Below are 57,671 nucleotides of genomic sequence, written 5' to 3'. Positions count from 1 at the left end.
ATGATCATGAATGGTTTTATAGAGAAATCAGAAAATAAAATATTTTTTGATTGAAAACGAAGGATTGAAGTCTTTATACAAAACAAATGTGATTATGCAGGTAAAAGAGGTGGGACAATTGCTCAAGAATGGAATGAAGGATTTTATTACAGGTTTTCAATTTTTGACACGTATCCCTATTGTGAGTCAATCTGAATGGTCTACGGAGAGTTTTGGTCGTAGTGTGAAGTTTTTTCCTATTATCGGTGGTATCATTGGATTACTATTGTTTGGATTTGTCTATATAGTGCAATATTTGGGAGGCGGAAAAGTACCAATTCATGCAATGGCAATCGGGGTTGTTATCATTGAAATCTTTTTAACAGGAGGATTACATTGTGATGGCTTAATGGACACAGTTGATGGGGTTTTCTCAGGAAGACCTCGGGAACGAATGTTAGAAATTATGAAAGACAGCAGGGTTGGTGCTTTTGGAGCCATGGCTTTTAGCCTGCTGATTTTAGTTAAATATTCCTTAATTATGGATATTGAACCTATGATTCTTCCTTATGCCTTACTTGTAATGCCCATTGTAGGGAGGATTGCAGTTGTCATTGGCATTACTCTTTATCCATATGCAAGGGCCAATGGTTTAGGGAAGGTTTTTTATGACTGTTCCCATCGTCAAACCTTGTATGTGGCGGGGATTTCTGCAATAGTATTATTAGTTCCCCTAGGGAAAGTAGCGATGATGAGTGGAGTCCTTGGTATTGCCATGTCCTTTGTTTTTTGCCAATATGTGAGTAAGAAACTAGGTGGTTTAACTGGAGATGTATACGGCGCTATTATTGAATTAACTGAAATTGTAGCTTTGCTTGTCTTTATTCCTTGAATTTAATTCAATTGATATAGGAGTGGTTATTTTGACGAAAGTTATCTTTGTAAGACACGGTGAAACTTCTTGGAATCATTCTAAACGATACCAAGGACATAGTGATATTCCTTTAAATGAAAAAGGTTTACAGCAAGCTGGGATGGTAGCTCGGCGATTAGCGAAAGAAAGTATTAGTGCAATCTATAGCAGTGATTTACTACGTGCAGTTCAAACTGCAGAAATCATTGGCAAGGAGCACTCGCTACAACCTTCACTTTTTCCAGATTTTCGAGAAGTTAATTTTGGTTTATGGGAGGGTTTAACTTACGAGGAGATTATGGTAGACTGGTCAGAATTATTGTCAGCTATATATTCTAAGCCAGGATCAACTTGTATACCAAAAGGAGAAAGTTTTTATGATGTACAAAAACGTACAACTCTAGGACTTTCAAAATGCATTGCCAATCATCCTGAAGAAACTATTGTTCTTGTTTCCCATGGTGGGACTATGCGTGTACTCTTATGTGATGCATTAGGGCTTGCCGTTGAGAATATGTGGTCACTGCGGCAAGATAGTACTGCTATTAACATTATTGAATATTTTGAGACGAGTAAGATCGTATCTTTAGTCAATGATACTTATCATTTAAATGGATGATAGATACAAAATGGATTGAATCTTTAATTGAATTCATCTAATACGAATAAAATAGGATTTTTATTACTAGCTACTTTAATATATTGCCGACTCATCATTCCTGCGCAGGAGAAGAAATTTTGTTGTAGAAGGTATGTGACAACTAAATAAATTGCCACCAAACAGGTGCCTCTCGTCAAGAGAGGAGAATAGGGAAGATCGGAAAGGATGTAAAGATCCTGAAACGACGCGGTCGCGCCACTGTAATCGGGGAGATACTCTTTCATATGCCACTGGGAAACCAGGAAGGCGAAGACGTATTCATGATCCGTAAGCCAGGAGACCTGCCTGTTATGGCTGTCATCTACCTCCGCGTAAGGGGTAATGCCAGAAGGATAGGTTTTTTTTATAAAATAACCTGGCCTTTTGGGCTGGGTTATTTTTATTTATTTACAGAACCAAGAAAGTAAATTACTTTCTTGGTTCTAAGCAAGGGCAACTCAGGTGTAGGCGTATACTCAGTTTTCTATGAAGTATGGATTTCAAAAATGAGGAGATGTATATGATGGATTTTGAAAAAAGTGTTGACGAGTTAATTGAAGGGGCAGCTAAACCTAGTGGCAGCTTAGGATTACTGGAAAAACATTTGAAAAAAGTTTTATTATCTTGGGGAACAATCTCTGCAGAACTTAAGCCATATCATTTAATTTTTGCCGCTGATAATGGAGTTGTAGAAGAAGGAGTCGTTAATTTTCCAGCTGAAATTACATACTTACAAGCTAAAAATATGATGGCTGGAGGAGCTACAATCAGTTGTTTTTGCCGCTATAATAACATTCCTTATGGTGTTGTAGACATTGGAGTTAATGATACTAGGGTCTCAGGTATTGACCATAAAGTGGCATTTGGTACGAAGAATTTTATTCGTGAAGAAGCCATGACTCATAAGGAGTTTGAACAAGCGTGGCAAATTGGCAAAGATATGGTTCATAAGCTCATTGTTGAAGATGGCTATAATATGTTATCTTTCGGTGAAATGGGTATTGGTAATACGACAACTTCATCGGCCGTACTCCATGCTTTAACAGGAATGTTACCAGAGTTTGTTGTTGGTTATGGTGCTAGTGGCAATGATAATGAAGTGCTCAAAAGAAAAAGAGCTGTTGTTGCCAAAGGTGTAGAACGTCATAAAGAAAAAATGATTGGTGTTGAGGACATTCTGCGTTGTGTAGGAGGTTTCGATATTGTTGCCATTTGTGCCGGAATGCTTGAATGTGCTAATTTGCGAATTCCGTTTGTAATTGATGGCTTTATTACAGCTGTTGCTTATGCGTGTGCAGCACGTATTAATGCTAATATTGAAAGACAGGCGATTCCTTCTCATATGTCTAAAGAACCAGGTATGGCTTATTCATTAATGCTTGGTAATATTTTAGCGGACGATGTTATGATTCGGGGTAACATGGCTCTTGGCGAAGGAACTGGCGCAGTTCTCATGGTTTCCATGTTAAAAACAATGTTATATACCATGCAGAATATGGCAAGACTTTCTGATTTTGTTTTGAGTGAAACAAAGAGCAATCATGGGGTTGCTATGTAATTCATGTAATGATTTGCTATGAAGTAGTAAAATATTGCTTCTAGCAGGAACTAGTGAGTTTATTATCTAATACTCTTCATATAAAATAGCAAAAAAGTGATAGTATTAACTATTTTTATGAGGGGGTACTCTAGTGCAAGATCTTTGCCAATTATCCTTAGATCAAATTGTTAATATCAATATTCTTCAAGAAATCCAAGATAAATTCTCAGAGGCGACTGGCCTGGCTGCTGTTATTGTGGATGTTGGTGGAAATCCTATAACTAGGCCTAGTAATTTCACAAAATTCTGTACATATATTCGTACTTATCCAGAAGGATACGCGCGATGTGTTGCTTGTGATGATCGCGGTGGGCGAATGAATCGTGAGAAAAAGCCCACCGTATATCCTTGTCATGCTGGTTTGACTGATTTGGCAGCACCTATTATTGTTCAAGATCAATACATTGGTGCATTCCTTGCTGGACAAGTTATTTTGGCTCAAGACGACTATGATGTGAAAGCAGAAATGTTTCGTTGTTTAGCTGATTTCCAGATGGATAAAGAACTGTTGTCAGAACTTTTTGATGTGGTCGAAGTTGTACCAGAAAAAAGAATTACGGCTGCCGCCGATCTTATTTATATCATGTCAAATTATATTGTAGAAATCGGTGCTTCAAATCTTGCGCAGAAAAAACTTGTACAAGAAGTAAAAGCAAAAGCTGATTTGGAAGCAAGTTTACGTGCGAGTGAACTCAAAGCTCTGCAAGCGCAAGTAAATCCACATTTTCTCTTCAATACCCTCAATACGATAGCAAGGTTAGCTCTTTTAGAGGGAGCAAGTCGAACCCAGGAAGTTGTATATGCTTTATCCGATTTATTGCGTGATAACTTGCGAGATATTGACGTACTCAGAACATTAGAAGAGGAAATCAAATCAGTCAAAGATTATCTTATGATTCAAAAGATGCGCTTTGGTGATCGTATTCAATCCTATATTGATATAGATCCTCAAATTATGACAACAGTCATTCCGGCCCTTACCTTACAACCGCTGATTGAGAATGCGATTATTCATGGACTTGAAAAAAAGGTCAATGGTGGAACAATCCATGTACGTGGATATTATGAGGGAGATACGATTATAATTAGTGTGATCGATACGGGAGTTGGAGTATCCATGGAGCGGATTCGTAGTATTTTCCGCGCTGAAAAGCAATTGAAAACTCATGGTGAGACGACTGGTCTTGGAATTATTAATGTTCATAAACGGATTCAACATTATTATGGTAGTGAATACGGTCTTCAAATCGAAAGTAAAATCGGTGAAGGAACAAGTAACTACATTCGTTTTCCACGCTGTTGACCTTAAAAAGTAATAAAAGGAGGAGGCATTCATGTATAAACTATTGATTGCAGAAGATGAACAATTAGAAAGACAAGCTTTACGGTTTATTATAGAAAAGAATATAACGAATATCCAAGTAGTTGGCGAGACTGGTGATGGCGTGAGTGCCATCCACATTTCTGAAAGTGAAAAACCTGATATCGTACTCATGGATATTCGGATGCCAGGTATCAATGGATTAGAAGCGGCAAAAGCGATACGTGATTTACTCCCAGACACAGTAATTATTATGTTAACCGCTATGGAAGAGTTCAGTTATGCAAAAGAGGCACTTACAATTGGTGCTGCACAATATTTGTTAAAGCCTGTAAGACCTGATGATTTGATTCGTGTACTGTCAGGAATTACAGTGAAAATTGGTGAGGCCAGAGCAAAGAAAGAGGAAGAAATCCGTTTACGTAAAAGCGTAGAAGAAGCCATCCCTTTTATCCAAATGTCCTTTGTTTATGATTTGATTTCAGGAAATATCAAAGAGATTGCACAATTTCGAGAGAGATCAAGATTTCTAGGAATAAAAATTGATTTTGGCGTCGCATTAGTCATTGATGTTGAAAATTTTAAGCAACTTACAGATAGTGATACAGAGCTAGAAAAACAGATATTAAAGCAACGTATTTATCAATTAGTTTGTAATGTTGTGAATGAGCGAGGGTTGGTGAGTCCTTTTAGTAGCGATAAATTAGTGATCTTATTAGGATTTAAAGAAAATTACACACCTGAATTTATAAAAGATGATGTGCATAAAACCGCAACAATGATACGAGAAGCCATTCTTAATGTTTTAAATATTAGCATTCGAATTGGCATTGGTCGTTATTATAATAATCCATTGGAATTGCATAAATCTTACTTGGAAGCAATCAATGCTGAGCAGCAACGGTTCTTTATTGGTGATAGCCAAATTATTCATGTGGAAGATATACCTTATTTGAGTAAAGGGCCTTTTAATTATCCTTTTCATTATGAACGGGCAGTGCTGGATAAAGTTCGCAGTGGAGACCGTAAACAGGCGAGAAAAGCGCTACGCGAACTGCTTAATGAAATATTTGAGAGTAAGGCTAGTATGGAGACGGTAAAGGCTTGTGTTTTGGAACTACTCGTTGTCTTATCAAGAGCGGCAGTTGAAGGTGGGGCTAATTTAGATCAGCTTACTTTACTGAACTTTAAAGGAATTAGTGGCTTAAATAGCTGCCACTCTAAAGAACAAGTTGAGCAATGGATGTTAGACTCTTTGGACTCATTTATGGATAATATGCTCAAAAATAGAAGCAGCATCAATGTACGGGTGATTAATAAAGCCTGTGATTATATAACAGAAAATTGCCATCGCAATATATCACTAGAAGAAGTTGCCCAGACTGTTCATCTAAGTCACTTTTATTTTAGCCGCTTATTTAAACAGGAAAAAGGCTATAATTTTGTGGATTTTATTACAAAAGTCAGAGTTGATCGGGCAAAAGTCATGCTACAAGATCCTGATTATACTGTAGTGCAAATTGCTACAGAGGTAGGATATCAAGATGCTAGTTATTTTTGCCGTGTATTTCGCCATGCAACGAATATGACACCCAAACAGTATCGCAGTGAAATCCGTAAAAATAAGACTGGCGATGAAATGATACAGATTGAAGCAGGTCGTTAAAATAGAAAAATAGAAGCTGATGAGAAAGGACTGTCTTAAAACAGTCCTTTTTTGCTTTGATAGTCAAAAAATTGTGAGAAAAAAACAAAAAAATCTTATAATAATGAAATGTTAAAAAATTGTAATGAATTTATTGTGATAAGACCGCAAGGATGTACAGTGTGTACGCAAGAAAAACTGCAGGTAAAATCAGAGGAAAAGCTAATCTTTATAAACGTGAAACTAATATGAACATTGTGATAATTGGGAGGAAAAGCTATGACGGCAGAAAAGCCGAGAGTTGTGCAAGAGTATGTACCAGGCAAACAAGTCACATTAGCCCATCTGATTGCCAATCCTAAAAAAGAGCTGTGGGAAAAATTGGGACTCGTCGAAAGTTCTGCTATTGGCATATTGACGATTACTCCTTGTGAAGCAGCGATTGTTGCCGCTGACGTAGCTACAAAAGCGGCAGCTGTCCAAATTGGATTCATGGATCGTTTTACAGGTTCACTCGTATTAGTTGGCACAGTATCTTCTATTGAAGCAGCTTTGCGGCAAGTCACTCACTTTTTAGAGGCGAACTTAGGATTTAATGTTTCTAAGATGACTAGATCCTAACATGAAAAAAGTAATGTTAGTAGGTCCGGTAGGAGCAGGTAAAACATCCTTAATTCATGCTCTGCAAAAAGATCCCAAACGTGTGGAGAAAACCCAAAGCATTCGTTTTTGTGATGGTGCCATTGATACGCCAGGTGAATATGCACAAATTCCCCGGTTCTATTCTGCTCTGATGGTTACAGCTATGGAAGCATCTGTAGTAGTGATTGTCCAGGATGCAACAGATTTAAAAATAAATCTGCCTCCTGGATTTGCTATGATGTTTTCTCGGCCGGTCATTGGAGTAGTGACTAAAATAGACGTACCTGGAATTGATAGGGACAAAGTCAAGTCTCGCCTATTACAAATAGGTGTCAAAGAACCTATATTCTTTATTTCATCTCACACAGGAGAGGGACTTGATGATCTAGTTGAGTATTTTGCAGAAGGGAGGTGTAAAGAATGAGCGAAGCCCTAGGCATGGTTGAAACCAAAGGATTAATCGGTGCGATTGAAGCTGCTGATGCAATGGTTAAAGCGGCGAATGTTGTATTAGTTGGTTATGAAAAAATTGGTTCTGGTTTAGTGACTGTCATGGTGCGCGGTGATGTTGGTGCGATCAAAGCAGCAACAGATGCTGGCGCTGCTGCAGCCCAAAAAGTGGGTGAGGTTATCTCCATTCATGTCATTCCTCGTCCACATGCAGATGTGGAAAAAATCCTTCCTAAAATAAAGTAAGTAATAAATTGGAGGTGGAAATATTATGCAAGAAGAGTTAATGAACAAGGTTATGGATGAAATTAAAAGACGTATGGAAAGTCAAGCTCCAGCCGCTCCAACAGCAACAGTAGTAGCTCCAGCTGAGGAAAAATCACAATGTCCAATCAATCCAGGGATTACTGAATTTGTAGGTACTGCAATTGGTGATACCATTGGTCTTGTTATCGCTAATGTTGACCCTATGTTACATGAAAGAATGAAAATTGATCCTAAATATCGTTCTATTGGTATTCTTGGTGCTCGTACAGGAGCTGGCCCTCACATTATGGCCGCAGATGAGGCTGTTAAAGCAACAAATACTGAAATTATAAATATAGAACTTGCAAGAGATACCAAAGGTGGAGCAGGACACGGTTGTTTGATTTTATTTGGTGCTGAAGAAGTTTCTGATGCACGCCGTGCTATTGAAGTCGCCTTAAAAGAACTGAATCGCACTTTTGGTGATGTATATGCCAATGATGCAGGACATCTTGAACTACAATATACTGCTCGCGCAAGTCTCGCTGTTAATAAAGCGTTTGGTGCTCCTATTGGCAAAGCCTTTGGCCTTATTGTAGGTGCTCCAGCAGCCATCGGTGTATTGATGTCCGATACGGCTGTTAAAACTGCTAATGTTGAAATTTGCGGATATGCAAGTCCTGGAGGCGGAACAAGTTTTTCTAATGAAGTTATTTTGATGGTTACTGGAGATTCTGGTGCTGTACGTCAATCTGTGATTGCAGCTCGAGATATGGGATTAAAATTGCTCGAAGCAATGGCAGGTCCAGCTCCATCAGCCACAACACCATATATCTAATAGCAAAGGGGGGGATAAACAATGAAAAGATCAAAACGTTTTGAAGCATTAGCAGCTCGGCCTGTTAACCAGGATGGTTTTGTAGAAGAATGGCCAGAGGTAGGTCTGATGGCAATGGGGAGCCCTAATGATCCCATACCAAGTATTAAAATAGAAAATGGTAAAATTGTTGAAATGGACGGGGTAGCCCGTAGTAACTTTGACTTTATCGAACAGTTTATCGCTGATTATGCAATTGATGTGAAAGTTGCTGAAAAAGCAATGGCTATGGATGCTGCTGATATTGCTAAAATGCTTGTTGATGTCAATGTATCAAGACAAGAAGTCGTTGATTTGGTTCGTGGTTTAACAGCAGCTAAATTGGTGGCTGTTTTCAATACAATGAATGTGGTTGAAATGATGATGGCCATGCAAAAAATGCGGGCCCGTAAAATTCCTTCCAACCAATGTCATATTACTAATGTAAAAGATAACCCTGTACTGATTGCTGCTGATGGTGCAGAAGCTGCAGCTCGTGGTTTTGATGAAATGGAAACTACTGTTGCTGTTGTCCGTTATGCTCCATTTAATGCACTGGCTCTCTTAATTGGTGCTCAAACAGGCCGTGGTGGTACATTGATTCAATGTGCACTAGAAGAAGCAACTGAACTTGAACTTGGGATGCGCGGTATTACTGCTTATGCAGAAACAATTTCAGTCTATGGTACGGAAAATGTGTTTGTGGATGGCGATGATACTCCATGGTCTAAAGGATTTCTTGCCTCAGCTTATGCTTCACGAGGTCTCAAGATGAGATTTACATCAGGTACTGGTTCAGAAGTACAGATGGGGTATGCTGAAGGTAAATCAATGCTTTATTTAGAAATTCGCTGCATCATGGTAACTCGCGGAGCTGGTGTTCAAGGTTTACAAAATGGTTCCGTAAGTTGCATTGGTGTACCAGCAGCTGTTCCGTCTGGAATTCGCGCTGTACTTGCTGAAAATCTTTGCACAACCATGCTTGATTTAGAAGTTGCGTCTAGTAATGACCAAACATTCACACATTCAGATATTCGTCGTACAGCTCGTACATTGATGCAAATGCTTCCTGGTACAGATTTCATTTGCTCTGGTTATGGCGGTATTCCGAATTATGATAATATGTTTGCTGGTTCCAACTGGGATGTTGACGATTATGACGATTGGAATATTATTCAGCGGGATTTAAAACTGGATGGGGGCTTACGTCCACTTTCAGAAGAACAAGCCATTGCTGTACGTAATAAAGCAGCACGCGCGTTGCAAGCTGTATTTAAAGAACTTGGTTTCCCTGCCATCACTGATGAAGAAGTCGAAGCTGCAACTTATGCTCATGGTAGTCCAGATATGCCAGAACGTAATGTAGTTGAAGATTTGAAAGCTGCTCAAGAATTAATGAGCCGCGGTATTACTGGTATTGATGTTGTTAAAGCATTAGCTAAAACTGGCTTTACTGATTTAGCAGGGTATGTACTTAATCTTCTTAAACAACGTATATCAGGAGATTATCTCCATACATCAGCTATTCTTGACAAAGACTTTAACATTATCAGCGCGGTCAATAGCAAAAATGATTATCGTGGACCAGGAACTGGTTATCAAATGAGTGCTGAACGTTGGGATGAAATCAAAAACATCAGTCAGGCGATTAAGCCGTCTGATTTTGACGTTTGATTCGGAAAGAGAGGTGTATTGTAATGGAAATTAATGAGCAAATGATTCGTGAAATTGTTATGCAAGTCGTTCAAGGGATGGAACAACCATCAAAACCAAAGGCTGCAGTAGTTACAGGACGTCCTATGACTTTAGTAGAAAAAGGTGAAGCTCGTACGGGAACAAGAGCCGATGAAGTCATTATCGCTTTGGCGCCAGCTTTTGCAAAATATCAAAATAAAACCATCGTGAATGTTCCTCACAGTGATGTGTTACGTGAAATGATTGCTGGTATTGAAGAAGAAGGGATCAAAGCCAGAGTCATACGAGTACTTCGTACTTCTGATGTGGCTTTTGCTGCTCATGATGCGACAAAAATTAGTGGATCGGGAATTGCCATTGGCATACAGTCTAGAGGTACGGCTGTTATCCATCAAAAAGGTTTACCACCACTTAGCAATCTAGAACTCTTTTCTCAATCTCCACTCCTAGACTTACCAGCATTTAGAGCGATTGGTCGTAATGCTGCGAAGTACGCTAAAGGAGAATCTCCTACTCCAGTACCAACTAAAAATGATCAGATGGCACGGCCTAAATTCCAGGCTAAAGCTGCTGTACTTCATATTAAAGAAACAGAACATGTGGTTCCAGGTGCTAAACCAGTTGAGATCGACGTACAATTTTAATTAAATGGAGGTGAATTGAAATGTCCCAAGAAAAAATGTTAGAAGATATTATTCGTGAAGTTTTAAAATCAATGAGTCAAGCGCCTGGTGCAGCAGCTCCAGCGCAAACTGCGCAAGCTGTGGCCACAAAAGGCTTAAAACCAGATCAGGATTATCCTCTGTCAGCAAAAAGACCAGAACTGATCAAGACTCCTACAGGGAAAACCTTGTCAGACATTACGCTAGAGAAGGTACTCAGTGGTGATGTTGTTCCTAAAGATGTTAGTATTGCTCCTGAAACATTGAGAATGCAGGCTGAAATTGCTGATGGTGTTGGTCGGACTCAGTTTGCCAATAATTTACGTCGTGCAGCTGAATTGACTGCAATTCCAGATGCTCGTATTTTGGAAATTTATAATGCCTTACGTCCTTATCGTTCAACTAAGCAAGAATTATTAGCCATTGCTGAAGAAATGGAGACTAAATACAACGCTAAAATCAATGCTGCTTTCGTCATTGAAGCTGCAGAGGTTTACGAACGTAGAAATCGTCTCAGAGCGGAGTAAGATCATGTCGATACTGGCGGGGGTGGACATTGGAAATTCCACCACAGAAGTTTGCTTAGCAGAAGTTAATGCCTCAAAAATTACTCGGTTTTTATCGAGTAGTATTGTCAAGACAACAGGTATAAAGGGTACAACGGCTAATGTACCAGGAATTTTGATTGCATTGGAGCAGGCACTGAAAAAATCAGGACTTACCATGACTGATCTGACTGAAATACGGTTAAACGAAGCAACACCAGTCATTGGTGATTTGGCTATGGAAACCATCACTGAAACCATTATTACGGAATCAACGATGATTGGCCATAATCCATCTACGCCAGGGGGAGTGGGGCTCGGGGTCGGAATAACAGTACCATTCAGTCAGTTGACTAACATTACGCCAGGAGAAAAGATTATTTGCGTCATTCCTCAAAACATTGATTTTGAGGATGCCGCAAATGCTCTGAATTCAGCAATTCATAGAGGTGTTGATCTTCAGGCAGCTATTGTGCGTCAAGATGATGCAGTGCTGATCGCCAATCGGTTAAAAAGAGTCATACCCGTCGTTGATGAGGTTACTTTAATCGATAAGGTTCCTATTGGTATGCTTGCGGCAGTGGAAGTAGCAGAGGCTGGGCAAACCATTAAAACATTATCAAATCCATATGGCATTGCCACCGTATTTGCTTTATCATCGGATGAAACAAAGATGGTTGTACCGATTGCCCGAGCACTGATTGGAAATCGTTCGGCCGTTGTGGTACGGACACCTCAAGGTGATGTAAAAGCAAGGACCATTCCAGCTGGATTCATCACGATCTTTGGACAAAAAGGTAAGGCTGATATTGATGTTGATGCAGGAGCAGCGACAATCATGGAAACTGTAGAACGGGTACAACCTGTTCTTGATGTTCAGGGCGAAGCAGGAACGCACGTGAGCGGCATGCTTGAAAGAGTTCGTCAGGTCATGAGTGAATTGACCGAGCAGCCTCTTATCGATATGAAAATACAAGATATTCTGGCTGTTGACACTTTTGTACCGCAAAAAGTACAAGGCGGTTTGGCAGGAGAATTTGCATTGGAAAATGCAGTGGCTTTGGCCGCAATGGTCAAAACAAGTCGTTTGCCTATGCAACAAATTGCAAAAAAATTAACTGAGGATCTAGGCGTCAAAGTTGTGATTGCAGGTGTCGAGGCGAATATGGCGATCAATGGGGCACTGACCACACCAGGTACAGATAAACCATTAGCTATTCTTGATATGGGTGGTGGATCGACAGATGCTGCGATCGTTACCAGAGATGAGAGAGTGCTATCGATCCATTTAGCAGGCGCTGGCGATATGGTCACCATGCTCATTAATTCGGAACTAGGACTCAATGATTTTGATTTGTCAGAAGACATCAAGAAATATCCTCTTGCTAAGGTTGAAAGTTTATTTCATATCCGGCTTGAGGATGGGACAGTACGGTTTTATGAGAATCATCTTTCACCTCAAGTTTTTTCTCGCGTGGTCATTCTAAAAGAAGATGATATGGTTCCCATTCCAACTGCTCATACCTTGGATAAGATTCGTCATGTGCGCAGAGAAGCTAAGAAACGGGTATTTGTAACCAATTCACTTCGTTCCCTTGCTCGTGTGGCACCAACAGGCAATATTCGTCATATTGATTTTGTTGTATTAGTGGGAGGATCTGCTTTGGACTTTGAAGTAGCGGATATGGTGACTGATGCACTAGCTGAATATGGAATTGTCTGCGGGCGAGGAAATATTCGAGGATCAGAAGGTCCGCGAAATGCGGTCGCTACTGGATTGGTACTGTCTTATCTTAACGGAGAGGCGTGAATGAGATGCTACCAGATCAGATAAAACCTTGTATCGTAATTTATTTCTATAGTCATCCCGGTTATGAGCGAAAAATACGAGAAGTACAAGCTGGTATGGAAGAAGAGGGGATACCTTGCTCGATTATGCAGAGTAATGAAAATGATGTCATTGTTCTTGCTTATCAAGCAGCCTCTGCTTCAAAGCTTGGAGTCGGAGTTGGCATTGGGCAAGATGGCTTGTCGATTCAATATGACAAGCTACCTGCAAAAGAACCATTATTCCTACTAACGACTCCTGGTACACCAACAGACTGGCGGAAATTCGGTTATAATGCTGCACGTTTGGTCAAAGGAATTCCTTTTAAGGAGCAAAAGGAACAATCAGAAGAAAAAATAGATCCCCAGTGTGAAGATTCAAGTGCTTTGTATCATTTGGTCTGGAGTATTGTGCAAAAAGTCCTTCAGGAAACTGGGCAAGGCCATGGGGAGGTGAAAGCATGGTCAAAAACTCATTAGGTCTTATTGAAGTCGTAGGACTTGCTGCGGCGCTGGAAGCAGCGGATGCGGCAGTTAAAGCCGCTAATATTGAAATTATTGGCTATGAATTAACAAAAGGTGGCGGACTGGTTCTAATCAAACTATGCGGTGATGTAGGTGCAGTTAAAGCCGGCGTAGAGGCTGGAAGTATGGCAGCGAGTAAAGTCAATAAGGTATTGTCAACTCATGTGATACCAAGACCGCATCAGCAATTATCGTGTATTTTAGAATCAAAAGAAACCTTAGGGATAAAAAAAGAGCCAACGCCAATAGTGGTTGCTGAAAGTCAAGTGACTGAGAGTGAGCATGAAATGGTTGAGGAAGCTGATGCGGTTCAGACTGAATTTCAGAGTCATCCTCAAAATGAGGAAGAACCTGAAGTTCAGATTGAGGACGAAGATCACTGTGAAGAACAGGTGATTGAAACTTCCATCAGTGAAATAAATCATGAAAACTCAGAGGGGGATGACGTGATTGTAGCCGATCAACCAGAAAAACAACCGGCTGATCTTTGCAATCTTTGTAATGACCCTGCTTGTCACCGAAAAAAAGGTGACCCTAAAGTCACTTGCATTTATTATGGAAAAAATAACTAAAAAATAATAGGGAGGCGGAATCAATATGCGCGGAGAAGCTTTAGGAATGGTAGAAACAAAAGGTTTGATAGGAGCCATTGAGGCTGCAGATGCTATGGTTAAGGCAGCTAACGTTACACTTGTTGGTTATGAAAAAATAGGATCTGGTTTGGTCACTGTATTGGTACGAGGAGATGTTGGAGCCGTAAAGGCAGCCACAGATACTGGTGCTGCAGCTGCTCAACGTGTTGGTGAACTCATTTCAGTTCATGTTATTCCACGTCCGCATACTGACATTGAAAAAATCCTTCCAAAGGTTGAGGGGTTAGAATAACTCTCAGTATATAGAGTGTCCAAATGAGGTGAGATAATGGATCAGACAATGCTGAATCAGATTGTAGCGAAAGTCGTAGCCGTTTTATCAAAATTATCAGTAGAAGAGGGAGTGGAAAAGGGTATTCCTGTTGGTATATCCAATCGACATATCCACCTTTGTGCTAGTGATTGTGAAAAATTGTTTGGATGGGACCATGGTCTGACTCGCAAAAAAGATTTGAAACAAACAGGTGAATTTGCCGCTGCAGAAACCGTTACTCTTGTAGGACCAAAAGGCGTAATTCAGGGCGTGCGGGTTTTAGGACCCTTACGCCAATTTACACAAATTGAAATTTCACGTACTGACGGTTTTAGTTTAGGCATTAACCCACCCCTTCGTGATTCAGGAGATATTGAGCAGTCAGCTGGTATCGTTGTTGTGGGGCCTTGCGGTGCTATTACTCTGCAAGACGGAGTGATTTGTGCCAGTCGGCATATCCATATGAGTACGGATGAGGCTCGCCGTTTTGGTGTTTCTGATAGTAGCCGTGTTATGGTTGAGACTGACGGTTCACGAGGTTGTATTTTCAAGAATGTATTGGTGCGTGTGCATCCTAGTTTTTGCTTAGAATTTCATATTGATACCGATGAGGCCAATGCCGTTGGACTGAAGAATGGCGATCTGGTTAGATTGTCACAGTGCAAGGAGGGATAGCATGGATCATGAGCAATTGGTACAATTAGTAACCGCTGAGGTTATGCGTAAGCTTGGGCTAGAACCTTCAACGGCTAAAGAAGAATCAATCATTCCGTGTAAGAAGGCTTTGGCTATCTTTACTGGGGGAACGATTGGACTTGAACAGAGTTTTCTTGAACTACAAAAAATTCAAGACTTACATATTGAAGTGAGCGTCGTTCTTTCAGCGGCAGCTGAAAAAATTATAGGCATTGATCGAATTAAAGAGCATCTGGGTAGTAACATCAACCTAGTTACTACCCATTCTCCTTATCCTAGTAAGTTGCTCAGAGACGCAGATTTTGTTCTTGTGCCCGTATTGACGCAAAATACGGCAGCGAAGCTGGCTTATACCTTATCGGATACCTTAGCTTCAACGTTGATTATGCAGGGGCTAATGCTGGGTAAGCCCATACTCGCAGCCATGAATGCAGCTGATCCTCAAGATGGTTGGCGCATACAGAAAGATATGGGAAAATGTTCCCCAGCTCTTTCTGAGTCATTACGACAAAATTTGAAAAAAATCGAAGGTTATGGCATTGAATTGGTACATGTGGATGGCTTAGCAGCTGGCAGTCAAAAGATAATTGATCGCATGGCGAAAAAAGCCTCTTCCAGTCAACCAAGTGAACCTCCGAGGAGTACTCGAGGCAAAAAAAGTATATTGGATGCTGAAACAATAAAAGTTGCTGCAAGTAATGGTCTTAAGAGTATTACAACTCCTAAAGGTTCGATCATTACTCCCCTAGCAAGGGATGTTGCTCGGGAATATGGTATCGAAATTGTGCAGGAACTTAGTTAGTTGGTAACAGCAGGAATGAAAGGAATGATCATATGTGGGTAGGAAAGGTAGTCGGTACATTAGTAGCAACGCCAAAGGATGATAGTCTGATTGGTAGTAAATTGCTATTTGTGCAACCTATGAAATTTTATCAAAATCAAACCCGAACTCCTGTTGTTGCTGTCGACACCATCGGTGCTGGTACAGGTGAGACTGTCCTCGTTGTTGAGGGCAGTTCTGCTCGGCATTTGATTGGCAAACCCCACGCGGCTGTAGATGCCGCTATTATCGGCATTATCGATAATATCGAGTTAAATAAAGATTTGCTCGAGGAGTAATAGAGATGAAAGTGTATACGAAAACTGGAGATCAAGGTCAAACCAGCTTATTTAGTAAAGAGCGGGTATTTAAAGATCATTTACGAGTTGAAGCCTATGGGACTGTTGATGAAGCAAGTGCTGCAATGGGTCTGGCAAAATCTTTGATTCGCCAGTCATGGGCCGTTGATATAGTGCAGAAAGTCCAAGTCGAATTAATTGCTTTAAATGCAGATTTAGCGACAGAGCATTTAATAGAAGCTAATTATCATATTACTCAGCAGCATGTTGCTGAATTAGAGTCAATCATTGATTCATTGGAGCAAAAGCGCATTCCACAACACTATTTTGTCATCCCAGGAGCATGTACAGCCAGTGCGGCTCTTGATCTGGCGCGGACCATGGTACGGCGTACAGAACGCTGTGTGGTGAAACTCAAAAGAACAGAAGAAGTTACAGTGCCTGTATCACTTTATTTAAATCGACTTTCTGACTTATTATTTGTATTAGCCAGGTGTGTAGAACAAGAAGAACTGATTGTAATCATTAAAAGTAAGGTTCTGTCAGTATTACAAGGTCAAACACAAGAAGGCATAAATAAGGAGTATGATAGTGTGTTAAGTAAAGCAAAAATAATGATTGAGGCTGCAGAGAAAAAGGCTTTAGAAATTGGAGTGCCCATGGTCATTGCTGTTGTTGACATGGGAGGAAATTTAGTAGCTCAGCATCGGATGGATGGATCATTATTGGCGAGTATTTCGATTTCTCTTGATAAAGCATACACGGCTGTTGCACTGAAAATATCAACAAATGAAGCTGCGGCAGTCGCAGGACCAGGGCAGCCCTTATTTGGACTTAATACGACAGATGGCGGTAGGCTTGTGGTTTTTGGTGGTGGATTTCCAATTGTAGAAGATGGAATCATGATCGGTGGTTTTGGCGTGAGTGGTGGTTCAGTTGATGAAGATATGACTGTTGCTAAAGCCGGTTTGGCTGCTTGCAAATAGCAGCCTGCACTGGGAGGAGGAGAAATTATGAGTATAGATCAAGCATTAATTGCAAAAATAACATCAGAAATTTTGGCCCAAATGCAAGACAAAGCTACACAACCTTGTGAAAATAAGAGTGGGATTTTTAATACTGTGGATGAAGCTGTAGCTGCTGCACGGGTTGCCTATAAGGAATTACGGACCTTTTCTATTGAGAAAAGAGAATCATTTGTTCAGGCTATGCGCGATGTAGCTTATGAAAATGCTACCATATTGGCTGAGATGGCAGTCTCAGAATCTGGTATGGGACGTGTATCTGATAAAATTATTAAAAATCAGATGGCTGCCATTAAAACTCCTGGAACAGAAGATTTAGAAACAAAAGCTTGGAGTGGAGACTGCGGTCTTACTTTAATTGAAATGGGTCCTTATGGTGTTATTGGTGCCATTACCCCCACAACAAATCCGACAGAAACAGTGATTTGTAATGGGATTGGTATGATTGCCGCCGGTAATACCGTATTTTTTAGTCCTCATCCTACAGCTAAAAATACGTCGATTAAAATTATTACACTGTTAAATGAGGCCGTTGTAAAAGTGGGTGGCCCTGCTAATTTATTAACATCTGTAGCTGAGCCTTCCATTAAAGCTGCCAATGAGATGATGAAACATCCAGGCATCAATATGTTAGTTGCGACAGGTGGACCTGGCGTTGTTAAGGCCGTTTTATCTTCTGGTAAGAAGGCAATTGGCGCAGGTGCAGGTAATCCACCAGCGATTGTTGATGAGACTGCAAATATCGAAAAAGCAGCTCGTGATATTATTGCTGGTTGTTCTTTTGATAATAACTTACCTTGTATTGCTGAGAAAGAAGTCATTGCTGTCGGTTCCATTGGCGATGAACTCATTACTTACATGCAAAAATATGGGGCATATCTTATTTCAGGCGCTACGATTGGTCGTCTTATGGATGTCATCATGACAAGTAAAGAAGAAAAGATAGCTGAAGGTTGCACTGAAAAAATAAAGAAAGTCTATGGGATTAATAAAGATTATGTGGGTAAAGATGCAAAATATATCTTAAGCAAAATTGGTATTGATGTTCCAGATAGCATTCGTGTTGTGATTTGTGAAACAGGTCCTGATCATCCTTTTGTGATGGAAGAATTGATGATGCCTGTATTGCCAATCGTCCAAGTGAAAGATATTGATGAAGCCATTGCGCTGGCTGTCAAAGTTGAACATGGTAATCGTCATACCGCCATTATGCATTCAAAGAATGTTGAAAACATGACGAAGTATGCAAAAGCAATTGAAACAACAATTTTTGTGAAAAATGCTCCTTCTTATGCCGGAATTGGTGTAGGTGGAGAAGGATTTATCACATTTACCATTGCAGGACCGACTGGCGAAGGATTAACCTCACCACGTAGTTTTACTCGCCAAAGACGTTGCGTTCTTGTTGAGGCATTTTCTATTATTTAAGTGTATGAAATTGGATAGGTAGGGAGTCGGTAGACATGCGTGACGAGATTGTCGCTGCGGTAAAAGCGGCAGGTGTGGTGGGAGCTGGCGGTGCTGGCTTTCCCACCCACATTAAAATAGATGCAAAAGTAGAGATTGTGATTGTAAATGGTGCTGAGTGTGAGCCATTACTCAGAGCTCATCAGCACATTATGGCTAGCGAAAGTATGAAGATGGTATTAGGATTAAAAACAGTCATGCTCGCTACAGGAGCACAGCGTGGCTATATTGGTTTAAAACGAAAATATGCAGATGCAATTACTCAGTTGCAAATAGCGCTAAAATCCATAGGTGGACAAGAAATAGAACTCTTTTTCTTGCCCGATATTTACCCAGCAGGGGACGAACAAGTTCTTGTACATGAAGTAACAGGTCGAATCGTACCAGAAGGTGGCATCCCTCTTCATGTTGGCGTCGTTGTTGCCAATGTAGAAACTTTAGTCAATGTTGCTAATGCCCTTGAAGGGAAACCTGTGACAGATAAATATGTGACCGTTGGTGGTGCAGTCAGTAAACCTGTGACGCTCAAAGTACCTATTGGTATGAAAGTGGAAGAATTAATCCAGTTAGCAGGTGGCGCACTCGTTAGACCTTATGCGGTGATTGATGGTGGACCCATGATGGGAAAACTCATCGAAGCCGATGCACCAGTGACTAAAACGACAGGTGGAATTCTTGTTCTACCCGTAGACCATTCCTTGGTTACACAGAGAAATACCACATGGCAAATGATTGCCAACCGAGCCAAAGCAGTATGCTGTAACTGTTTAGCGTGTACAGAAGCATGTCCGCGACATTTGCTTGGACATAGTCTGCAGCCACATCGCATTATGCAGGCCATTGGTCGGGGACAGGCGAATGATTCAGAAGTGTTATCCCAGGCCTTATTATGCTCTGAATGTGGTGCATGTGACACCTTTGCTTGTACGATGGGATTATCACCACGCCGCGTGAATGGGGAACTAAAAAAGCAGTTTGCTAAAGCAGGAATCAAGAATACTCATCATAATAAACCAGAAAAGGTGCGCTTTAACCGTGAGTATCATTTGATTCCAACCAAACGGTTAACTGCACGCTTAGGTTTGACCCAATATGACGTCAAAGCACCCTTAAGTACAGAAGAAGTGATTGCCAAGGAAGTTAGATTGCCTCTTTCTCAGCACATAGGTGCCCCAGCGAAAGCAATTGTGAAAGTAGGCGATTATGTTAAAAAAGGTGATTTGATTGGAAGCATTCCTGAAGGCGCAGTTGTATCTGCTAATTTGCATGCCAGTATTTCAGGACAAATTCTTTCAGTAGATCATAGCATCAGTATACGACTGGTTTAAGACAACAGGGGGTAAGGTCAAGATGAAACGTGCGATTGGCTTATTGGAACTTAAAAATATTACAAGAGGTATCATTGCGGCAGATGCGATGCTTAAAGCTGCTAATGTAGAAATCGTAATGGCTCAAGCCATGTGTCCTGGCAAGTATGTGGTGATGGTGGCAGGAGATGTAGGTGCTGTGCAAAGTTCCATTCGAAGTGGAACAGCAGCGGGTGGTTGTGAGAACGTGGTGGATGAATTTGTCCTTCCGAACATACATGATAGTGTATTTCCCGCTCTATCAGGTTGTACAGAAGTAAAAGAATTAAAGTCTTTAGGTGTGATTGAAAGTTTTTCCGTAGCTTCTGCGATTGTCGCTGCTGATGTTGCGGCAAAATCGGCAGCAATTGAATTACTTGAAGTAAGACTCGCTCGTGGGATGGGTGGTAAGGCTGTTGTTACTCTAACGGGTGACGTAGGTGCTGTAACAGCTGCTGTCCGTGCAGGAAGCGCTGCCATCAAAGATAATGGATTCTTAGTCGATCAACTTGTACTACCTGCACCACACAATGGATTACGCAATTTAGTGTTTTAAGAGTGGAAAGATGCAGTTGCCTTACAGGGAGATATTGAAGCAAAGAGTATTGGAAATAGTAGGTTCTAATGCTCTTTGTTTTTTTACATAGGTATCTTACATTCATATTATAAAATTGTAGCAAATTGATAGATGATTTGGAGGAGAGAATGTGACGAGTCAAGATTTTTTAGTCGCACTAGGAGTTATTATTAACGCGTTGCCTGGGGGATTATATGCATTAACATTTGGGTTTGCCTCTGTTCCCACGGCAGCTGGTTTCATTGTAGGAGCCGTTGGTTGCGGTCTTCTTGGAGTGGTTTCTCCCATCTCTTTTCAGGCAGAGACACTCACATTAGCCGGTACTATGGGGCGTACAATTCAGGAAAGATTATCCATTATATTTCTGGAAGGAGTTATTCTTCTCATTGTAGGCCTGCTTGGCATGTTTACTGTGATCGTTAATTTTATCGGTCCGGTCATTACGAATGGGATGATGGCAGGTGTTGGGATTATTTTAGCACGGGTAGCCGTGGAAATGACAAATCGAAATCCTATTGTTGGCGGAATATCAATTGTTAGCGCTTTATTAACTTATTACATGACACCGAATCCCGCGGATAAACTTGTTTATACCATTGTAGTTTGTGTCATCGTATCCTCAATAGCGGCTTCTTTCTTTAATAAAATGGGAAATATCCAAATCGATGAATCGAGAGAAAAATTTATATTGCAAAAATTCGTATTTAACAAAAATGTCATTCGAGGTGCTCTGGGCATCAGCGCCTTAAATGTGGGCGCTAATATTGCCTTTGGTAATATTACAGCGCAAACCTTAGCAAAAGCACAAGTTAATTTGGACCATTTAACGATTATTAGCAGTATTGCAGATATTGTATCCTCCATGTTTGGTGGAGCACCTGTCCAAGCTATCATTTCGGCGACAGGAGCAGCGCCACATCCTATTGCATCGGGAGTGCTCATGATGAGCATTATGGCTATTATTTTAATTACGAAAACTCTGCCCAAAGTTGGTAAATTCGTACCCAATGAATCCATTGCAGGTTTTTTAATCGTACTTGGAGCTATTGTGACTGTACCCATTAATGCAACATTGGCTTTGCAATCTGGTTTTGGCACGAGCGATATGATTGTCGGTGGTGTATCCATGGCAGTAACGGCTATTACAGACCCTTTTATTGGGATGGTATCCGGAGTCGTGGTGAAATTTCTAATTGGAATTTTTGGACTCTAAGATCATAGAAAAAGGAGCAGCTATTTTCTAGCTGCCCCTCTTTATGTTTTAAATGGGATAAAAATTAAAGTATGGCAACAGCTTTTGCTAACACAAATGCGATACCGCCACCGATCATAGGACCAACAACTGGAACCCATGAATAGGACCAATCTGAATCACCTTTACCAGCAATCGGACATATGGCGTGGGCAATACGAGGACCAAGATCACGAGCAGGATTCAATGCATAACCAGTTGTACCACCTAGGCAAGAACCTAATGCAAAGACTAAAAGTGCAACCATGAAAGGTCCGACTCCAGGAGCAATTCCTCCTACATTTTTCGAGAAAATTGCAAAAATAGGAAATACTAACATAAGTGTAGCAATGATTTCACAAAATAAATTCTGTGAATAATTTCGAATAGCAGGCCCCGTACAAAAAACTGCTAATTTAAGCCCTTTATCTTCTGTAATTTCCCAGTGACCACGGAAGAAGAGCCAAGTAATACAACCACCGAGAACACCACCAACTATTTGTACCACCATGATCATAAGTGCCTCAGATACTGCATAGACACCGGCTAAAAGTTTGGCAAATGTAACCGCTGGATTAAGATCAGCCTGTGGTGCACCACACGCAATTGCCACAAAAACCCCAAGCATAACAGCGATACCCCAACCAGCAATAATATTTAGCCAGCCAGCGCCTTCTGCTTTTGAGCCTTTTAATAGTGAGTTTGCGACTACGCCGTTGCCGAAAATAATGAGTGTTGTTACGCCAAGAAATTCTCCTAAATACGGAGTTGCCATAGATAAAACCCTCCTTAAATTCTTTGTTTTTTCTTTAGTATTTCTAGTTCTTGGGTACGATCCTCCTTTCATATATATTATCTGAATTATCACCTATTACTATATTAGCGTAATTTATATAACTACCTGCATTGGAAATTGCCTGGCTATATTACATTATTGCCTTCCTAAAAATGATGTTGAATCGTTCATGAGGGAAAATAGACTCAAGTGGTAATGATCATATTCATTATAGGAGTTATTTGTCCCAACTCATTAATTAATGGCTAAAAAATAAAAAAAACACAAAAATTCATTGTCGTGTACTAAAATGAATTTTTGTGATCCTTTGTACAAGGTAACTATTATTTTTTTAAATTGATAAGCTGAAAAAGTTCAATGAGATAATCATTGATAACAGGTATGTTAATTAATATGATACGCCGCAGAGCTTCCACGATCAATGCGAATATAATTGTTGTGCCTACGGCGAATCCCAATCCACGCGCAACGCCAGCAATAAAATTAGTTGTAATTAACCTCCAAGGTTTTTCCAACAATTCAATATAATCAGCAATTCGTAAGGCTTCTAGGTGGCGAGTTAATCGATCCATTTGTTCAATCAGATGGTCAGTTTTTGGCCGCTCAATTTTCATAAATCCCTCCATAGATCTAGCTTTATTTAATTATAAGTAAGAACTTCTGCCTGCGTCTGAAGACTTGGCACAAGCTAAGTCTTTTCTTATCTTCTGTTTTTTAAGTCATAATCCTTTCTAAATCGTGGTAAATATTTATATATATAAAAAGAAAGATTTTTATTATAGAGAGACCATGTAAAAAGAGATAAGAAGGGCTAATTTATATAGCATAATAGGAGGACTTTGAGAATTAAAGAAGAATATGTAAAATATATATAATATAAAATACAAGTAGTTTTTTTACAGAATCAGAAAGTATAACACTTTCTTGATTCCAAGTAAAAACGACTAAGGTTTCTGCCTGAGTTTGAGGACTTGGCACAAGCCAAATCTTTTCTTATATAAAATATGAGCTTTGTGAGAAGAATGATGGTCGAAGGATGATGATATGAAATCGATAAAGCCCACTGTTCTTATTGTAGATGATACGCGCTTAAACATTAAGATTATGACAGATATACTAGGGGATTCCTACAATTTATTCTGTGCAACATCTGGACGACAAGCCTTAGAAATTGTAACTTCACAGAAGATAGATTTGATTTTATTAGATGTTATTATGCCAGGAATGGATGGCTATGAAGTATGTACAAGGCTTAAAAAGGATCATCAAACCCAAAATATTCCGGTGATTTTTATATCCGCACTGACAAATGTAGCAGATGAGACGAAAGGATTAGAAGTGGGGGCTATTGATTATATCTTTAAACCTGTTAGTCCGCCGATTCTTAAAGCGCGAGTTAGGAATCACATAGAATTAAAAAATTGTCGGGATATGTTTGAGAAACAATCTCTGATCGATGGCCTAACTGGTGTCGCGAATCGGCATTATTTTGATCAGGCTTTTCATCAAGAATGGCGACGTGCTCTGCGTAATAATAATCCATTATCCATTGTTTTTCTTGATATTGATTTTTTTAAAAAATATAATGATCATTATGGTCACTTAGCAGGAGATGAGTGCCTTCGAAAAGTAGGTAACTCCTTAAAAGATTCATTACAACGTGCTGGTGATCTCGTTGCTCGTTATGGAGGAGAAGAATTTATCATCGTATTGCCAGTGACTTCGCAAAGTGAAGCAGTGAAGGTTGGAGAAAAAGTACGCAGGAATATTAAAGCTTTGATGGTAACTCATCAAACGTCTGAAGTGAGTGATTATGTAACGGTTAGCGTTGGTGTGGCGACAGTTGTACCTAACAATGATATGACTTCTGCCAGCTTGATTGCCAAAGCTGATGAGGCTCTCTATCAAGCAAAAAAGAAGGGACGTAATCTAGTTGCTGTAGCAGAACTATAAGCTGAATTGAGAACTTTTTTTATTGGGCAGAATATTTTGCAATGTTGACAAGGAAAAAGTAAAGATCTGTCGAAAGTAAATGAATATAGATAGGAAAATTTATGAAATTATCGGAGGTGCTTGGAATGTCTATTATGGATTTGATTGAAAAAGGTAAAAAGAATCGTCAAAAGAAAGTGCGGGTAAAAGCATTGAAAAATGTTGCAATTGGGGCTGCCATTGGGACAACCCTAGGAGCAGTTGCTGGCGTTTTTTTAGCACCGAAATCAGGTAAAGAAAATCGTGAAGATCTTGTCAATGCAGCTAAAGAACTTCCAGAAAAAGCTAAAGAAATCGTCGAAAAGACTAAAGGAAAAGTTGAAGAAGTAAAAGAGAAAATAAAAGAAAAAAAGACTAAAAACCTTGAAGAACAAGAAGTTGAAGCATAAAATTTCCACAAGAGATCGAATGAGCGGTCGGGCAGGAATGCTCGACCGCTCATTACTAAATTTAGCAGAAAGAAGGGGTAATCATTATGTATATTTCCTTGTATGATTTGGGGCTCTTCATTCTATTTACGATTTTAATTGTTGTGAGTGGCTATTTAATTGTTGTTTTACATCGAACCTTTTGTGTCCTTGGTCATATTCTAGGTATTCTCAATACCCATAAAGATGATATTAATGAAATCATCTCAGGATTACCTGATGCATTGATTAATCTTAATGCATTGACGATCAGTTTAAAAGCGATTGCAGATCAGACCAATGATGCTTTAGATTCTTTACAAGAGAATGTAACGGATACGGTGGATGGTTTGCTCGATGGCATTGAAAGCTTTACTGTCTATGGGAAAGTCATTGGAGAAGTATTTCGACTTATCTTTTCAAAAAATGGATGAATAAGAGCAACTTTAGGAAAAACACCTACAACTTACGTATTGTAGGTGTTTTTCTATGTTATGATATGTATAATAACATAGATAGTAAAGAAAATGAAAAAATTTAAATAACGAGGTTTTAATGATCATGGATAATAAAAATATTGAACAATATGGTTTTAGCGAAGAAATAGTAAAATCCTTAACCACTTTAGGGTATGAAAATTTGACTGAGGTCCAAGGGCAGGTTATCCCTTTAATTCTCGCGGATAAGGATGTGATCGTAAGATCGCAGACAGGTAGTGGTAAGACAGCTGCTTTTGCCATTCCAATTTGTGAAAAAATAGAATTAGAACAAAGGAGTCCTCAAGTTTTAGTTTTAACGCCGACTAGGGAGTTAGCTGTACAACTAAAACAAGATATAACTAATATTGGAAGGTTTAAAAGAATCCGATGTGCGGTTGTATTTGGACGGCAACCTATGGATTTACAACGACGAGAATTAAAGCAAAGGGTACATATTATTGTTGGTACACCAGGGAGAACATTTGATCATATTGAACGAAAAAATATCAATTTAGAAGAAATTAAGTATTTGATTATTGATGAGGCCGATAAAATGCTGGATATGGGTTTTATCGAACAAGTAGAATCCATTATAAAAATATTGCCTAAAAAACGAGTGACCATGTTGTTTTCTGCAACCATGCCAGAAAAAATTGAAAATATTTGCAATCAATATATGATGAATCCGATAAAAATAGAAATTGAACCAGAACAATCAACGGAGGAACAAATTACGCAAGTCTACTATGAAGTGGAAGAACAGGAAAAATTCAATTTGATTAGTCAGGTAATTTATCAATCAAAGCCTGAGAGTTGTATTATATTTTGTAATACGAGAGAGAAGGTAGAAACAGTTTTTGAACGAATGAGAAATAAAGGTTATTTGTGTGGAAGTTTACATGGTGGATTAGAACAAAGGGATCGATTGCGCACCATTCAAAGTTTCAAGAGAGGGGAATTTCATTTTTTAATTGCTACTGATGTCGTCGCACGTGGAATTCATATTGATGATATCGCTCTTGTGATTAATTATGATATGCCACTGGATAATGAAAGTTATGTTCACCGTATTGGTAGGACGGGGCGGGCTGGAAATAGTGGCAGTGCTATGACTCTTGTTACTTCGGATGAATTTGAAGATTTATGTAAGATTGAAGAATACATTCAATATAAAATACCGAAAGGAGAAATTAGCAAGATTGAAAAAGACGAAATGGGCAAGATGGTTTTGGAGCAGAATCATAGAATTACACCAAGCGTAAAGGTTGATAAGAGTGAAATTTTAAATCAAGAAATTACTAGAATTCGCATTAATGCCGGAAAAAGAACGAAAATGAGACCAGGAGATATATTGGGAGCTATCAGCAGTGTGAATGGGGTGAATGGATCAGATATTGGTGTAATTGATGTTCAAGATACATGTTCTTATGTGGAGATTCTTGGAGAAAAAGGCCAACTTGTCATGGATGCACTTGAGCATACAAAGATAAAAGGCAAAATACACAGTATCAAAAAAGTAGGTTTTCATAGTATGTTCTAAAGAATAAAAGAAAAATGGAATTTTATAAAAAAACCAGGGGTCATCTCAATGGAATTTGAGATAACCCCTGATTTTTATTTATTTACCAATGCGTGCCATTAGGCTGGATACTTTATTTGCGAAACCGATTGGATCTTCAGGAAGGATACCTTCGATTAATAGAGCTTGGACATAAAGCAATTCACAATAATCGTTGAAAGCTTCCGAGCCAGGAGCTGTTTGGTGTAAGTTTTTCAAGGTAGTAAAAACCTCGTGATTTGGGTTAAGTTCAAGAATTCTACTTGCTTTATACATACTTTGATTCATTTCAGATAAGATTTGTTCCATGGACAAGCTGATTCCTTTATCATCGCTGACAAGGCAGACTGCACTGGATTTTAATCGATTACTAATCTTGACATCAGCGATTTTTCCAGTGAGCAGATCTTTGATAGCTTGAATAAGTGTTTCATTTTCTTTATAGATGGCTTCTGTATTCTTTTTCGCTTCGGGAGAATCGATGTCATCTAAATTTAAATCGCCACGACTAATGGATTGGAATTTTTTATCACCGTATTCTTTTAAGGCATCAATCGTAAATTCATCAACTTGATCAAAGAGATACAGAACCTCAATATTTTTTTCTTTTAGGAGTTCCATTTGTGGTAATCGTTCCACTGATGCTTGGTCTTTACCTGTTGCATAATAGATGACCTTTTGATTTTCGGCCATCCGCCCAGCGTAATCAGCTAACGTTGTTAACGTATCACTTGCATGGGAAGAGGAGAATAATAGTAAATCTTTTAATTTATCACGGCTGCTATAATCGCTATAAGCACCAATTTTAAGAGCTCTACCAAATTCTTTCCAGAATTTCTCATATTTAGCACGATCTTTAGATAAAATATTTTCTAAAGTTTTTAAGACACTTTTCTCAAGATTTTTACCAATTAGTTTTAATTGTTTGCTGTGTTGAAGAATTTCCCGGGAAATGTTCAAAGAAAAATCAGGAGAATCGACAAGGCCACGCACGAATCGTAGATACTCAGGAAGAAGGTCTTGGCAGTTATCCATAATGAAAATATGTTTGGAATAAAGACGAATTCCCGACGTTGATTTTTGACTGTAAAAATCAAAAGGAGCGCGGGATGGGATAAAGAGTAAAGAGGTGTATTCTACAGTGCCTTCAGCTTTGGAATGAACGATTTCCATTGGTTCTTCCCAATCGTGGAAAAGGTCTTTATAGAATAGTTGATATTCTTCTGTTGTGATTTCGTTCTTATTGCGAGTCCACAAAGGAGTCATTGAGTTTAGAGTACGAATTTCTACAGTTTCCGTAGCTGGTGCATCTGGAATTTCATTGCCATCAGCATCAAGAGGTTTTTCTTCTTTAATGAAATTCATTTTAATTGGATAGCGAATATAGTCAGAGTATTTCTTGATTAAATTTTCAATCGTGTATCGTTCTAAAAAGTTTTCGTCGGGACGACTTGTTGCACGGAAGTCTTCGTTGAGTTCAATAGTGATCGTCGTACCGCGTTTTTCTTTTTCACATTCTTCGATGGTATAAGTTCCGTCACCTGCAGATTGCCATTTAACACCTTTTTCTTGTCCAGGTGCCCGCGTAACCAAAGTCACTTTATCAGAGATCATGAAGGCTGAATAAAAACCTACACCGAATTGACCGATCAATTCATTATCATTTGTTGTTTCTTTTTCCTTTAATTTTTCAAGAAAACTTTTTGTGCCTGATTTAGCAATTGTTCCAATATTTTCCACAACTTCATTGTAAGTCATACCAATTCCGTTATCTGAAATTGTCAACGTATGGCTAGCTTCATCGGGAACAATAAAAATTTCAAAGTTACTATCTCCTTCAAGTAAGTCTTGGTTGGTTAACGATTCAAAACGGAGCTTATCAATGGCATCAGAAGCATTAGAAATAAGTTCACGTAAGAAAATTTCCTTATTTGTATAAATCGAATGAATCATCAGGTCCAAGAGTTGCTTGGTTTCAGCTTGAAATTCTCGAGTTTCTTTGTTAATGATTTGCGTCATATGTAGAGTCTCCTTTTCATTTTAAAGTGATTTTAGGTGTGAAACGTTGTTAGCACTCTCGTTGTATGAGTGCTAACTTTCTTTATATCATACCGCGATTAGCTTGTGAAATCAATCTTTTTTGTAGTTGAATTTATAGAAATCTATCGATTACATGAAAGATTCTTAACAAGAATTATCGAGGATGGGATTAGAGGGCTGAGCAGTGTTGTCTAAGAAGTAAGGGATATTTTTTGATAAACCAATCATATGGATATATTCTTGGTATGTTACGCGTAGTATGTAACATTCTAAAAATCAAAGAAATTAAAAAAAAGTTATCAAGGCGGAATATATTATTAATAATGGAATATATGGAAATAATGAGACTTGGATTGCACTCATTGCTTTCTAAGTTTTATAGAAATATGGAGGAGGTTAAGTATGAAGAAGCTATTTATCCTTATGATGGCTTCAATTCTCGTAATGAGTTTATTGATCGGTTGTGGTAGCCAAAAAGCAGCTGAACAGAAAGCTCCGGAGAAAAAATTTATTAATATTGCGACAGGTGGTACAGCTGGGGTTTACTATCCTCTTGGTGGTGCGATCGCTGAAATACTGAATAAAAATGTTCCTGGTATTAACGCTACGGCTCAAAGTACAGGAGCATCTGTAGCCAACATTAATATGCTTAAAGATGGTAAAGTTGAATTAGCCATGGTACAGAATGACACAGCTTACTATGCTTTTAAAGGCATCGAAATGTTCAAAGATAAACAAGTTGCCAATATGAGAGGAGTGGCGACTCTTTATAATGAAACCATTCAGATGATTGTGTTGGAAGAGAGCCCTATTAAAACTCTTAATGATTTGAAAGGGAAAAAAGTGGCCGTCGGTTCAATCGGTAGTGGGACTGAGGCAAATGCTCGTCAAATACTAGAGGCTTATGGTCTAGCATATACTGATTTAAATCCTCAATATCTTTCTTTCGGTGAAGCTGCTAATGGCTTAAAAGATGGTAATGTTGATGTTGCTTTTGTAACGGCAGGTGCTCCGACTGCGGCGATACAAGATATTGCATTTCAAAAGAAGATTAGATTACTTCCTGTAGAGGCTGACAAAGTAGATGCTTTGATTAAAAAGTATCCTTTCTATGCCAAGCAGCTAGTAAAAGCCAATACCTATCCTGGTCAAACAACAGATATTGAGACGGTAGCAGTGAAAGCTATGTTAGTTGTTCCAGAAAATCTTGATGCTGATATTGTTTATAAAATGACAAAAGCGATTTATGGAAATACTGATCGACTGAAAGCTGCTCACAAATTAGGTGAAGGTATTACAAAGGAAAGTGCTTTGGAAGGAATGCCAATACCTATTCATCCAGGAGCTGAAAAATTCTTTAAAGAAAAATAAGATTTAGGAGAAAATAAAATGCCGGGACTGTTTTTTGTACCCGGCATTTTATTTAATATAATAATGAAGAAAGTAAGTATGGAAAAAACACTTCTGACCATTTTTATTTTTCTGATTTGCATGATGCTTTATTGGTGGTTTCTTCCCTTAAAAGTTGTAATCGAAACAGAGTCGGGCATTGTACTTTCTTTGCCAACGTATCCTGAAGATTCTTTTAGTATTCGATTTATTCACTCAGTACACCAAACGCCGGTTTGGGAAAATTTTGTTGTAAAAGGAATGGATCAGCTCGTCCTTGCATCAACTGAATATCGATCTTATGGTGTTGGGATGCCCTCTTTGCCTTCGGAAGGTGTATTTACGCAACTTGCAGATCGATTTATGTTAACAAATTTGAATCGTTCTTTTAAAAAGATACCAGTCAGGGTCGGACCAGAAGGGAAATTGTCATTCATTCATCGGGAGCAGGAATACCCTCTTTACCAATGGTTTGATTCTGGAACCTTAGTAAACATAAACATTCGTTATGATTATTGGTGGTTTATTTCTCCGTGGTTTACTCAGAGACTATAATATTCTTTCAGAACTAAAAGGAGTGAGTCAATTGGCAGTCGAAGAAGAAAAACAGTTTGATGCAGATGAAATACTTAAAGAATTTGATTCAGAGGCTGATAAACGTATTTTAACTGGATTTATTGGTCGAGTTGTATCAGCCATTGCAATTTGTTTTACCCTTTTTCAATTATACACTGCTTTTTATGGTGTTCTTGATGCTCAGTTGCAACGGGCTATTCATTTGAGCTTTGGTATGGGGCTAATTTTTTTGTTATATCCAAGTCGCCGTTCTTGGTCTCGGACAAGTATACATCCTTTTGATTTGTTACTTGCCATTCTCGGTGCAGCAGTTCCTATGTATGTTGTCGTCACTTATCATCAACTTGTATTACGTGCTGGATCGGTAACTGACCTTGATTATGCAGTTGGAACTCTCGGAGTTTTAATGGTAATCGAAGGATGCCGTAGAGTTGTTGGCAAGCCGATGGTCATTGTTGCCATATTCTTTATTGCTTATGCTTTTGCTGGACCTTACCTTCCTGATATTTTAGCCCATCGCGGTGTGAGTCCAGCGGATCTAGTTGCACATTTATATTTTACAACAGAAGGTATTTTTGGAATACCTCTGGGTGTTTCATCAACTTTCATCTTTCTATTTATCTTATTTGGAGCTTATTTAGAGTCAACAGGATTGGGAAAATTTTTTATTGATATCGCTAATTCTATTGCAGGATGGGCTAGTGGCGGCCCTGCAAAAGTCACTGTTTTGGCTAGTGGTATGATGGGAACCATATCAGGTAGCTCAGTAGCAAATGTTGTAGGAGTTGGAAGTTTCACGATACCCATGATGAAAAAATTGGGTTATGACAAAGAATTTGCTGGTGGGGTGGAAGCCGCTGGATCTACAGGCGGTCAAATTATGCCACCGATTATGGGAGCTGCCGCTTTTCTAATGGCTGAATTTATTGGAATTCCTTATCTGGATGTCGTGAAAGCGGCTGTTATACCAGCACTTTTATATTACACTGGAATTTGGATCGCTGTTCATCTTGAAGCTAAGAGAAAAGGTTTAAAAGGTATCCCACGCCATGAATTACCAAAATTAAAAGAAGTTTTTTTGAATCGTGGTCATCTTGCGTTACCTTTAGTTGCCATTCTATATTTGCTTGTAGATGGGCAAACTCCAACTAAAGCTGCCCTGTGGGGGATTTTGATAGCCATTCTTTCGAGTGCATTGCGCAAATCCACTCGTATGAAACCTCATCAACTCATTGAAGGATTAGAAAAAGGTGCAAAAGGTATTTTAGGAGTACTTGTTGCCTGCGCTACTGCTGGTATTATTATTGGCGTTGTAACAAAAACTGGAGTAGGACTAAAACTGGCTGGAGGACTTATTGAACTGGCTGGTGGTATGCTGCTCCCTGTTATGTTTTTCACCATGATTACCTCTCTCATTCTAGGGATGGGGGTGCCGACAACAGCCAATTATGTAATTACAGCAACCATTGCCGCACCCGCATTAATTCAATTGGGCGTTCCCATTATAGCGGCTCATATGTTTGTATTTTATTTTGGTATCATTGCTGATATTACGCCTCCCGTTGCTTTAGCAGCTTATGCTGCGTCAGGTATATCTGGCGGAAATCCCATGAAAACAGGAATTATTGCATCCAAGCTGGCAATCGCTGCTTTTATTGTTCCTTATATGTTTGTTTACGCACCAGTACTCTTAATGGTTAAAGCCACTCCCTTTGAAGTTGTCATGGCTGCTATTTCTGCTGTGACTGGTATGTTTGGATTGGGAGTAGCCATGATTGGTTATTGGTATACAAAGGTAAATGGAGGGGTACGGGTTATTGCCTTTATAGGTGGATTAATGCTCATTGAACCAGGTCTATTGACTGATATGATTGGTATTATGCTACTCATAGGCGTTTATTTTATTCAACGTAATAAGTTAATTGCAAAGAAAAAGATAGCTGTGTAGATTGAATGGTAAAAGCCGAGCAGCTTTACAATAATGCTGCTCGGCTTTTATTATTAGATTAAATTTGATAATCATACACTGGTTTATGACAGCGAACGGCTTTACCGCCTCGTGGATTGATGATTTCACCTTTAGCAAGGATCAATTGTCCATTGATAAATACATAATCAATTCCTTCAGGGGAGGCATTTGGATGACCGAAAATTGCCTTGTCATTAATCGTATGGATATCAAACACGACAATATCAGCATCCATGCCTTCTTGAAGTCGTCCTTTAGTTGTAAAGCCAAGTGTATCAGCGGGTAGCAATGTCGCTTTGCAAATCGCTTCCATAAGATTTAATTGATATCTTTCAACAACCATTTTTCTGAAATATCGAGGAAAGCTGCCAGCAATTTGTGGATGGCCTTCTCCAGGGGCATAGGTCCCTGTATCGGTAGAAGGCATGGCATAAGGATGATTAAGTGCCATATAGATTTCTTCTTCAATCCCTGTAAAAACAACCACAGCAGCATGAGGATCATTGGCACGTAGATCACGATAAATATCCATATTCAATCGTTGACCATTATATTTGCCTGTGATGACTAAAATATCTTCCAGTTTCCACCCGTTTAACTCCATATATTCTTCGTTAAAAAGAACTGCGCTGATATGAGTTGCCCACTCAGTATACATACCGCTGTCAAACCGGATGTCAATACCGTCGGTCCGTGCCTTATTGATAACGGCAAGTGCTTCATTCATAACTCCCGTTCCATATTGATATACAAGATGGGATATTTGGATTCTTACTCCCGTTTGTCTGGCAAGAGAGATGACTTCAACAAGTGAATACATATCAATACCAGTGAGCATACGAGTATCTACTGCGACGATTCTTCCATAACGAGCAGCAATTTTACTCAGATTGATGATTTCATCATCGGAAGTACCAGGAGCGTAGGCAAGTCCGAGTGATAAACCACAAGCGCCTTCCTCAAAGGCTTTCTCTACCAGATATTCCATACGCGATAACTGTTCTGGTGTGGCAGGTTTCAGAGGATCAGTAGCACCGACTGCATCACGCAAACTGATGGAGTGACCAATGAGTTCAGCTTGATTAATAATAAATCCTTCTTTTTCTTGTGCTTCAAAGAATGAATTAATATCAAGAGGACTGAGGCCGCAGTTACCACCAACGGTCGTTGTAATTCCTTGCCTTAAAGATAATTCTCCACAATAATCATCCAAATCAATATGTCCATGCATATCTATAAAACCAGGGCAAACGACCCTGTTGGAAGCATCAAATTCTTGGGTGCCGTGGATTTCGTCAGTTGTGATTACTGCAATTTTCCCTTGAGATATACCTACGTTACTCACACAGCGAGTGCGTGTCTCTGGGTCAATGATCAAGCCATTATGAATTACGATATCAAACATCTTTTATCACCGCCTATATATTACAAAAACAATGAGCTACTATAGACTCCGATTGCTCTTTGTATGATAAATTGTATCATACTTATTGTAAAGTTTCTTCGAATATTATAAAAACTTGCTGTGGGCCAAAGTTTTACATATAATAGTGACAACATAAGATTTACGGGGATAGAACGAAGAGAGGGATGATGTAAAATGTGTTTAATTTTATTTGCCTATCAACATCACCCGAAATATTCCTTGATTGTAGCTGCAAATCGAGATGAATATTTTTCAAGGCCAAGTGCCCCAGCTGAATATTGGTCAGATCATCCCCATGTGTTAGCTGGGAGAGATCTCAAAGAATTGGGGACTTGGATGGGGATTACCATTGATGGAAATTTTGCAGCTTTAACCAATTATCGCGCCCCATCGAATCAATCGGCCACTGCTTTATCCCGCGGTCACCTCGTTAGTGATTTTCTTTGTGACAAACATTCGCCAGCCCAGTATTTAGAGTCAGTTGCACAGAAGGCTAAGCGGTATAATGGATTTAACCTACTTGTTGGCGATGGACAATCCCTATGGTATTATGGTAATCGCCAAGAAAAAGTACAACAAGTTATGCCTGGTATACATGGAATTTGTAACCATATACTCAATACACCTTGGCCTAAGCTTGAACAGGGGCGTCAACAGTTGGCACAGTGTCTTACTCAAGCAGATGTATGTGAAGATGATTTGTGGAATATTTTAAGCAACCGTCAAAAAGCTGCTGATGATGAACTGCCCATGACAGGAGTCGGACTAGAATGGGAGCGTACCTTATCTTCTATTTTTGTAGAAGGGCTAGAATATGGAACTCGTTCTTCGACCATACTACTAGTGGGATATGATGATTCTGTTAAATTTGTAGAAAGAAGCTACCATGCATCTTTAACTTCATGGCAAGAAGTTTCTTATGAGTTTAAAATCAAGCCTTAATTTGAGGAAAACTTGTATTACTCCACTCAAAAAGAAACAGGGATCTGTCTGAATAGACAAATCCCTGTTTCTTAAAGAAAATGCTAATTTATTACCATTTTCCTTTGCCAATGTGGCCTTCAAGTTCGGCCTTAGCACGTTGTTTAATAACATATCCTTCAGCAACCGCTTTTTGAAGGATGCTCACACAGTTTGGATCAAGGTTCAGTTCGATTCCTTCAAGGGACAATTTAATGATTTTATCAGTTAATGCAATGATTTCCATGTGGATATCATTTGTTCTTTCTGATTGATAAACTTTATCAGCAGCTTCAGCTGATAATTCTACAAATTTTTCGCTACCCGCTCCGCATTTTGGACAGGTGTCGTAAGGACCTTCTCCTTCATGCATAAAGTTACAGACGCTACATTTAAATAATTTTTTCATAGTTGCATCTCCTTTTGATATAATAATATTCTAATTATAGCGAAAATTAGAATATTTTGCAATAATGATTATTATATTTATAATATAATAATCATTATCATTAAGAAATAATTTTAAATAATAATAAAATGTAAAAAGAGAAATTTACATTTTATTTATTTTTATTGGTGACAGGGGAATGATATAATGATTTTGAAAAGGATTAGTGATAGGTTAGGCGTATATAATGTCGTGTAATAATGATATAGGCCATATTATGTACTATCCTAGGAACCAAATATTATTTAGACCATATGGAGGTAAAATCAAACTTGATTAGAATTATCCGTCGTCTTATTATTGGGAAGCCCCTTCATAATGAAGAAATGATGCATGAACGGCTACCAAAATGGAAAGCTCTATCTATTTTTTCATCGGATGCATTATCTTCGGTTGCATATGGACCAGAACAAGCTCTGATGATCCTAGTCGCTACACAAGGGGTTATGGCGTATGGATATTTGTCTCCAGTCATTATGGCAGTATCAGTTCTTTTGGTGATTGTCGCCTTGTCTTATGTACAAGTTTCTAAAGCCAATCCCGACGGTGGTGGTGCGTATGCCATAGCTAAAAAGAACATTGGTGAACTTCCAGCCTTAGTAGCCGCTGCCGCAGTATTTGCGGATTATGTTCTAACGGCAGCTGTTAGTGTGGCAGCTGGTACTGCAGCTATTGTGTCTGCATTTCCTGAACTAAGTGGGAAAGAAGTCGGAATCGATTTAATGGTCTTATTTTTTATTCTTATGTTGGTTAATTTGCGTGGTATACAGGAGTCATCCAGTATATTTGTATATCCTACTTATGCATTTTTATTAGGTATGATTGTACTAATTACCACAGGTATTTATCAAGCCTTTACTCATGTTGACACAATTATCCCAGTGGCATCATTGGATCGGCAGCCTTTGGATATGGCAATGTTATATATTGTATTAAGGGCATTTGCTAATGGCTGTAGTTCCATGACCGGTGTGGAAGCAATTGCCGATAGCGTACCTCTATTTAAAAAACCAGAAGCACATAATGCTGCAATTACTACATACTGGATGTCAAGCATCTTAGTGGCGATGCTTGCTGGGATTACCTTTATGATGATGCATTATCATGTAATGCCTTCTTTAGCAGAAACCGCCTTATCCCAACTTGCAGAGCATATTTTTGATCGGTCATTTTTCTACTATTATATTCAGTTCACGACGATGATTGTATTGTATCTGGCAGCCAATACAGCATATAATGGTTTACCCATACTCCTATCGATTGTTGCTAAGGATGGATATTTGCCACGATATCTTAATTCTCGGGGAGAACGGCTTACTTTCTCCAATGGAATTGTATTGCTCACCCTTGCGGCAGCTTTATTAATTATTGTTTATGGCGGAAATATTGAACACTTAATTTCCTTGTATGCGATTGGAGTATTTGTATCTTTTACCATTGCTCAATTCAGTATGGTCGTTCATTGGAGACGGGAGAAGGGATTAGGCTGGCAGGTACGAGCCATTGTGAATGGTATTGGAGCTTTCGCCACTGGTCTGGTTGTAATAATTATTACTTTAACCAAGTTTACTCATGGTGCATGGGTCGTATTAGTATTTATTCCAGTGATGGTTTTAGCATTTAAAAAAATTCGAGCCCACTATGATGATATGGCAGAACAACTCCATTTGCCACTGGAAGAAAAAATAGAAGATGATGATACAATTGCAGTGAGAAATTATATCATTGTACCGATTTCATCACCAACACGAGTGGTACTTGAATCACTGAAATTTGCCAAAACACTGAGTGCAGACATTATAGCCCTCCACATTGCTAAAGATGATGAAAGTGCTACTAAAGTCCAAAATAAATGGGAAGAATGGAATCCTGGGATTGATCTGGAAATTGTCCATTCCCCTTATCGTCTCACCATCCAACCACTACTCGATTATGTAGACGATTTACAAAAGAAGAAGAACCAGCAAGACTATATTACGGTGGTCATCCCTGAGTTTGAGACGAAGAAATGGTGGCATAGACTACTACATAACCAGACGGGATGGATATTACATGCCATGCTTGTTTTAAAGAAAAATGTAAGTGTAATAACGATACCGTATCATTTAGACAAGTAGAGAATTTCAATATAAATGTTGTTGTAATAATCTTCCATCTATCGTATAGTAGCCTGGATGGTATGTGACTCGACCATTTTTGGTCAAGTGTACATACCTGCCATCAGGGGTTCTACCTTTTAATGTACGACTAATATAGATAGAACTCTTGGGAATGTGGCCTGTACGTATATCCATTTCACTTGGCATACTGATCAAATCATCCCAGATGTTGCTTGACATTGAAGTTACCCCCTTTTTTGCGAATCATTTTAAACTGAGATTATAATTTATATGCAAAAATTTTAAAAAAAGCCCACTATGAGTAATTTTTACATAAGTTAGTAGTTGCTTTCAAGGTGATAAAGAAGACTTGATTCAGGTGGAGTTTTAACTCCACCTGAATTTTATTCGCTCTTATCTAGCGGCTTGATTATCGGGTAAAGGGTCTGTCTCTGTAATTTGAGACAGACCCTTTCGTAATTTTCCTTGTTGATTGATAGTAGGGAAAAATCATGCTTGTCATCCATTGCTAGTAGTATAGCCATATTCATAGGGGATTGGGCGCATAGAAAAGGGAATATTTGCATAAATGAAAATATAGCTTATAAAAAGGAGGCATCATATGGATATTTACACTTATTTTTTCTTTTCCTATGGTCTAACTGCGATAATCGCATTCTTTACAGTTGGAATAATATTGTTGACGAATAAGCTTATGCATATATTTGATGATATGACGAATAAATAAATTCACATTATAAATGAGGAGTTGAACTATGATGTATTATGAAATCATACAAAACTTATTTCCTGGGATTTTCTCCTTTTTTATACAAGATTCAGGAATTGTATGGGCAAGAATCGGTTTAATTATTTTTGGTTTTGCTCTTGCGTACCTTGGATTTAATCGCACTCTTGAACCGCTTATTATGGTTCCCATGGGTATTGGTATGATTGCGATTAACTCTGGGGTGTTATTTATGAAAGGTGGAGGTATTGGAAATATTTTTCTTGATCCCCTTGTATCGGACCCTAGCGCACTGCTCAATATTATGCAGATTAACTTTCTTCAGCCGATTTATAACTTTACATTTAGCAACGGGCTCATAGCTTGTTTGGTGTTTTTTGGAATTGGGGCAATGAGTGATATTGGTTTTGTACTAGCTAGACCATGGGCTAGCATGATTGTGGCTTTATTTGCAGAGCTAGGTTCCTTTGTAACTCTTGTCGTTGGTTATAAAATGGGCTTGCCAATCGGTGATGCGGCCGCAGTTGGAATCATTGGTGGTGCAGATGGTCCAATGGTACTGTTTACCTCTCTTATGTTAGCGCCAAAATTGTTTGTTCCCATTTCGATTATTGCTTATTTGTACCTTAGTTTGACTTACGCTGGATATCCATACTTGATTAAGCTAATGGTACCAGAAAAATATCGTGGTTTAGAGGTGGAAATGAAACAAGTCGATATTCCCCAAAAGCAAAAATTCCTTTTCATTTTGATTATGTGCTTTGTATTATGCCTTCTTCTTCCAGTTGCATCTCCTCTTATTATGTGTTTTTTTCTTGGAATAGCTATTCGGGAAGCAGAGATTAAACAATTCCAAAATTTTCTTGATAATACTCTTCTTTATGGTTCTACACTGTTCTTAGGTTTGCTACTTGGAGTTCTTTGCGATGCACAAACTATTATGAATCCTGAAGTTGGTATTCTCGTTCTTCTTGGTTGTCTAGCTTTATTGATTTCGGGTATTGGCGGTCTTATTGGTGGGTGGGTTGTATACTTTATTAGTAAAAATTATAACCCAGTGGTCGGTATTGCTGGCGTTTCCTGTGTGCCTTCTACGGCAAAGCTCGCTCAATACGCTGCAAGAGAAGCAAATCCCTGCGCAATGATCCTTCCTTTAGCGTTGGGGGCAAATATTAGTGGTGTCATTGTAACAGCGATTGCAACAGGCGTATTTATTTCCACAGTAGGTCTAGTTAAATAAGGAAAAAATGTTGAGATCGTAAAGACTAATAAGTAGAAGAAGGGATGGTTACTGAATTTGTGTAATTCAGCAATCATTGAAGTCTTTTTACTTTAAATTTAAAACTCCTGTAAGAATTCTAATGAGAATTTTTGCAGGAGTTTTTATTATTAGTGTGCTGAGAAAAGTAAAAGATATTATTTATCATATGATAAAAGGATTTTTTAGATAAATGCTTAATATAACATCATATCAAAGTGATATGGGTAAAGAATATAACGTAAATACAGTGAATACATTAAATGAATTTCACTGATAGCAAAGGAGATATAACGATGCAGTGTAATAATTTTAAAATTGTTGTATCTGGAGATATTTGTATCAATTCTCTTTATTGGATAACAGATCCTCAAAAAAATAATGGATTAAATTGGCAAAATAATTTAAATATGCATAGTATATTGCTACCAGGAGAAGCATTGCTGCTGACCAAACTTGTAACCTTAGCAACAGGATCTTTTGTACTTTCCCCTGAAATACAAGATTTAGAATCAGTTGTATTAAAAGAATATATCAGAGCTGTTGCTGAAGTTGAACCTTTTCCTGTATTTGCTACCAAAAAAAATAATGATAAAGTTTATCGTGTAAAACGATTTCTTGGATTTGCCGGGCCTTCAGTAGGTCAATCTAAGTTACTGCCAATTAAAAATGATGATGCAAACGCTGATATGGTGATCATCGATGATGAAAATAATGGATACCATTCTAATGAAAAGTTCTGGCCCTTAGCCTTAAAAACACCACAAAAAGAACCCATTGTTTTATATAAGATGAGCAATCCGATTAACTCTACAATTCTTTGGAAACAACTAGAAAAATATCACATTGACAAAACTATTGTCGTAATCAATAGTGATGATTTGCGTTCAAAAGGTGTGAATATCAGTAAAAGTCTTTCCTGGGAAAGGACAGCCCAAGATTTTGTGTGGCAGATTAACAACAGTCCAAATCTTGCTTTTTTAGCGCAATGTCGTCATCTTATCGTTTTATTTGGTCTTGAAGGTGCCATTTATCATCGAAATGATGGAGTTGCGGAATCGCGATTATATTTTTTGCCTTATGAATTTGAAGGTGGCTCGGTTGCAGATAGTCAAGGGAAAATGTCTGGTTTTACATCCTGTTTTGTAGCAGGAATTGCACGGAGTATTGTTTTGGGGCATGAGAGCAACGAAGAAATCGTTACATCAATTGGTGAAGGAATACGAGAAGGAATCGTTGCGACTCAAAAATACTTTATTGCAGGGTTCGGTAAAAAAATAGAAGAAGATCCTTTTCCTCATCCTGAGATTTTTATCGAAGGAGAAAATGATTTTATCTATAAAGAACATGTGCAGGATGTGGCAATACGTCTTTCGGATAATACCACTTGTCAATCTTGCTGGTATATACTAAAAGATAAGAGTTCAACTAATTTAGCTGAGATCGCCTATAGCATTGTCAAAAATGGAGTACAACATGCTCTCAAATTCATTCCAATTGCCCAGTTTGGCAATTTGCAAACAGTGGATCGTGGTGAAATTGAAAGCTATCGAAGTATTAAAAATTTGATGTGGGAGTATATTTCCACGACAAATGCTCCCCGTCCTCTTTGTATTGCCGTATTTGGTACTCCAGGCTCAGGAAAATCCTTTGGTGTAACGGAAATAGCTGCCAGTATTGCACCAACTCTCATTAAAAAATTGAATTTTAATTTGTCTCAATTGCGTACACCATTAGATTTAATTAATGCTTTTCATAAGGTAAGAGATTTTTGTTTAGAAGGCAAACTTCCTCTTGTATTTTTTGATGAATTTGATTCTGCTTTTGAAGAAAAATTAGGGTGGCTAAAATACTTCTTAGCACCAATGCAAGATGGCGTATTTAGAGAAGGGGATTCTCTACACTCAATTGGTAAGGCTATTTTTGTATTTGCTGGTGGTACAAGTAGTACTTTAAAAGAATTTTGTGGAGAGGATATTGAGGATGAACAGGAATATAAGCAGTTTTTATTAGGATTTAAGGGGGCAAAGGGACCGGATTTTCTAAGTCGTTTACGTGGTTATGTCAATATTTTGGGTCCAAATCAAACCAATCAACATAGTGATCAATTATTCATTGTTCGCCGGGCAATGTTGTTACGAGCGTTGTTAGAGCGTAAAGTGCCACATCTGATCAATGATCGGGGAGAAGCTCAAATTGATAATGGTGTATTGCGTGCACTGCTTAAAATTCCACGCTATAAACATGAATCAAGATCAATGGAAGCTATCTTAGAAATGAGTCTACTTACAAATGCGAAGAAATGGGAACAATCGTATCTACCTTCGAAAGAGCAAATGAAATTACATGTAGACGAAGAAGAGTTTTTGCGACATCTCATGCATGATACATTCTTTAGTGAGAAAATTGAAAGTCTTTCCATAGCTATTCATGAAAAATATCGAGAGCTTAATGAAGGGAATCTGAATGTCGACTCTGACTTTTTGAAAAAATGGGAAGAACTCGATGAAGATCTTAAAGAATCGGCTCGCAGTCAGGCAAGAAGGATTCCTAATGCCTTGCTTACTATTAATTATGATGTTGTTTCGGTAAAAGAGACTCCACCTATCTTAGAGTTTACGGAAAAGGAATTGGATATGCTTGCTATATATGAGCATACAAGTTGGTGTCGTTACCAAAAAAACATTGGTTGGAAGAAGGGTGATGTGAAAGATAAGATGCAAAAAACTAACCCTACACTTGTTAATTGGAGAATATTGCCGAAAGAAAAAAAGAATATGGTTTATCAGATGGTAACAATTTGGCCAGAAATTCTGGCAAATGCAAATTTTAAGATTGAACGATTGAAATTTTTGTGTGATTGTGAAACTAAGATTTAATTGTAAATTATGAAAAAACGAGGGCTGAACTCTTAAACTAGAGGTCAGCCCTTGTTTTTTTACTGCTATATCTAATGATTAGACTTTTATAGAGTTTTTTCGCCAACCTGCCAATCAATAGGGCATAGACCACCAGTTTGCAAAGCATGTAATACTCGTATAATTTCATCTACACTGCGTCCTATATTTAAATCGCTCACGACTTGGTAGCGAACGATTCCTTCTGGATCAATAATAAAGAGGCCGCGGAGAGAAATCCCCTTCTCTTCAATAAGTACACCGTAATCCTGAGCGACTTGTTTTGTAATATCAGAGGCTAAAGGGTAGTTTAGTTCGCCGAGGCCACCTTCTGATTTTGAAGCTTTTATCCAAGCTCGATGAGAATAGACACTATCAGTACTTACACCAAGTACTTCAGCACCAAGACTTTTTAATTCATCGATTCGAGAATTAAATCCTCTAATTTCTGTAGGGCAAACGAAAGTAAAATCTAAAGGATAGAAGAACAAGATAAGCCATTTTTCTTTATAATCTTCAAGTGTTACAACATGATCTAAGGTTTCAATATTTTCCGTAGTTGACATTGTGAAATCAGGGGCTTTTTGACCAACTTTAGCTACCATATAAAATCGCTCCTTTAAATTAGATAATTATTATTAATTAATAATAATACTAAAATATATGCTTGTCAAGAAATTTTACTTATTTATATAAAAAACATTGTAAATTGTATCAATATAAGTAAAAAAATAGGGATTGATGAAAGATTATAGGCAGGGAAAGAATCTGTAGTTGACGAAATGATAGAATATACCTTGATAATAATGGAATTTGATTATAAGAAATAAAGATTAAATAATTTTACAAGGGGTTATTAAAATGAAGAATTTTTTTATCCGTATCTTTACCCTATTATTTTCTTCCTTTGTAATTCTCGGTTGCTCATCTCAAACTCAGCAAATAGGTCCTAATAAGTCTGAGAAACATGAAGAATTTGTCATTGCTGGCTCGGGTAGTAATATTGCTGTGACTCGGAAATTAGTTGAAGCTTTCCAAAAGAAACAAAGTATGAAAATTGAAGTTCCAGATAGTATTGGCTCGGGTGGTGCCATTACCGGTGTTTTGCAAGGCAAAATTGATTTAGGATTAACGTCGAGATCTCTTGCTTTAAATGAAAAGGCTAGTGGATTGATAGAGATACCTTATGCCATATCAGGTCTTAGTGTTGCAGTCGGACCTGATGTTCCTGATGAAAATGTGACTTATGATGATCTTGTAAGTATCTATAAAGGGGATAAGAAGACCTGGTCTAATGGTGAGACAATTATCGTATTTTTGATGTACGAAAAGGATAGTACGAATGAAGTATTAATTAAAGAAATACCTGGATTTAAAGAAGTATTGATTGATTCCTTAAAGAATAACCGATGGCAAATATTTTATAATCAACAATCTCAAGAAGAGGCGATTGCTAAGACCCCTCATTCAATTGGATTTGTTACCATGCCTGCACTTATGGATTCAAGACTGAAGGCACTTACGGTAAATAAAGTAAAAGCATCTCCTGAAAATATGTTAAATGATAGTTACAAGTTATATAAGACCTTGAATTATATATATAAAGAACCCCTTCAGAAAGAAATGAAAGATGTTATTAATTTTACTTTCTCTAAGCAAGGTAAACAGATCATAATAGATTACGACTGTATTCCAGTCGGTCAGTGAGGGGGGACGCTATGGAGTTTTTGAATGCGGCCAAAAAAATCATTCGAAGAATGAATTTATTAGCAATTAGTATTGCATTATTTATCGTAGTGGCAATTCCTTTTACTTACTTATATCTTGAATTACAGGATGAAAAAGAAAGAGGAATTTTTCATGCGCAAAAATATGCTTTGAAATTTCAAAGAACAATAATGGAGAACCCTAAATATTGGAAATTTAATTTAGAGAAGTTTATTGAGGTGTTTTCTGACATTCAAGGGGAAAATTGGATTGAAGCAATTGAAGTTTATGATACTGATATGAGTTTGTTACATCGTGAAAAATTGTTAGAGCCATCTCTATTCACTATTCATCAAATTGCTGAAATTCACTATAATAACAAATTGTATGGTTTTGTTATCATCTATAGTAGTTTGTGGCATTTTATTAGAAATGCCATTGTATTAGTATGTTTATTTGTAATCGTTGGAGTAATTGTTCTTAAATATGTATGGGAAGCCAATTCATTATTGCGACAATTAGCTGAGGCAAATGGTCATTTAAAACGACTTTCGATTATTGATGGGAAAACAGGTTTGCTCAATGCTACAATTAGTATTGAAAAATTAAAAATAGAAATTCAAAAAAATTTTCAGACTGGTAGTGGACTTTGCTTACTGTTTGTTGATATTGATCATTTTAAAAAGTATAATGATCTTTATGGACATATCGAAGGTGATGCCATATTGATTCAGCTTGCAGAATTATTGAAAGCGACTGTTCGTCAGATGGATATTATCGGACGTTTTGGTGGTGAAGAATTTATTATTATTTTGCCAAGTACGATGGAAGAAGAAGGAATAGGCGTTGCTGAATCAATTCTCAATATGGTGAACCAAGCTGATTTTCAAGGAGAAGAATATATGCCTAAGGGAAAACTGACGGTAAGTATTGGTTTGGCATATACCGCGGACGGAATTATAACTGCGCGTGAATTAATGAAACGAGCTGATAAGGCATTATATTGGGCGAAAGAAACTGGACGAAATAATATTAAACGCTATTGTGAGGAAAAAGTACTAATAGAAGTACCCGTAAAACTTCACATGGCAGAGATTTATCCTGTCATGAAACAAGAAATTACGAATAAGGTTCTAGATAAATTTATCGAAAATTTAAAGCAAGATATGTATGATGTGTATGAACCAACTGTTCGTAGTTTGTTAAAAGCTCTTGAAATGTGGGAGATTCAAACAGTTCAGCATTCTTTACGTGTCAATCGAATTGCCATGGTGGTTGGTAAAGAATTGGGCCTATCGCCAAAAGAACTTTCTAATTTAAATCTTGGTACATTGCTTCATGATATTGGAAAACTGTCTATAGGTGATTCTATATTGCTAAAGGAAGCAGCACTGACGCCTGAAGAATATCGCTTAATGCAAAATCATCCACAAGCAGGTTTTAATATTGTAATGGACAATGAACTGTTAAATGATGCGAGTAAAGTGATTCTCTATCATCATGAACGTTTCGATGGCAAAGGATACCCCAATGGGATTAAAGGTGACGAAATACCTTTATTAGCCCGTATTTGTAGTGTGGCTGATGCTTTTGATGCTATGTCATCAGGGCGTCCTTATAAAAAAAGTATTTCATTGGTTGATGTAAGAAAAGAAATTGTACGTTGCTCTGGTAGTCAGTTTGACCCACAAGTTGTTGAAAGCTTTTTGAAGATTAGTGACGACAAACTTGAGTAAAGATGCAGAACAATGTAAAAAACTTATATAGATAGTGAAGGGAAATAAAGTATGAAAAATGCTCAATTTATTTTAAAACGCCTTATTATTATGATAATAGGAGTATTAATTTTTAGTACGATGCCCGTAGTATTCGCAGCGAAGGATGTTCAAAAAGTAGAATATGTAAATGGTGTTGTTCTATCCGTATTAGCGATTGAAGCTCCTGATAATAAAAATATGGGCGTTACTGGTAAAAATTTATTAACGATTCAGCTTACATCAGGAGAAGAATCTGGTAAAACAATCCAAAGTATGAACTATCTTAGTCAGCAAACACTATTTGATATCAATCCTAGCCCTGGAGATAAAGTCATTCTGGCAGTCGGTGGTACGCAAGACATAAAACAATATCATGTTGCAGATTATAACCGTCTTCCTTCGACATCCATATTACTAGGGATTTTTGCTTTGTCCCTATTGCTGCTAGGGATCAAAATTGGTATTAAAACATTATTTGTTGTTTGTTTTTCTATCCTTTTGATCCTTCAAGGTATGATTCCTTTTATATTAAATTATCATTGGAGTTTTATTTTGACTACGCTACTTGTGTGTACGGTGATTGCTACAGTGACTCAAATTACAATCAGTGGTTGGAATTCAAAAACATGGGGAGCTATTTTAGGGACTTTAGGTGGTGTTAGTGTTGCTGGAGTCTTAGCAGCCGTTGCTATTTCTTGGATGCATTTGACTGGTTTAGATAGTGAAGAAGCGATGATGTTAAAAGTCACTACTCTCTCTTTTATTAACTTCCAAGAAGTATTATTTGCCGGTATTATTTTAGGGTCTTTAGGTGCAGTCATGGATGTAACCATATCCATTGCCTCGACTCAATATGAAATTAAAAAATCCTGTCCTCATTACGGTTTCACAGAAATCTTTAAATCTGGTATAAACGTTGGGCGAGACGTGATGGGTACGATGGCAAATACCTTAATTCTAGCCTATACGGGTAGTTCATTACCGCTCATTTTTTTGATTACATCACAAGAAAATATCTCCTTAGAGCGAGTCATGAATCTAAATATTGTTGCCACTGAAATAACCAGGGCTCTTACAGGGAGTATTGGATTGATTTTTTCCATACCTTTAACTGCTGCGATTACCGCTTTTTTATTAAGTAAAAAATACAAATCTAAGGCTATTGATTCAATGGAATAATCTTCAGAAATGAAGTATGATTAGTATTAGATGGTATCTGCTATTAATCTAACCCAATGATCATTGAGTTATTCCCAATTCCCCGTTGTGTGATTGTGATACATGTAAGGGGAAATAGTAAAATAAAAAAAGAGGTTCTTCACTTGAAAATAAAAACAAAATTGATTCTTGGGTATGTAGTCGTATCCTTATTCATCATAGTAGTAACGTTAACTGGATTATATGGGTTCAAAGGTATTGAATCTGCTTATCGAGTGGTCACTAATCAATCAGATCCTACCATTATTTATCTTCGAGAAATACAGTATTATTTTACCGGACAGGCAAATGATGAGCGGGGATTTTTATTGACTGCCGGGCCAGAATTTAAAAAAGAAATTGGTGATAAAGCAGATCAGATTAAGAAACGAATTTCTTTTATTCAAGGAATGATGGAGAATAATGAAGAAATCGCTCTCTTAAATAAAATTAATGAAACTCATACTCGTTTTACTGAAATGAATTATAAAGTAATTGATGTTTATAATTCAGGACAAGTTGATGAAGCAAAGAAATTATCCTTTGGAGATGGTCGTAAAACACGCAAAGAGTTGGAAACGGTATTCAACCAGTTAGTACAACTCAAACAAGAAGAAGCTGCTCAGCAAAAGCAGGCAGCTCAGCAGATAGGGAGCAAAGTAATTGAGATTATCGTCATTGTTTCTATACTGGCGATTGTACTAAGTATTACTTTCGGAGTCTATTTGGCTCGGAATATTATAAGACCCATTTTGAAAATAACTGAGCATATGAAAAACGATGATTTGAGTTTCAAGGCAGAGATCAATTCAAATGATGAGATTGGAGAATTAATAAAATCATTTGAGTATATGGTGAATATTGTGCGTGAAATGGTATCAGGTGTGCAGGCAAACGCTGAGCACGTTGCTACTTATGCAGAAGAGTTAAATGCAACTTCAGAGCAAAGTAGTCGAGTGACTAACCAAGTCTCAATGGCAATGAGTGAAGTCGCAGCCGCAACGGTAAAGCAAGAGGAAAATATACAAGATGCCGTTATTTCTATTGAAAATATGTTAGTCACATTTGATGAGATTTCTACGGATATTTCATCCGTTGAATCTATGTCTGGAAAAACGACTCAAATGACTTATCAAGGAAATGCAGACGTAAAGAAAGCTATTGATCAGATGAACACGATTGGTAATACTGTTGATCATTCTGCTGAAGTTGTTCGCAGTTTAGGGGATCGCTCCAGAGAAATTGGTCAAATTATTGATGTCATTTCTAATATTGCGGGACAGACAAATCTCTTAGCTTTAAATGCGGCTATTGAGGCGGCTCGAGCAGGTGAACAAGGCCGAGGGTTTTCTGTAGTCGCTGAAGAAGTGCGAAAGCTCGCCGAACAGTCTCAAGGGGCAACTGGAGAAATTTCTAAATTGATAGAGTCAATTCAATCTGAAACAGATCGTGCAGTGAATGCCATGAATGATGGTACGCGTGAAGCAATGATCGGTGTTGAGGTTGTCATTGCAACAGGCCAATCCTTTAATGATATTGCCGCTCAAGTGCAAGAGTTGTCAACTAAAATAAAGAAAATTTCAAAGGCTGTTCATGTAATGACAGATGCCAGTCAACATGTTTCTTCAGTAATCAATGACATTGAGTTAGAAAGTAAAGAGATATCAGCACAGACCCAAACTGTTTCAACGGCGACGGAAGAACAGTCGGCTGGGACGCAAGAAATTGCAAGTTTTAGTCATGATCTTGCGATGATGGCTCAAGAATTACAGCAAGATGTACATAAATTAAAGATGTAGTTAAAAAGTATTGGCATTATGCTAATACTTTTTTTTATAAACGATACACTCATACTATGTAAAACTTTGAATTTTTATTCATTTAGCTCTTTGAAGACATTGACAGGGAGGGCTGAAGAGGTTATGATAACGATAAACTAAGTGCATATACACTCTTTGGCAGTTATATGTGGATATATAGTTACATAAATCTTCAGTGAGTTTTATAATAAGTAAGTAGCAATTGTACATAATTTACATAATAGGAATAAAGGAGACAAGGATGGAAACTAAATCAACTCGCTCAGCCTGGGTTATCATGCTAAGTTCAGCAGCAATCTTAGCAATTACTATGGGGGCTAGACAATCTACTGGACTTTTTGTTTCACCGATCAATACATCTACAGGATTAGGGATTGTTTCGATTAGTTTTGCTCTTGCTGTAGGGCAGTTTGTTTGGGGGTTGGCTCAGCCTATATTTGGAGCTATTGCTGATAAAAAAGGTTCTTATGGCGTTCTCATCATAGGTGCTTTTATGCTTGCAGGAGGACTAGCTTTGACTCCTTTGATAAATTCAGAATGGTCTTTATTACTCACTATGGGTATTTTAAGTGCAGCAGGGGCAGGGGCGGGAAGCTTTTCCATATTGATTGGTGCTACTACTCGCCAACTGCCTCCAGAGCGCCGTGCGTTTGCCGGTGGCTTTATAAATGCTGGTGGTTCGTTTGGACAGTTTATCTTTGCACCCTTATTACAAGCTATTATTAGTGGATTTGGCTGGGTTGCTGCCATGCTTACTATGGCAGCAACGACACTTCTTACAATTCCTCTCGCTTCCATGCTTAGTGGTGATCGACCGTCAGATAAGGTCCTTATTTCCGAAGAAAATTCAGGGGGGCTAGTCGAGCAAATTCGCCAAGCCATGGGCAATTCTAGCTATTTATGTTTGCATGCAGGATTCTTTACATGTGGTTTTCATATTGCATTTTTAGTAACTCACTTGCCTGGGGAAGTTGCTTTGTGTGGTCATTCTGCAAGTGTGTCTGCTGCTTCATTGGCGCTCATTGGTTTATTCAATATAGGAGGTAGCCTATTTGCTGGATCTCTTGGTTCACGCTATCGGATGAAATATATATTGGCTGTTATGTATGGCAGTCGTGCTGTCATGATTGGCCTATATCTTCTTGCTCCTAAAACTCCTCTGACTTTTTATATATTTGCTGCTTCTTTGGGATTTACTTGGCTAGCAACAGTACCACCAACTGCTGGTCTTGTCGGAAAGCTTTTTGGTACGAAATATTTGGCTACACTTTTTGGCTTAACACTACTGACTCATCAAATTGGAGGTTTCTTGGGGGCATGGCTCGGGGGACTTGCCATGGCTCATGATGGGAATTATTTATGGATGTGGTATGCAGATATCGTATTAGCAGCTTTGGCAGCACTGGTCAATCTTCCAATAAAAGAAGAAAAAGTAAGTTAGTTGCATAAAAAAATAAAGAACCAGTACTATCATCAAATGATGGAGATAGTACTGGTTCTTTAATTTACTTTGATAGAGTCTATGGCTGGGAAAAAAACTTTTTTAAACTATTCATATTTGTTGTAGTTGGTTTCATTAACTCGGATTCAACAAACATTCTCATTATTTCTAGTCGTACTACTTGTGTATTATCAGAAGCATTGCCTGTGATTAGCCTTTGCAAACTAGCTATCGACACGTAAGGTAAAACCTCACTAATGAAATATTTTTTAGCTGCTTCACTGTCTATCGTCTCTTTTTCATGAGGTATAAACTTTGAGAAATCAATTAAGTTGCTGTTCATGGCTTATCACTCTCCATTTTATTTCTACTATATACTTTCAATATTATAAATTTGTTTAGAATCGGGATTATAGTAAAAATAAATTAACCTTCCATGATATAAGTATTTAGTATTTTAAAGAACACCAAAAATAAAGAAAGAACAGCTATACATATTAGAATCTATAGCTGTTCTTTCTTTTAATGGGATTCAATTGGAGCACCTTTTTTCTGTGGTTTATTACTTGGCATAAACAAGGCGACAATAGCTAAAATTACCAAGATACTAGCGACGAAATTATAAACATCCCTGTAGGCTAGAATGCTAGCTTGATGGAGAAGTTCTTTGTAAATTTGTCCCATAGCCGATGTTGATGCTTGAACTGTAGGTACGCCAAGACTGATCATTTCTTGTGTATAAGTCGAAAGTGCACTGAGGTATCCGGGATCGGCATTGGTCAAATGTTGTGCAAGATTGGATTGTTGTACTTGTTGTCTTTGTGCAAGAATGGTTGTGACAAGGGCGATGCCAATGCTGCCTCCAAGATTGCGCATGAGAGAAACAATTGCAGAGGCATTGCTGCTATTTTCTGGTGAAATTTTTGAGAAAGCGAGAGTACTGGCAGGTACGAATAGAAAAGGGATACCGATTGTCTGTAAAATGCGCACAAAAACAAAGGTATTATAATCAGTCTGTGGTGTGACAAGTCCAGTTGCCCACATACCAACCGCGGTCATCAACATACCAAAGGAAATGAGATAACGAGATTGAATGATGCTTACAAGTTTTCCAACGACAGGCATCATCAATAGGGTGGCTATTCCACTTGGCGAAAGTACAAGTCCAGATAAGGTCGAATCATATCCGAAATTTGCTTGCACGAGCATGGGTAATAAGGTGGCGCTTGCATATAAGGCAAAGCCGACAAAGAAAATCATCAGGCAAGACATACCGAAACTAGGAAGGGCAAAAAGTCTTACTTTCACGATCGGATTTTTCTGCCTTAATAACCAAAAAACTGTCAATGATAGGCTGGAAATTGCAATAAAAGTGAAGAGGATAATAAAGGAACTATCAAACCAATCTTCTTGTTGCCCCTTATCTAGAATGATTTGTAATGCTCCAAGACCTAGAGTAATCAAACTAAGGCCAATATAATCAATGGAATCGACTTGTTTCTTTTGGGCCTCAGGCGGATCTTGAACAAGGAACTTGACGAGAAAAACAGCTAATACACCGACGGGAACATTCATGAAAAAAATCCAGCGCCAGCTAAAATTATCAGTGATATAACCGCCTAAAGTGGGCCCTAGTATAGGGGCTAAAACCGTCGTCACACCTGTGATAGCAAATGCCATCCCCAATTTTTCGGGAGGAAAACTATCTTTGATAATGGCCTGTTGAGTAGGTTGTAGTCCGCCGCCTGCTAAGCCTTGTAATAAGCGAAAGATAATCAACATTGGTAGGGAATTTGAAATACCGCATAGAATCGAACTCACAGTAAATCCTATAATACAAAACATAAAAAAATTCTTACGTCCCATGAGACTAGATAACCAACCAGAAAGTGGAAGGACAATGCCGTTAGCGACAAGATAAGAAGTGAGCACCCACGTACTTTCCTCTGCACTAGCACCAATTGACCCGGCGATATGGGAAAGTGCAACATTGGCAATTGTTGTGTCTAATACTTCCATGAAAGCAGCAAGGCTAACGGCGGTAGATACGAGAAGGGGATTAGAGGGTGTTGATGCAATCTCACTCATGTTTTAAGTCTACGCCTTCAGTAAATACGGTTGGCACTACCGACATACCCAGTCCTAAATGAAGAGATTCATCTGGCAGGTTGTTAAACACAATTTTCACGGGAATGCGCTGCACAATTTTCACAAAGTTTCCAGTCGCATTCTCTGCGGGAAAGAGGGAAAAATGGCTTCCTGTTCCTGCTTGTATGCTCTCTACTTTCCCCTGTAACTTTATAGTGGGAAAGGCATCAATGCGGATGTCGACAGATTGGCCAGGGCGCATATGTTCCAACTGTGTTTCTTTAAAATTGGCAATAACCCATAAATCTGTTCCAACCAATGAGGCGAGTTGCGCCCCTGTCTGAACATAGTTGCCGATCTCTACACTACGTTTAGTAATATAGCCATCCATAGGGGCAATAATTTTAGTATTTGCCAGATCATTTTCTGCTTGTGTGAGATCAACTTCGGCTTGTTTTACTTGAGCTAGCAATTGTTCACTGGTATTTTTTGCCGATGCAATTACACTGGGGGCTGTATTGGCGGAACGAAGATCAGCTCTCAGTTTATCTAGGTTGGAACGTGAGGATTTCTCTGCTACAATTGCCTCATCAAGTTGTTGTCGGGAGCAGGCTCCGGCGTTAAATAAACTTTCCATGCGTTGACGATCACTGACTGCTTTTTGCCAAGTAGCTTCTGAAGAGATAACTTGCGCTTGTGCACCAGCAACGGTAGATGGTGCAGAAACTGTGGTTGTTTCCAAATTACTGTGAGAAGCATTCGCTGCTGCCTGTGCAGCGGCTAATGTGGCTTTGGCTCGGTCGCGACGAACGATATAATCCGTTGGGTCAATTTCCAGTAAAATATCGCCAGCTTTAACAAGTTGATTGTCGTGAATCGATAAGGTTTTCACATAACCTTGTACTTTTGGGCTTAAAATAACAGTTCGACCATCAATAACAGCATTATCTGTTGATACTTCACCGCGTTGTGAATAATAGTAGGTGCCAGTTCCGCCGAGAATGAGTAAAATCACAATGAAGATTTTAATGAATTTTGTAGTCAGTTTCATAGTATCACCTTTTCATAATTATTTGAGTTTGTGTGAGATAAGTACCACAAGAGCAATCCTCATATGAATTGTTTTTAAAAGGATTTTCATAAAATTAATACAAATGTTTGTTTGAATAGAAAGAAATGAATTCTCTTAGCTTGATCATTATATTTTTATCGAATCAGCCAATAGAACAAGATCATTCTTAGCTTAGCTGTTATTTACGATGCCGTGCAGATAAATGCGAAAGGCATGAGCTGTATATTCCTTATTACTATTTTCTGTTAAGGGAGTCAGTTTTTGTAGCAGAGGTTTGGTGATAAAATAGAAATTTAGAATTCCAGCGAGAGAAACAGCGGCATAAGTAATATTTAAGTCAGGTCGAAAATCACCCCATGTAATGCCTTCTTGGAGTGAATTCCGCATAAATTGGTGCACTTGGGAAAGATATTTTTCAATAATTGGTCCGCCATAATCAGTGGGAGTAGTAGCTTCGCTGATCATAAAGCGAGATAAAAAAGGTCGTTGGGCATGAATTTGAGAAATTTGATCGGCATAGAATGTAAGTCTTTTAATCGGGGAGAGAGAATCATCATTTTCTGCTAAGTACAAGGCCTGCATCAAAGGGGTTAACTGTTCTTCTAAAACTGCCTGATAGAGCCCTTCTTTGCCATTAAAATGATAAGAAATTGCAGAGACATTAATTTGAGCTGCATCGGTGATTTCACGAACTGATACACCAGCAAATCCTTTGAGTGCGAATAGGGGGATTGCAATTTCAATCAACTTTGTTTGGGTATCTGTTTTCATTATCATAACTCCTTTTTAAGTTAAATTAGTTATTAATACATAAATAAAACAAACGATTGTTTGAATCAATAATCCCATAGCTACTATATTTTGTCAAGAATTTTAATCAAGTTAGTTTGATTATTTTTAGTAAGCAAATTCATTAAATGTATTTTGTAAGTACATCTCATTTGAGATATACTATTGATAAAAGAGAACTGGTGATTAATCATGAAAAAGAAATTTATCACGCTGAATCATTTGATTTCGCCAATAGGATTAAGATATACATAAAATTTATCACTGGAAAAGGAAGGCCTAAGAATGAAATCATTTACTACATATAAAGTACCTCAAGAACATGCGGGCTTAGTTCTTGAAACCTATTTAAAACAAATTTTGCAGTATTCTGGTAGAAAGATTCAAAAATTAACTCGACAAAAAGGGATTTTATTAAATGGCAAACCTGTTTTTCTACAGAAGAAAGTGAAACTTGGTGATACTTTACGTGTTCTTAACTCCGAGGATACGGCTTATGGAGTCCAGCCCGAAGAAGGGGCTATTGAAATACTCTATGAAGATCCTTATATGCTAGTTATCAATAAGCCATCACATCAGTTGGTTCATCCTACTGGTCAAACAAGGAAGGGTACACTGGCTAATTACCTAGCTTATGATTTACAGCAACGGAATATAGTGGCTACTGTTCGGCCAGTACACAGGCTAGATCGAGAAACTTCAGGTTGCATCATTTTCGCTAAAGATTCCCGTAGTCAATTCATTCTAGAACAGCAACTAAAGGAACGAACATTAAAACGTATCTATTGGGCTTTAGTGAAAGGAATTGTTAGCCCTGCCGTAGGGACCATTGATGCACCAATTGGTGCTCATTCGACTTTGCCCAACCGTCGAGCAATCCATCCACAAGGTGAGCAAGCCATTACACATTACCGAACCATTCACAACTATGTTGATACTTCTCTGTTAGAGCTGACCTTAGATACAGGAAGAACCCATCAAATTCGTATTCATTTAGCCCATCTAGGGTATCCGATTATTGGTGATGGTATGTATGGAATACGTTCATCTTATATGAAACGTCAAGCCTTGCATGCAAGTGCAATCACTTTTTTACGTCTAAAGGATCAACAAGAAATTACAATTGAGGCTCCACTTCCTAAAGATTTTGCAGATGGGATTGAATTTTGCAAGGCTAATCAATCACTTTAAGATTAGTCTTTCATAGAGGAGATTGTATGGAGCTTGTATTGAAGAGAGTTTTAAAGAATCATTTGGATAACAAAAAAGTATTGACGGTAAAATTGATTTATGGATATAATTGGAATGAGTATTAAGTGTTAATAGGTTACTACTGTCATGATTCGGTGACAGTAGTAATTTTTGATTGTTAAAAATCTTTGGGAGGACATATATGCAAAAGGCACTCATAAAACATGCAGATGGATTAGATATTGCTTTTACTGTCATGGTTGTGCAAAAGGCATACCAGTTGCAGCAAAAATATAAAACTGAAATTGATATAAGTTATAAGAAGGATGAAAATGTATCTTGCACTGATTTTGGATCGATCGTCAGATTAAATGTAAAAAAAGGTGAAGTCCTATATATTTCAAGCAGAAAGCCAGAAAATGACCAAGCAGTGCAAGAAATGGTTAATTTTCTGGAAGGGGATCAACGTATTAATGGGAGTGAGAGAAATCACGCAGAGTTTTTAGGTGAGGAGCTAAGTGGGAATGTTAAAGTGATGCTCGATATGATCGATGATGGTATCTGCATTGTGGATAAAGAAGGCTATATTACCTTTGTAAATAATTTTTTTTCGAGCGTTGTCAATCAACCCAATGAGCGATTAATCGGTAGATATATAAATGATGTCATTCCGAATGTGATGGAATGTAAAGACTTAGCAGCGAGAAAACAAATTGTTGGAAGAATAAGCGGGATTGGTACTGTAGAAACCTTAGTATCGATCGTAAATCCAATTGTCGCTGATAATCGATTACTAGGTTCAATTTTAGTCATTAAAGATGAACGAGAAATAAACTCTTTAAAAGAAAAACTAAAAATATTAAAAATAAAAACTGAAAATTTAGAAAAAATGTTATCCAAAGAAAAGGAGGCAAATTGGCATCCACAAAAATATGTGGGCGAATCTTTAGAACAAAAATTTATTCGAAAAATGAAAATTGGATCAGCGTTTGAAAAATTTATTGGTATGAACGAAGCTGTTTTAAATACCATCGCTTTGGCTGCCAAAGCTGCTAAAGTTCAATCAACTGTTTTAATTATTGGAAAAAGCGGAACGGGAAAAGAAGTCATTGCTGAAGGGATTCATTTGGCAAGTCCTAGAGCTAAGGAGCCATTTGTAAAGATAAATTGTGCAGCGATTCCTATCAATTTATTGGAAAGTGAACTATTTGGGCATGAAAAAGGCGCTTTTACGGGAGCAATAAAAAGAAAGTTAGGCAAATTTGAATTAGCTAATAATGGAACAATTTTTCTAGATGAAATTGGTGAGATGGATCTTGCAATGCAAACAAAATTATTAAGAGTGCTTCAGACGAGTAATTTTGAAAGAGTTGGTGGAGAAGAAACGATCACTGTTAATATTAGAGTCGTTGCTGCGACCAACAGAGAGTTAGAATTGATGGTGAAAGAGGGACGTTTTCGCGAAGATCTTTATTATCGTTTGAATGTGATACCTTTATTTTTACCTCCATTGAAAGAGCGAAAAGATGATATTCCATTATTAGTAGATCATTTTCTAAAAAAGTTTAATAAAGATTTTGGTAAGGAGATACAGGGAATTAAGAACTCTGCCATGGATGCATTAATAAAATACGATTGGCCAGGTAATGTCAGA

Annotated in this window: 54 protein-coding genes and 1 riboswitch (1 of these 55 only partly in view); of the genes, 43 read left to right on the top strand and 11 right to left on the bottom strand. The window is 38.1% G+C overall.

Annotation, left to right across the window (positions count from 1 at the left end):
• Positions 1–133 precede the first annotated feature (133 nt).
• The 24 genes from cobS to ACAN52_RS11015 all read left to right on the top strand — a co-directional run bounded on the left by cobS (position 134) and on the right by ACAN52_RS11015 (position 21,895).
• A complete protein-coding gene (cobS, locus tag ACAN52_RS11130; RefSeq protein WP_378955053.1) occupies positions 134–871 on the top strand; it encodes an adenosylcobinamide-GDP ribazoletransferase in 738 nt (245 codons plus the stop codon).
• Between the two features lie 31 nt (positions 872–902).
• Entirely contained in the window at positions 903–1,511 is a 609-nt protein-coding gene (locus ACAN52_RS11125) for a histidine phosphatase family protein (protein ID WP_378954841.1), read from the top strand.
• Between the two features lie 146 nt (positions 1,512–1,657).
• A riboswitch (cobalamin riboswitch) is annotated at positions 1,658–1,857 on the top strand.
• 198 nt (positions 1,858–2,055) lie between these two features.
• Entirely contained in the window at positions 2,056–3,090 is a 1,035-nt protein-coding gene (locus ACAN52_RS11120) for a nicotinate-nucleotide--dimethylbenzimidazole phosphoribosyltransferase (protein ID WP_378955052.1), read from the top strand.
• Between the two features lie 133 nt (positions 3,091–3,223).
• Positions 3,224–4,435 (top strand): PocR ligand-binding domain-containing protein, encoded by a 1,212-nt coding sequence (locus ACAN52_RS11115; RefSeq protein WP_378954840.1) that lies wholly within the window; start codon positions 3,224–3,226, stop codon positions 4,433–4,435.
• A 31-nt stretch (positions 4,436–4,466) separates the two neighbouring features.
• Positions 4,467–6,119, top strand: coding sequence for a response regulator (locus ACAN52_RS11110; protein ID WP_378954839.1), 1,653 nt, complete (start codon positions 4,467–4,469; stop codon positions 6,117–6,119).
• A gap of 258 nt (positions 6,120–6,377) precedes the next feature.
• On the top strand, positions 6,378–6,719 hold the full coding sequence (gene eutS / locus ACAN52_RS11105; protein WP_378954838.1) for an ethanolamine utilization microcompartment protein EutS: 342 nt from the start codon (positions 6,378–6,380) through the stop codon (positions 6,717–6,719).
• A gap of 1 nt (position 6,720) precedes the next feature.
• A complete protein-coding gene (locus ACAN52_RS11100) occupies positions 6,721–7,164 on the top strand; it encodes a EutP/PduV family microcompartment system protein (protein WP_378954836.1) in 444 nt (147 codons plus the stop codon).
• Positions 7,161–7,436: a propanediol utilization microcompartment protein PduA gene (gene pduA, locus ACAN52_RS11095; RefSeq protein WP_378954835.1), complete on the top strand. Its 276-nt coding sequence runs from the start codon at positions 7,161–7,163 to the stop codon at positions 7,434–7,436. Before ACAN52_RS11100 ends, pduA begins: the two co-directional genes overlap by 4 nt.
• Before the next feature lie 25 nt (positions 7,437–7,461).
• Positions 7,462–8,274: a propanediol utilization microcompartment protein PduB gene (pduB, locus tag ACAN52_RS11090; RefSeq protein WP_378954834.1), complete on the top strand. Its 813-nt coding sequence runs from the start codon at positions 7,462–7,464 to the stop codon at positions 8,272–8,274.
• A 21-nt stretch (positions 8,275–8,295) separates the two neighbouring features.
• Complete coding sequence (locus ACAN52_RS11085; protein WP_378954833.1) at positions 8,296–9,966, top strand: propanediol/glycerol family dehydratase large subunit; 1,671 nt, start codon at positions 8,296–8,298, stop codon at positions 9,964–9,966.
• Positions 9,967–9,989: 23 nt separating this feature from the next.
• Complete coding sequence (locus tag ACAN52_RS11080; RefSeq protein WP_378954832.1) at positions 9,990–10,631, top strand: propanediol/glycerol family dehydratase medium subunit; 642 nt, start codon at positions 9,990–9,992, stop codon at positions 10,629–10,631.
• 20 nt (positions 10,632–10,651) lie between these two features.
• Positions 10,652–11,176, top strand: coding sequence for a diol dehydratase small subunit (locus ACAN52_RS11075; protein ID WP_378954831.1), 525 nt, complete (start codon positions 10,652–10,654; stop codon positions 11,174–11,176).
• A gap of 4 nt (positions 11,177–11,180) precedes the next feature.
• Entirely contained in the window at positions 11,181–13,004 is a 1,824-nt protein-coding gene (locus tag ACAN52_RS11070) for a diol dehydratase reactivase subunit alpha (protein ID WP_378954830.1), read from the top strand.
• A 5-nt stretch (positions 13,005–13,009) separates the two neighbouring features.
• On the top strand, positions 13,010–13,501 hold the full coding sequence (locus ACAN52_RS11065) for a glycerol dehydratase reactivase beta/small subunit family protein (protein WP_378954829.1): 492 nt from the start codon (positions 13,010–13,012) through the stop codon (positions 13,499–13,501).
• The gene (locus ACAN52_RS11060) at positions 13,483–14,118 is read left to right on the top strand and encodes a BMC domain-containing protein (protein WP_378954827.1); all 636 of its coding nucleotides are present in this window, start codon (positions 13,483–13,485) and stop codon (positions 14,116–14,118) included. Before ACAN52_RS11065 ends, ACAN52_RS11060 begins: the two co-directional genes overlap by 19 nt.
• A gap of 25 nt (positions 14,119–14,143) precedes the next feature.
• Positions 14,144–14,431: an ethanolamine utilization microcompartment protein EutM gene (eutM, locus tag ACAN52_RS11055; RefSeq protein ID WP_378954825.1), complete on the top strand. Its 288-nt coding sequence runs from the start codon at positions 14,144–14,146 to the stop codon at positions 14,429–14,431.
• Between the two features lie 36 nt (positions 14,432–14,467).
• On the top strand, positions 14,468–15,127 hold the full coding sequence (pduL, locus tag ACAN52_RS11050) for a phosphate propanoyltransferase (protein ID WP_378954823.1): 660 nt from the start codon (positions 14,468–14,470) through the stop codon (positions 15,125–15,127).
• Position 15,128: 1 nt separating this feature from the next.
• Entirely contained in the window at positions 15,129–15,950 is an 822-nt protein-coding gene (locus tag ACAN52_RS11045) for a flavoprotein (protein ID WP_378954821.1), read from the top strand.
• A 32-nt stretch (positions 15,951–15,982) separates the two neighbouring features.
• A complete protein-coding gene (locus ACAN52_RS11040) occupies positions 15,983–16,267 on the top strand; it encodes a EutN/CcmL family microcompartment protein (RefSeq protein ID WP_378954820.1) in 285 nt (94 codons plus the stop codon).
• A 5-nt stretch (positions 16,268–16,272) separates the two neighbouring features.
• Complete coding sequence (locus ACAN52_RS11035) at positions 16,273–17,253, top strand: cob(I)yrinic acid a,c-diamide adenosyltransferase (protein ID WP_378954819.1); 981 nt, start codon at positions 16,273–16,275, stop codon at positions 17,251–17,253.
• A 27-nt stretch (positions 17,254–17,280) separates the two neighbouring features.
• Positions 17,281–18,720, top strand: coding sequence for an aldehyde dehydrogenase family protein (locus ACAN52_RS11030; protein ID WP_378954818.1), 1,440 nt, complete (start codon positions 17,281–17,283; stop codon positions 18,718–18,720).
• Positions 18,721–18,755: 35 nt separating this feature from the next.
• On the top strand, positions 18,756–20,087 hold the full coding sequence (locus ACAN52_RS11025) for an SLBB domain-containing protein (protein WP_378954817.1): 1,332 nt from the start codon (positions 18,756–18,758) through the stop codon (positions 20,085–20,087).
• Between the two features lie 22 nt (positions 20,088–20,109).
• Positions 20,110–20,661 carry a BMC domain-containing protein gene (locus ACAN52_RS11020; protein ID WP_378954816.1) on the top strand — a complete coding sequence of 184 codons (552 nt, stop codon included), beginning with the start codon at positions 20,110–20,112 and terminating at the stop codon, positions 20,659–20,661.
• A 151-nt stretch (positions 20,662–20,812) separates the two neighbouring features.
• Positions 20,813–21,895 (top strand): hypothetical protein, encoded by a 1,083-nt coding sequence (locus tag ACAN52_RS11015; RefSeq protein ID WP_378954815.1) that lies wholly within the window; start codon positions 20,813–20,815, stop codon positions 21,893–21,895.
• 64 nt (positions 21,896–21,959) lie between these two features.
• Here the strand turns inward: ACAN52_RS11015 and ACAN52_RS11010 are convergent, their stop codons facing one another.
• The gene (locus ACAN52_RS11010) at positions 21,960–22,688 is read right to left on the bottom strand and encodes an MIP/aquaporin family protein (RefSeq protein ID WP_378954814.1); all 729 of its coding nucleotides are present in this window, start codon (positions 22,686–22,688) and stop codon (positions 21,960–21,962) included.
• A 344-nt stretch (positions 22,689–23,032) separates the two neighbouring features.
• Positions 23,033–23,323, bottom strand: coding sequence for a DUF5665 domain-containing protein (locus tag ACAN52_RS11005; protein WP_378954813.1), 291 nt, complete (start codon positions 23,321–23,323; stop codon positions 23,033–23,035).
• Between the two features lie 430 nt (positions 23,324–23,753).
• Between ACAN52_RS11005 and ACAN52_RS11000 the strand changes: the two genes are divergently transcribed.
• From ACAN52_RS11000 to ACAN52_RS10985, 4 genes are all read left to right on the top strand, one after another.
• The gene (locus tag ACAN52_RS11000) at positions 23,754–24,662 is read left to right on the top strand and encodes a diguanylate cyclase (protein ID WP_378954812.1); all 909 of its coding nucleotides are present in this window, start codon (positions 23,754–23,756) and stop codon (positions 24,660–24,662) included.
• 125 nt (positions 24,663–24,787) lie between these two features.
• Positions 24,788–25,090 (top strand): YtxH domain-containing protein, encoded by a 303-nt coding sequence (locus ACAN52_RS10995; protein ID WP_378954811.1) that lies wholly within the window; start codon positions 24,788–24,790, stop codon positions 25,088–25,090.
• Between the two features lie 86 nt (positions 25,091–25,176).
• Complete coding sequence (locus tag ACAN52_RS10990) at positions 25,177–25,542, top strand: hypothetical protein (protein WP_378954810.1); 366 nt, start codon at positions 25,177–25,179, stop codon at positions 25,540–25,542.
• A gap of 127 nt (positions 25,543–25,669) precedes the next feature.
• Complete coding sequence (locus ACAN52_RS10985) at positions 25,670–27,127, top strand: DEAD/DEAH box helicase (RefSeq protein ID WP_378954809.1); 1,458 nt, start codon at positions 25,670–25,672, stop codon at positions 27,125–27,127.
• Between the two features lie 78 nt (positions 27,128–27,205).
• Here the strand turns inward: ACAN52_RS10985 and htpG are convergent, their stop codons facing one another.
• Positions 27,206–29,164 carry a molecular chaperone HtpG gene (htpG, locus tag ACAN52_RS10980; RefSeq protein ID WP_378954808.1) on the bottom strand — a complete coding sequence of 653 codons (1,959 nt, stop codon included), beginning with the start codon at positions 29,162–29,164 and terminating at the stop codon, positions 27,206–27,208.
• Between the two features lie 423 nt (positions 29,165–29,587).
• Between htpG and ACAN52_RS10975 the strand changes: the two genes are divergently transcribed.
• Genes ACAN52_RS10975 through ACAN52_RS10965 form a run of 3 tightly spaced genes read left to right on the top strand, consistent with a single transcriptional unit; the run spans position 29,588 to position 33,098 of the window.
• Positions 29,588–30,556: a TAXI family TRAP transporter solute-binding subunit gene (locus tag ACAN52_RS10975; protein ID WP_378954807.1), complete on the top strand. Its 969-nt coding sequence runs from the start codon at positions 29,588–29,590 to the stop codon at positions 30,554–30,556.
• An 18-nt stretch (positions 30,557–30,574) separates the two neighbouring features.
• Complete coding sequence (locus ACAN52_RS10970) at positions 30,575–31,129, top strand: DUF1850 domain-containing protein (RefSeq protein WP_378954806.1); 555 nt, start codon at positions 30,575–30,577, stop codon at positions 31,127–31,129.
• A 31-nt stretch (positions 31,130–31,160) separates the two neighbouring features.
• Entirely contained in the window at positions 31,161–33,098 is a 1,938-nt protein-coding gene (locus tag ACAN52_RS10965) for a TRAP transporter permease (protein ID WP_378954805.1), read from the top strand.
• A 58-nt stretch (positions 33,099–33,156) separates the two neighbouring features.
• Here the strand turns inward: ACAN52_RS10965 and ACAN52_RS10960 are convergent, their stop codons facing one another.
• Entirely contained in the window at positions 33,157–34,524 is a 1,368-nt protein-coding gene (locus tag ACAN52_RS10960; RefSeq protein ID WP_378954804.1) for an amidohydrolase family protein, read from the bottom strand.
• A 195-nt stretch (positions 34,525–34,719) separates the two neighbouring features.
• Between ACAN52_RS10960 and ACAN52_RS10955 the strand changes: the two genes are divergently transcribed.
• Entirely contained in the window at positions 34,720–35,487 is a 768-nt protein-coding gene (locus ACAN52_RS10955) for an NRDE family protein (protein ID WP_378954803.1), read from the top strand.
• A 91-nt stretch (positions 35,488–35,578) separates the two neighbouring features.
• Here ACAN52_RS10955 and ACAN52_RS10950 read toward each other — a convergent pair whose 3' ends face one another.
• Positions 35,579–35,914, bottom strand: a complete 336-nt coding sequence (locus ACAN52_RS10950) for a rubredoxin-like domain-containing protein (RefSeq protein WP_378954802.1) — start codon at positions 35,912–35,914, stop codon at positions 35,579–35,581.
• A gap of 311 nt (positions 35,915–36,225) precedes the next feature.
• Between ACAN52_RS10950 and ACAN52_RS10945 the strand changes: the two genes are divergently transcribed.
• A complete protein-coding gene (locus ACAN52_RS10945; protein WP_378954801.1) occupies positions 36,226–38,070 on the top strand; it encodes an APC family permease in 1,845 nt (614 codons plus the stop codon).
• Between the two features lie 6 nt (positions 38,071–38,076).
• On the opposite strand, the gene ACAN52_RS10940 is transcribed toward ACAN52_RS10945, so the two are convergent.
• On the bottom strand, positions 38,077–38,292 hold the full coding sequence (locus ACAN52_RS10940) for a hypothetical protein (protein WP_378954800.1): 216 nt from the start codon (positions 38,290–38,292) through the stop codon (positions 38,077–38,079).
• Between the two features lie 382 nt (positions 38,293–38,674).
• Between ACAN52_RS10940 and ACAN52_RS10935 the strand changes: the two genes are divergently transcribed.
• The 3 genes from ACAN52_RS10935 (at position 38,675) to ACAN52_RS10925 (ending at position 42,937) form a co-directional block, all read left to right on the top strand.
• Positions 38,675–38,800 (top strand): hypothetical protein, encoded by a 126-nt coding sequence (locus ACAN52_RS10935; protein WP_378954799.1) that lies wholly within the window; start codon positions 38,675–38,677, stop codon positions 38,798–38,800.
• Between the two features lie 28 nt (positions 38,801–38,828).
• Positions 38,829–40,040, top strand: a complete 1,212-nt coding sequence (madB, locus tag ACAN52_RS10930) for a Na+-transporting malonate decarboxylase, carboxybiotin decarboxylase subunit (protein ID WP_378954798.1) — start codon at positions 38,829–38,831, stop codon at positions 40,038–40,040.
• A gap of 314 nt (positions 40,041–40,354) precedes the next feature.
• Positions 40,355–42,937, top strand: a complete 2,583-nt coding sequence (locus ACAN52_RS10925; protein WP_378954797.1) for a RyR domain-containing protein — start codon at positions 40,355–40,357, stop codon at positions 42,935–42,937.
• Between the two features lie 86 nt (positions 42,938–43,023).
• Here ACAN52_RS10925 and ACAN52_RS10920 read toward each other — a convergent pair whose 3' ends face one another.
• Entirely contained in the window at positions 43,024–43,560 is a 537-nt protein-coding gene (locus ACAN52_RS10920; RefSeq protein WP_378954796.1) for a peroxiredoxin, read from the bottom strand.
• 256 nt (positions 43,561–43,816) lie between these two features.
• Between ACAN52_RS10920 and ACAN52_RS10915 the strand changes: the two genes are divergently transcribed.
• The 5 genes from ACAN52_RS10915 to ACAN52_RS10895 all read left to right on the top strand — a co-directional run bounded on the left by ACAN52_RS10915 (position 43,817) and on the right by ACAN52_RS10895 (position 50,877).
• Positions 43,817–44,662, top strand: coding sequence for a substrate-binding domain-containing protein (locus tag ACAN52_RS10915; RefSeq protein ID WP_378954795.1), 846 nt, complete (start codon positions 43,817–43,819; stop codon positions 44,660–44,662).
• 11 nt (positions 44,663–44,673) lie between these two features.
• Positions 44,674–46,398 carry a diguanylate cyclase gene (locus tag ACAN52_RS10910; protein WP_378954794.1) on the top strand — a complete coding sequence of 575 codons (1,725 nt, stop codon included), beginning with the start codon at positions 44,674–44,676 and terminating at the stop codon, positions 46,396–46,398.
• 51 nt (positions 46,399–46,449) lie between these two features.
• Positions 46,450–47,598, top strand: a complete 1,149-nt coding sequence (locus tag ACAN52_RS10905) for a YibE/F family protein (RefSeq protein ID WP_378954793.1) — start codon at positions 46,450–46,452, stop codon at positions 47,596–47,598.
• A 143-nt stretch (positions 47,599–47,741) separates the two neighbouring features.
• Positions 47,742–49,415 (top strand): methyl-accepting chemotaxis protein, encoded by a 1,674-nt coding sequence (locus ACAN52_RS10900; protein ID WP_378954792.1) that lies wholly within the window; start codon positions 47,742–47,744, stop codon positions 49,413–49,415.
• Between the two features lie 262 nt (positions 49,416–49,677).
• Positions 49,678–50,877 (top strand): MFS transporter, encoded by a 1,200-nt coding sequence (locus tag ACAN52_RS10895; RefSeq protein WP_378954791.1) that lies wholly within the window; start codon positions 49,678–49,680, stop codon positions 50,875–50,877.
• A 79-nt stretch (positions 50,878–50,956) separates the two neighbouring features.
• Here ACAN52_RS10895 and ACAN52_RS10890 read toward each other — a convergent pair whose 3' ends face one another.
• The 4 genes from ACAN52_RS10890 to ACAN52_RS10875 form a co-directional block, all read right to left on the bottom strand.
• Positions 50,957–51,220: a hypothetical protein gene (locus tag ACAN52_RS10890; protein ID WP_378954790.1), complete on the bottom strand. Its 264-nt coding sequence runs from the start codon at positions 51,218–51,220 to the stop codon at positions 50,957–50,959.
• Between the two features lie 179 nt (positions 51,221–51,399).
• Positions 51,400–52,965 (bottom strand): DHA2 family efflux MFS transporter permease subunit, encoded by a 1,566-nt coding sequence (locus ACAN52_RS10885; protein WP_378954789.1) that lies wholly within the window; start codon positions 52,963–52,965, stop codon positions 51,400–51,402.
• Positions 52,958–54,016: an HlyD family secretion protein gene (locus ACAN52_RS10880; protein ID WP_378954788.1), complete on the bottom strand. Its 1,059-nt coding sequence runs from the start codon at positions 54,014–54,016 to the stop codon at positions 52,958–52,960. The genes ACAN52_RS10885 and ACAN52_RS10880 overlap by 8 nt, the downstream gene beginning before the upstream one ends.
• Before the next feature lie 192 nt (positions 54,017–54,208).
• A complete protein-coding gene (locus tag ACAN52_RS10875) occupies positions 54,209–54,808 on the bottom strand; it encodes a TetR/AcrR family transcriptional regulator (RefSeq protein WP_378954787.1) in 600 nt (199 codons plus the stop codon).
• 303 nt (positions 54,809–55,111) lie between these two features.
• On the opposite strand from ACAN52_RS10875, the gene ACAN52_RS10870 reads away from it, so the two are divergent.
• Both ACAN52_RS10870 and ACAN52_RS10865 read left to right on the top strand, forming a co-directional pair.
• Positions 55,112–56,017: an RluA family pseudouridine synthase gene (locus ACAN52_RS10870; RefSeq protein WP_378954786.1), complete on the top strand. Its 906-nt coding sequence runs from the start codon at positions 55,112–55,114 to the stop codon at positions 56,015–56,017.
• A 202-nt stretch (positions 56,018–56,219) separates the two neighbouring features.
• Positions 56,220–57,671, top strand: partial view of a sigma 54-interacting transcriptional regulator gene (locus ACAN52_RS10865; protein WP_378954784.1) — the 5' portion only. 309 nt of this gene lie beyond the right edge of the window; only the first 1,452 of its 1,761 coding nucleotides appear in the window; the start codon lies at positions 56,220–56,222; the stop codon falls past the right edge of the window.

This window comes from Pelosinus sp. sgz500959 (assembly GCF_042610375.1).
Lineage (GTDB): Bacteria > Bacillota > Negativicutes > DSM-13327 > DSM-13327 > CTSoil-075.
This window is presented reverse-complemented; position numbering and strand designations above follow the sequence as displayed.

Coding starts and splice junctions, on each gene's coding strand:
- ACAN52_RS10880 (WP_378954788.1), bottom strand. CDS start 54,016: ATGAAACTGACTACAAAATTCATTAAAATCTTCATTGTGATTTTACTC.
- ACAN52_RS10920 (WP_378954796.1), bottom strand. CDS start 43,560: ATGGTAGCTAAAGTTGGTCAAAAAGCCCCTGATTTCACAATGTCAACT.
- ACAN52_RS11065 (WP_378954829.1), top strand. CDS start 13,010: ATGCTACCAGATCAGATAAAACCTTGTATCGTAATTTATTTCTATAGT.
- pduL (WP_378954823.1), top strand. CDS start 14,468: ATGGATCAGACAATGCTGAATCAGATTGTAGCGAAAGTCGTAGCCGTT.
- ACAN52_RS10975 (WP_378954807.1), top strand. CDS start 29,588: ATGAAGAAGCTATTTATCCTTATGATGGCTTCAATTCTCGTAATGAGT.
- htpG (WP_378954808.1), bottom strand. CDS start 29,164: ATGACGCAAATCATTAACAAAGAAACTCGAGAATTTCAAGCTGAAACC.
- ACAN52_RS11100 (WP_378954836.1), top strand. CDS start 6,721: ATGAAAAAAGTAATGTTAGTAGGTCCGGTAGGAGCAGGTAAAACATCC.
- ACAN52_RS10990 (WP_378954810.1), top strand. CDS start 25,177: ATGTATATTTCCTTGTATGATTTGGGGCTCTTCATTCTATTTACGATT.
- ACAN52_RS11060 (WP_378954827.1), top strand. CDS start 13,483: ATGGTCAAAAACTCATTAGGTCTTATTGAAGTCGTAGGACTTGCTGCG.
- ACAN52_RS10875 (WP_378954787.1), bottom strand. CDS start 54,808: ATGAAAACAGATACCCAAACAAAGTTGATTGAAATTGCAATCCCCCTA.
- ACAN52_RS10995 (WP_378954811.1), top strand. CDS start 24,788: ATGTCTATTATGGATTTGATTGAAAAAGGTAAAAAGAATCGTCAAAAG.
- ACAN52_RS11070 (WP_378954830.1), top strand. CDS start 11,181: ATGTCGATACTGGCGGGGGTGGACATTGGAAATTCCACCACAGAAGTT.
- ACAN52_RS10925 (WP_378954797.1), top strand. CDS start 40,355: ATGCAGTGTAATAATTTTAAAATTGTTGTATCTGGAGATATTTGTATC.
- ACAN52_RS11085 (WP_378954833.1), top strand. CDS start 8,296: ATGAAAAGATCAAAACGTTTTGAAGCATTAGCAGCTCGGCCTGTTAAC.
- ACAN52_RS11020 (WP_378954816.1), top strand. CDS start 20,110: ATGAAACGTGCGATTGGCTTATTGGAACTTAAAAATATTACAAGAGGT.
- ACAN52_RS10940 (WP_378954800.1), bottom strand. CDS start 38,292: ATGTCAAGCAACATCTGGGATGATTTGATCAGTATGCCAAGTGAAATG.
- ACAN52_RS11120 (WP_378955052.1), top strand. CDS start 2,056: ATGGATTTTGAAAAAAGTGTTGACGAGTTAATTGAAGGGGCAGCTAAA.
- ACAN52_RS10970 (WP_378954806.1), top strand. CDS start 30,575: ATGCCGGGACTGTTTTTTGTACCCGGCATTTTATTTAATATAATAATG.
- pduA (WP_378954835.1), top strand. CDS start 7,161: ATGAGCGAAGCCCTAGGCATGGTTGAAACCAAAGGATTAATCGGTGCG.
- madB (WP_378954798.1), top strand. CDS start 38,829: ATGATGTATTATGAAATCATACAAAACTTATTTCCTGGGATTTTCTCC.
- ACAN52_RS11030 (WP_378954818.1), top strand. CDS start 17,281: ATGAGTATAGATCAAGCATTAATTGCAAAAATAACATCAGAAATTTTG.
- ACAN52_RS10905 (WP_378954793.1), top strand. CDS start 46,450: ATGAAAAATGCTCAATTTATTTTAAAACGCCTTATTATTATGATAATA.
- ACAN52_RS11040 (WP_378954820.1), top strand. CDS start 15,983: ATGTGGGTAGGAAAGGTAGTCGGTACATTAGTAGCAACGCCAAAGGAT.
- ACAN52_RS10955 (WP_378954803.1), top strand. CDS start 34,720: ATGTGTTTAATTTTATTTGCCTATCAACATCACCCGAAATATTCCTTG.
- ACAN52_RS11045 (WP_378954821.1), top strand. CDS start 15,129: ATGGATCATGAGCAATTGGTACAATTAGTAACCGCTGAGGTTATGCGT.
- ACAN52_RS10960 (WP_378954804.1), bottom strand. CDS start 34,524: ATGTTTGATATCGTAATTCATAATGGCTTGATCATTGACCCAGAGACA.
- ACAN52_RS11010 (WP_378954814.1), bottom strand. CDS start 22,688: ATGGCAACTCCGTATTTAGGAGAATTTCTTGGCGTAACAACACTCATT.
- ACAN52_RS11110 (WP_378954839.1), top strand. CDS start 4,467: ATGTATAAACTATTGATTGCAGAAGATGAACAATTAGAAAGACAAGCT.
- cobS (WP_378955053.1), top strand. CDS start 134: ATGAAGGATTTTATTACAGGTTTTCAATTTTTGACACGTATCCCTATT.
- ACAN52_RS10870 (WP_378954786.1), top strand. CDS start 55,112: ATGAAATCATTTACTACATATAAAGTACCTCAAGAACATGCGGGCTTA.
- ACAN52_RS11075 (WP_378954831.1), top strand. CDS start 10,652: ATGTCCCAAGAAAAAATGTTAGAAGATATTATTCGTGAAGTTTTAAAA.
- ACAN52_RS11080 (WP_378954832.1), top strand. CDS start 9,990: ATGGAAATTAATGAGCAAATGATTCGTGAAATTGTTATGCAAGTCGTT.
- pduB (WP_378954834.1), top strand. CDS start 7,462: ATGCAAGAAGAGTTAATGAACAAGGTTATGGATGAAATTAAAAGACGT.
- eutM (WP_378954825.1), top strand. CDS start 14,144: ATGCGCGGAGAAGCTTTAGGAATGGTAGAAACAAAAGGTTTGATAGGA.
- ACAN52_RS10910 (WP_378954794.1), top strand. CDS start 44,674: ATGGAGTTTTTGAATGCGGCCAAAAAAATCATTCGAAGAATGAATTTA.
- eutS (WP_378954838.1), top strand. CDS start 6,378: ATGACGGCAGAAAAGCCGAGAGTTGTGCAAGAGTATGTACCAGGCAAA.
- ACAN52_RS11035 (WP_378954819.1), top strand. CDS start 16,273: ATGAAAGTGTATACGAAAACTGGAGATCAAGGTCAAACCAGCTTATTT.
- ACAN52_RS11025 (WP_378954817.1), top strand. CDS start 18,756: ATGCGTGACGAGATTGTCGCTGCGGTAAAAGCGGCAGGTGTGGTGGGA.
- ACAN52_RS10935 (WP_378954799.1), top strand. CDS start 38,675: ATGGATATTTACACTTATTTTTTCTTTTCCTATGGTCTAACTGCGATA.
- ACAN52_RS10890 (WP_378954790.1), bottom strand. CDS start 51,220: ATGAACAGCAACTTAATTGATTTCTCAAAGTTTATACCTCATGAAAAA.
- ACAN52_RS10950 (WP_378954802.1), bottom strand. CDS start 35,914: ATGAAAAAATTATTTAAATGTAGCGTCTGTAACTTTATGCATGAAGGA.
- ACAN52_RS10985 (WP_378954809.1), top strand. CDS start 25,670: ATGGATAATAAAAATATTGAACAATATGGTTTTAGCGAAGAAATAGTA.
- ACAN52_RS10895 (WP_378954791.1), top strand. CDS start 49,678: ATGGAAACTAAATCAACTCGCTCAGCCTGGGTTATCATGCTAAGTTCA.
- ACAN52_RS11000 (WP_378954812.1), top strand. CDS start 23,754: ATGAAATCGATAAAGCCCACTGTTCTTATTGTAGATGATACGCGCTTA.
- ACAN52_RS10915 (WP_378954795.1), top strand. CDS start 43,817: ATGAAGAATTTTTTTATCCGTATCTTTACCCTATTATTTTCTTCCTTT.
- ACAN52_RS11005 (WP_378954813.1), bottom strand. CDS start 23,323: ATGAAAATTGAGCGGCCAAAAACTGACCATCTGATTGAACAAATGGAT.
- ACAN52_RS10885 (WP_378954789.1), bottom strand. CDS start 52,965: ATGAGTGAGATTGCATCAACACCCTCTAATCCCCTTCTCGTATCTACC.